We start from the raw sequence: 42,388 nt of genomic DNA, 5'->3' as shown, positions 1-42,388 counted from the left end.
AACCAGTGGTTCTTCGGGATGAAGGCGCACATCGGCGTGGATGACGCGTCCGGTCTGGTGCACCACGTGGAATGCACGGCGGCGAACGTGGCCGACGTGACGCAGGTGCACAAGCTGCTGCACGGCCGGGAAGACACGGTGTGCGGCGACAGCGGCTACACGGGTGCCGAGAAGCGCGAGGAGCTGCAGGACGTGGACGCCGGATTCCTGATCGCGGAGAAGCCGTCGAAGCTGCGTGCGATGAAGAACGAGCGCGAGCGGCGCTACGCCGAGCGGTGGGAGCGCTACAAGGCCAGTCTGCGGGCGAAGGTGGAGCACCCGTTCCGGGTGATCAAGCGGCAGTTCGGCTACACGAAGGTGCGCTACCGCGGCCTGGCGAAGAACGCGGCGCAGGTGCTGACGCTGTTCGCGCTGTCGAACCTGTGGATGGCGCGCCGGCGTTTGTTGCCGACGACGGGAGCAGTGCGTCCGTAAGGCGGGGAAACCCGCCAAAAACCGCCCTGCACGGGCGAAATCCGGCTCGAAAGCGACGCCAGGCCGGCGCCACGATGCCGCAATCCGGGCGGCAGAGCGGGTTGTTCAGACCTTCCTTGGCGGGTTGGCCGCACATGCGGCACAGCGGCTCCTCAGCGAGGATGCGGGCGCGCAGGCGCTTCCAGGCGGCACTGTCCAGGCTCAGCGTGCGCCGGGGGTCGGCGTGCTTGCCGGACGGCCTCGCCTTGCGCTTGGCGTGCTCCAGGGGCGTGGGCGCGGTCTGGATGCCGCGCGCCTTCATCGGGTCAAGCGTCTTCAGTCGGGCCATCGTCGATGCCCTCCACGGTTGGCAGGTTCTCCAGGCGGCGGGCCTCGCTGCGCAGCAGCCAGCCTGCCTCGATGCCGGACTTGTAAAACTCGGCCCGGTGTTTGGCGTCGCCCCTCAGCAGCCCCTCGGCGCTGAACTCGATGAAGTAGCGGTTGCGCGCGATCGGCCCCATTAGGGCGCGCTCCAGCGCCTGCTCCCATCGGGCAAGCCACGGGCGCAGGGTGACGGTCACGAAGTGCCGCATCATCTCGACCGAGTTGGAGAAGTTGGCGTGGCGCAGGTCGCCCAACAGCACGGGCGGCACGTTGAACAGTCGGGCCACTTCCTCGACGCTGAACTGCCGGGCCGCGAGCCATTGCGCATCCTCGTTGCTCATGCTCAGCGGCTGGAACTCCAGGCCATGCTCGAGCACGGCGACCTTGCCGGAGTTGGCGGCGCCGCCGAATTGCTGGCGCCAGCTCTCGCTGATGCGTTCCGCGCTGCCCTTGTCCAGGACGTGCGGCGTCTTCAGGACGCCGGACAGCTTGGCCCCGTTGGCGAAGGTGCGGTTGCCGTGTTCCTGCTGCGCCAGGATGCCGCCCAGCATCTCGCGGGCGGTGGTGATGCGGGACTTGCCCACCAGGCCATCATCCGACCGGTCGCGCAGGTGCAGCACTTCATCGGCCAGCAGCCGGCGCAGCTCGCCGCCCTCGCTCACGTCATACCGGAGCCGGCCACTCGGCAGCTTCACGATGGTCACGTCGCGCGGATGGATCGGCGTCAGCGCGGTGACGGTCCCGGCCGCGTCGCGGTGGATCTCGGCATAGGCGTTGCCCCACAGCAGACAGTGGGCCGTGAGCTGCTCCCGGAACTCCAGCGCCGTCTGCCGCTCGTTCGGCGCATCGTGCAGCACGCGGTAAAGCGGATGATCCGACGCACGCACGCGGTCGCCGTTCTCGCCCCTCTGGTACAGGTGCAGCGGCAGGCTGGCGACGGTGCCGGCAATCAGGTTCACGGCCGCGTGGACGGTGGCGATGCTCTCGGCTGTCTTGCTGTCCACGAACGCACCAGACGCGCTCAGGGCGCCCCGGTCGATCAGTGCGGCCCAGCTCGGGTCAATCGGCGCATCGCGCTTCTCGCGCTTCCACGGCCACCTCATCGGCATGTCTCCAGCCAGTACCGCAGGACGCCCAGACGGTCCCGGTCGCCCGGTTGCCGACTGCGCAGGGATACGGTGGTCGTCGGATAGGCCGGGTGCGCCTGCACGATCGAGATTTCATGCAGCTCGACCTCGTGCAGCGTGCGCAGGTCGCCATCCCAGCTGTCTCGGGTGGCGATGAATCCAATGGACACGCCGCCCAGGTCGCCACGCTCGGCCAGGGCGCGCAGGTCGCGGCCGGCGGTCGTGTCCGGCAGGGTGATGCGGTAGGCCAGGCCCTGCGCCGTCTCGCTCAGCTCCAGCGAGCCGCTGCGGGTGCGCCCCAGCACCTTGCCGGGGTCGTGGTCCACCAGCGCCAGGATGTCCCGGTTCTCGCTCAGCGTGCGGGCGAAGGCGCCAGGGGCGATGACCTCCCGGAAGTCTGCGATCCGGGTCTCGCTCCCGTAGGGGGCCGCCAGCCCGACAAGCTGGCGGCCCTCCACGGTCGCACCGGTTGCGAAGCGGCGCTCCAGGTCCATTACGGCGCCCCGGCGGTCGCCACCACGAAGGCTTCCTCGTGCCGTACCGCCACGTCCACCGTGGCGAAGGCTCGGACCAGGACGCCACCGCGCCGGTAGGGAGCTTCGGCGTAGGGGTTGACCAGCAGCTCCACCGCGCCCCACTGGCCCAGCAGAACCTGCGTCCAGTCGCCCAGGATGGCGGTCTCGGCCGGTGCCGCGTTGGACGATGCGACCGGCAGCTCGCCGATGGTCTTGGCGGTGGCGATGTAGTCGGAGCCGGCGCTGGCCGCCTTCAGGATGCCGCGCAAGTTGGTCAGCACGCCCGGCGACGTGTACCAGCCGGTCGGGTTGACGTTGAGCGCCGCCAGCTGCTGCTCGATCGCCAGCACGTCCGCCCAGGTGGCCGGCAGCTCAGCGGTCAGCACGTCCGGCATGTTCACGATGCCCAGCGGCTGCCCGCCCGTGCCGGTGCCGGCGATGATGGCCCGGTCCACCGCCTGCGCGATGGCGAAGCTCAGGTCGTCGCGGGCCAGGTCTTCCACCGCCGGCGAACTCTGCTGGATCAGCTGCCGCGACAGCTCGGTGATGCCGCCGACGTGGTGCGGGGTCAGGGTCACGCTCTCGAAGTCCATGTCGGACTCAGGGAGCGCCTGGCCTTCGGTCACCCAGCCCACGGTCAGGCCGGCGCCGGCCTTCGGGATGGACACGTTGCCGGTCAGGCCCGACAGGGTGCGGACGCCCAGGGAGCGCACCAGCAGCGAGTTGCGCAGCGGGCCGATGAACATGTCGGCGCGGTGATCGGTGCCCACCAACTCCCCGGCGGTGCCGGTGGTGTTGGCGCGGCGCTCGAAGGTGGACAGCGGGACCAGGATGCCGCCGTGCTTCGGCGCACCGTGGCGGCGCTCCAGCTCCGCATGGACCTCGGCTTCGGCACCGGTCAGCGCCCGGCCTTCCATGCCGGCTCGCAGGACCGACAGCAGCGAAACGCGCTTTTCCAGCTCGGCCAGGGTGTCGCCATTGCCGGTGACAACGGTGCCCACGGCGCGGCGCTCTGCGTCGTCCAGGAACTGCTGGCGCTGCTCGGCAGCTTCCAGCGCGGTGATCTCGGTCCTGAGCGCGTCGAACTTCGACTGCTCGTCGGTGGTCAGGCTGCGGTTTTCGCGCTCGGCGGTCGCCAGCAGGGTGCGGGCTTCGGCGATCTTGCTGGTGCGCTGCTCGCGAATTGCGGTGATGCTGGGCATCGGTTTCTCCGGAGTGTAGGAACGTTCCGGACGTACTAATTACGCCCACGAATAGCCGCGCGCAAACACCATTGCCGGCGACACTTGGCGACACTTGGCGAGCGTTGAAGGCGATAGCGCGATTGGCAGAAGTGCGCAGGCCGATCAGGACTTCCGTGTCCTGCATCGCGGACAGAGGCAGCGCCCGGCGGCGATGGCCTCGGACAGTGACCTCATGAATAACGGCAGGTGGCCGACAGGAAACCAGCCCTCACGCAGCGCGCGCCCGTACTCGGCGACATCCATGTCGTCCAGGTGCTCGAAGGCGACTTCGGGATCGACGCCGGCGGTTAGGCAGGCATCGAACAGCATGGCGGCGACACCACGATCAGCGGTCATCGTCGGCGCTCCCGAAGCGGGCCAAGATGCGTTCCCGCATGGCTGCTATGTCGGTCACGGTGGCGTCAGTCGCGCCAGTCGCGCCAGTTGCGCCACTCTCAGGGTGTGGCGCGAATGGCGCGACTGTGGATTTACTGGCGCGACTGCACAGTCGCCATGTGGCCGGTTGACCGAATCCACCCCGCCGAGAATCGACCCCTGCTCGGCGCATTGCCCTTTGAACAGTTCGCCACGCAAAGCCTGCTTCGTCCGCCTGCTTCTTCACGTCCTTGACCGGCATAGGCCCCGCAGACAGCACCTCTTTCAACCAGTCGACGGCATCGTGCTGCTCAACATGTTCATCGTCCTGCTGCTCGGCAGCCCCCAGCAGTTCGCGTGCGGTGCCCTCCAGCGCCTCGCCCCACGACACCCTCGACGCCTCCATGCCGCCGCCGATGGCGATCTGCTCTAGCGTGTAGCGGAAGCCGCCGCCGTCCGGGCCGATGTTCGACTTGGCACGCGCCAGCAGCCGGTCGCCGTCCTCGCCCTTGGCGGTGACCAACACGACGCGGGCCAACGCCCCGAAGGCAATCGATCCGGTCACCCGCTCGATTGGATCGCGGCCAGCCGAGCCTTTGGAGAAGTGACTGATGCCCAGCACCGCGCAGTCCAGCCGCTGCCCCAGATTGACCAGCGGTTGCAGCGCGCGGCGAACCTCCGTGTTCTTGTGTGAGTCGCCGGAAACGGCGGACACCACGGGGTCGGCGATCAGCAGCGCCACGTCGTCGTAGTGGTCCAGCTGCCATTCCAGCGCCTGGATGTCTCTTGCCGGATCGAACGGGCGGGGTTCTTCCTCGGTCAGCGTGTCGCCGACGATCAGCACCCGGCCAAGATCAGCACCGGCAGCGCGCAGGCGCGGCACCAGCGTATCGGCGGGGTCGTCCTCACCCGACCAGACCAGGACGCGCCCAGGTGGTGCCACGGTGCCGTCAGGCCACCTTCCGCCGCGCGTGATCGTCGCCGCCAGCGCAAGGGCGGCCGTGGTCTTGCCGGTGCCAGGTGCGCCCGCGAGGACGTGCAACTTCCCCCGCGCCAGCCAGCCCGGCCAAAGCCACCGGATCGGCTGGCACCGGATCGCACTGGCCGGCGTCAGCCGCACGCCATCGAGTGCCGCGCGCGCCTGTTCTTCGATGGTCGCGCTCATCGGCGATCCTCCACAAGTGCAGCGCGGGCGTTGCCGATGCGTTCCTCAGCCTTCACCAGCCGGCAGTAGTCGTTCCAGTCCAGCGGCTCATCCCGCAGCAGCTTTGCCGCCGCGATATGCACGATGGTGGCCTCCATCGACAGCACAGACAACGCGGATGCCCAGCCCGCCTCACGGATTGCCCGGCGCGCCTGCCTGCGTTCCTCAGGCGACTCCGGCCAGTGCCGGGGCGGCATGATGTCCGCCCAGCCCAGCCCGACCGCCTCCAGCACCTCGATGGCCTTGCAGCCGCCGAAACAGTGCAGCAGGACGCGGCCTTCGCGCTCGGCTATGCTCAGCTTGCGGCTGCGCCCGCCGCAGGCCGGACACTTCGCGCGCCAGCCGTTGCCGGACTTCTGGACGCCTTCCAGCCGTTGCAGCAGGGGTTCGGCGCTGGCATGATCGACGTGGAACCGCTGCCCGCTCGCAAACGTTCCAGAAGCCCCGGCCCGCCAGCCGGGGTTTCGCTTTTCAGGGGCGCGCATCATCAGGCACCCCCTACGCCGGAACCGGTCCGGAACGGGAACAGCAGCAGCCGCCCCACCTGTCGGCAGCGGTCGGCGTCCACCTCGTCGAAGTGCGCACGCCCCAGATAGAAAACGCCCATCAGCTCATCAGGGACGGTTCCATCCGGCGCGCGTTCAAGGTAGGCCGCAGCCTCCGCAATCCCCGCAGTCAGTGCCAGCAGCAGGACATCATCCATGTCATCGCCCAGCACGCGGACGAAGGTTTTGAACTCAGGCAGCAGGGTCAGCGCATCCATTAGGCCACCCCCCGATGGTCGCCCAGGGCTTCGCGGCTCCGGTAGGAAACCGGCCGGCCGGCGTTGCTCTGCGCCTCCAGGTGATCGACCCACGCGCGGACGGCTTCAGGCCGGGCGAAGCGACGGCGCCCGACCAGGAAGGTCTGAAGGTCGCCCGCGTTGATTGCGGAGTAGATCGTGGGGATGGACTCGCCGGTCACTTCGGCGATTTGCCGGATTGACAACTTCAGCGGCTCGAGCTTTGTCACGGTCATGCACCTCTTGCGAAATGCCGCGTCATGCGGCGGGTGCAAGGGTGCTGCGGCGGCCGGCAGCGTCCTAGGATGGATTCTTGGACTTATCCAGGAATCTCTCCGGCTTGAACGCGCGCACAGTGCGCTCGTCCACTTCCTCGCCAAACATCACGCTCGCGAGCGCGGCTACTACGGCCGATGTCAGCCCAGGGCTTACGCTCTGCAACTGGCGCAGGAATGCCGCCCTCGGGGCTTTCGCATCTCTCGGCTTCGGCAGCTGCTGCGGAATCGCTATGTCCCATCCCTGCTGTGCCTTGAAGTGTTGCAGGGCGTCGATGATGGTCCAACCCGTAGCATCCACGGCTTCCTCAAGCCGGAGCGTGGCCGAAAGCCTGCCGTCCACGTCTCCCTCTGGTGGAACTGGAACGCCCATCGCCTCGGCGGCATACAGCAACGCATCCATGCGCACCGGGAATCCCCAGGACTCTGGCGGCGTCGGGGCCGTCTGTAGAAGCTCGACCAGTCGGGAAAACGTCTTGTCGAAAGCGTCCATCCATTCGCGCTGCTCCCGGCCGGTTAGGCTGTCCCAAGCCCTGCGATTGGTCGCCAGCTCGAACACATGGATGACGTTCTCAAGGTCGCTCCAGTGCATCTGCGAAACGTGGCGCCTCGTTCGCTCATCCGAAAGAATCAGCCTAGCCGCCTCTTTGGTCGCGTCGGAATAGGGGCGCAGGAACTCATCCATGCTCCCGTACTCCGCTGCGATCCCGGAAGGGCCGATGCCTTCCAGTCCCCGGCCAACTGCCCCGCTCACAGGAAGTCCACCGCAGCCAGCTTGTCACGCGCGGCCCCGTGCACCAGGTGGCCGTAGTGTTTCTCGATCATCGCCAGGGACGTTCCCGACAGCTTCGCCACCGTCAGCAGGTCCATGCCCGCGACGATGGCATCGGTGATCCAACAGTGCCGCAGGGTGTACATGGTCACGCCGGACGGCAGCCCCGCCTTCGCCGCAGCCGCGCGGATGGCCTCGCTCCAATCCTTCGCGGTCCACGCCCTGCCGCCCTCCTGTGTGAACAGGTGCGCCTTCGGCAGCTTGCCCCTTGACACCCGGTCAAACAGCGCTTTTGCGGCAGGCGACAACGGCACCTTGCGGTCGTGGCCCTTGGTCTTGAACCGGACGGTTCCCGTGCGCGCGTCGTAGTCCTCGCGCAGGCACGCGGCAGGGTCGCCGGGCCGGCAGCCAGTCAGCGCGACACACTCGATCAGGTCACGCACAGGGCCGTCTGCGGCCTCCAACAGCGATCGCCGCTGCTGCACGTCCAGATACAGCTCCCGGCGCCGCGTCGCGTCCCTGTGCGGCCTCACGTTCGCCCACTCGATGACGCGATCCGGCGACACCTTGCGCCGGCGCACCGCATGATTCAGTGCCGCCACCAGTACGGCGCGAATGCGGTTCGCGCTCGACTTGCTCAACGGCCTGGCCTCGGGCGGCCGCCCCTTCTTGACCGGCAGGTCCGGCAGGTCTCCGGCCTCGACGCGATCGCGCCATGCGGCCACGTCGTCCTCGTGCAGGTCGGCCAGCCTGATCTTGCCGATCCGGTCCGGATAGACGCAGCGCTCAAACCGGCGCTCGGCATCGGCGGCGGCAGCCTCTCGCCCTTCCTTGCGCAAGGCATTCACGTAGTCCCTGCAGGCGTCGGCGACCGTCCCGCGATCTTTCGGCTTGGCCACGGCCAGCGGCGCGCCGTGCTCGGCCACCTCGCCCAGCTCGCGGCGTGCGGCTTCGCGCGCGCCATCCAGCGTCATGACGGGATAGGTGCCGATGACGCGCTCCTGCCCGCGCCCCCATGTGATAGCCCAAGTCTTCTTGCCCGCTGGCGTGACACGCAGCATCAGGCCGGGCACGACAGCATCGCGCAGGCGGTACAGCGAGCCCGCCGGCTTGGCGGCATTGATCATCTTCAGGGTCAGGTGTTCGCGGGTGACTTTGGCCATGTCGCGGGCTCCGTTCTGCAGGACCGTCCTGCAACCGTCCTGCAAAATGTACCACGTCGCGAAGTGTCGCCAAGTGTCGCATCCTTATAAATCAATCACTTGTGGAGTAACCCATTGATCAAAAAGGGGGCATCTTGTCGTTCACACGGCAAGGGTCGCAGGTTCGATCCCTGCACCGCCCACCAGATTCCTTCCGGAAGGTCGGCTCCTTGAGCCGGCCTTCACGTTTTTCTATCGTCTGCTTCGCAATGCTTAACCGGGCAGCACGCCGGCGCCGGGGCGCCGGCGTGGCCGGGGACGAAGCCCGAGGGGAGGAGGCCGTTTTGCGGGAAGGTGCGCTGGAAGACTTCATTGCCCGCTGGCGGCTGCCGCTGCTGGTCTCGGCCGTCATCCTGATCCTGCTGGTCCCGTACCTGCTGATCCGGCAGTGGACCACGGAGAGCCAGGCGGCCCAGGAATGGGTCCGGCACACCCATGAGGTCCAGGCCGCCGCCCGCGAGGTGGAGGCGAAGATCCGCCGCGTGGACTCGCTGGGCATGGCCGTGGGGCTCAGTCCCGGCAACCCGGAGCTGCACCGGCGCCTGGAGGAGGCCATCGCCGAGGTCGGCCCGGCCCTGGAGCGCCTGGTCGCGCTCACCCGCGACAATCCCGAGCAGATGCGCCTGGCCGGGCGCCTGGAGACCCTGTTCCAGCGCCGCATCGAGGGCGCCCGCGCCCTGGCCATGGGCGTGGACGACCCGGAGAAGGTGGCGCTGGTGGACCAGCTCTACGGCCGCTACCAGATCCGCGAGCTGCTGCAGGAGTTCATCGGCAACGAGGCGGCGATGCTCAGCGAACGGGCCCGCTACGCGGAGTGGCAGCGCTGGCGGGTGCGCTGGCTGGGCCTGGGCGCGCTGCTGGTGCAGCTGCTGCTGATGGGGCTGGTGATCTACCTGCTGCACCGCCAGGAACGCTACCGGATGCAGTCCGAGCGCCGGCTGTCCAAGGCCAGCGAGCGTGCCCGCGCGGTGCTGGCGACGGTGCGCGAGCCGATCGTGGTGCTGGACGGGCAGCTGCGGGTGGTGATGCACAACCCGGCCTTCGCCGAGCTGTACGGTGGCGATCCCGGCCGCACCTGGGACCACAGCGTGGCCCTGGAGGAGATCGGCGATGCCTGGCGCGACCCGATGATCCGCCAGCGCCTGTCGGACGTGTTGACCCGCGGCCGCGAACTGTGGGACTACGAGCACATCCAGCGCACCGTGGACGGCCAGGTGCGGACCATGATGGTCAACGCCCGGCGCATGCAGCTGCCGGACCGCGACGACGACGTGGTGCTGATGACGGTCAGCGACATCACCGTGCAGAAGGCCGCGCAGGCGCGCATCGCCGAGCTGAACCGGCAACTGGAGGGCAAGGTGGAGCAGGTCTCGGAGGTCAACCGCGAACTGGAGGCGTTCAGCTACTCGGTCTCGCACGACCTGCGCGCGCCGCTGCGCCACGTGGCCGGCTTCTCGGACAAGCTGGCCCAGCACCTGGGCGCCAGCCTGGACGACAAGGCGCGGCACTACCTGGAGGTGATCGGCGATTCGGCCCGCCGCATGTCGGCGCTGATCGACGACCTGCTGGTGTATTCGCGCCTGGGCCGGCACGCGCTCAAGCTGCAACCGGTGGACATGCAGTCGCTGGCCGAGGAGACGCGCGCGGTGCTGGATTCGGGTCGCCGCGCCGAAGCCGAGGCGGAAGGCCGGCAGCCCGGCCGCGTCGAGTGGCACATCGCGCCGCTGCCGGTGGTGGTGGCCGACGAGAACATGATGCGGCAGGTGTGGCTGAACCTGCTGGGCAATGCGGTCAAGTACTCGGCCGGACGCGACCCGGCGGTGATCGAGGTCGGCTACGAACGGATGCCGGACGGCCAGCACCACTTCAGCGTCCGCGACAACGGTGTGGGCTTCGACATGGCCTACGCCGGCAAGCTGTTCGGGGTGTTCCAGCGGCTGCACAAGGCCAGCGAGTTCCCCGGCACCGGCATCGGCCTGGCCAGCGTGCGCCGGGTCCTGGCCCGCCACGGCGGCCGGATCTGGGCCGAATCCGAGCCCGACCGCGGCGCCACCTTCCATTTCATCCTGCCTCCGGGGCAGGATTCGACCAACACCCTGGGGAGCCCTGGCACATGAGCGCGATCCGGACCATCCTGCTGGCCGAAGACAGCCCCGCCGACGCCGAAATGGCCATCGACGCGCTGCGCGAGGCCAACCTCGCCAATCCCATCGTGCACGTGGAGGACGGAGTGGAGGTGCTGGAGTACCTGTACCGCAAGGGACGCTTCGCCGACCGGCCCGACGAGGTGCCGGTGGTGCTGCTGCTGGACATCAAGATGCCGCGCATGGACGGGCTGGAGGTGCTGCAGCGGATCCGGGCCGACGAGAAGCTGCGGCGGATGCCGGTGGTGATCCTGTCCTCGTCCCGCGAGGAGAGTGACCTGGCGCGCAGCTGGGACCTCGGGGTCAACGCCTACGTGGTCAAGCCCGTGGACATCCAGCAGTTCTTCGAGGCGGTCAAGACCCTGGGCCAGTTCTGGGCGCTGGTCAACGAGGCGCCCTCGCGGGAAGGCTGAGCCATGCCCCTGCGCGCCATAAGCCGCGAAGGCCGGGTGCGGGTCCTGTTCGTCGAGGACTCGCCCGAGGACGCCGAGCTGCTGCAGCTGCAGCTGGAGGAGGCCGGCCTGGTCGCCGACTACATGCGGGTCGAGGACGAGGCCGGCCTGCGCCGGGCGCTGGCCGAGTTCCGTCCCGACATCGTGCTGTCGGACCTGAGCATGCCCGGCTTCTCCGGGCACGAGGCCCTGCGCATCGTCCGCGCGCACAATCCCAACCTGCCGTTCGTGTACGTGTCCGGCACGATGGGCGAGGACGTGGCGGTGGCGGCGCTGCGCGAGGGCGCCAACGACTACATCCTCAAGCACAGCGCCGCGCGCCTGCCGGCGGCCGTGGAACGCGCGCTGCGCGAGGCACGCACCGAGGAGGAGCGCCAGCGTGCCGAGCACGAGCTGATGCGCACCCAGCGCCTGGAGAGCCTGGCGCTGCTGGCCGCGGGCCTGAGCCACGACCTGCGCAACATCCTGCAGCCGCTGCTGATCGTGCCGGAGCTGATCGCCCAGCGCAGCGACGACCCGCGCCTGCACCAGCTGGCCGCGGTGGTGGCCGAATGCGGCCGTCGCGGCCACGAGATGGCCGAGTCCATGCTCTCGTTCGTGCGCGGCTCCCGTCGCAGCAGCGAGCGCTTCCGCGTGGCCGACCTGTTCCACGCCGTGGAGCTGCTGATCAAGGGCAGCCTGCCGCGCACCGTGCAGCTGGAGGTGCGGGTGGCCGATCCGGAGCTGGCGCTGCGCGCCAATTACACCGAGCTGCAGCAGAGCCTGCTCAACCTGTGCCTGAACGCCATCCACGCCATGCCGCAGGGCGGGGTGCTGGAGCTGGCGGCCGAGGCGCGCGGCCAGGAGGTGGTGCTGTCGGTGCGCGACACCGGCGTGGGCATGGGCGAGGAGACGCTGCGGCAGCTGTTCACCCCGTTCTTCACCACCAAGCCCGACGGCACCGGCCTGGGCCTGGTCTCGTGCAAGCGCATCGTCGAGAGCGCCGGCGGGCGCATCGAGGTGTCCAGCCGGCCGGGCGAGGGCACCTGCTTCGAGCTGTGGCTGCCGGCGGTGCCGGAGGAGGAACCGGAGCAGGTCGAACCGGCCGCGGCGGCCGGGGCCGTGGCCGGCCACGGCGAGCGCATCCTGCTGGTGTTCCGCGAGGGCGCGCGGCTGTCGCTGGTCGGCAACGCCCTGGCCAGCCAGGGCTACCGGCCGGACCTGGCCGCCGACGGCGCCGCCGCGCTGCGCCGCTGGGCCGAGGCCGGTGCACCGGACCTGGTGATCGTGGACAGCGGCATCGCCCTGTTCCCGGCCGCGGCGCTACTGGCCACCATGTACGAGTCCGGCTACCGCGGCCCGGCCATCGTCATCGAGGATGGGGCGGCGCCGTTCGACCCGGCGCTGGTGCCGGCGGACCTGCCGCTGCAGCGCCTGCCGCGGCCGCTGGACATGCACCGCCTGTTCCAGGCGGTCGCCGGCGCGCTGTCGCACGCGCGCCCGCAATAGGCCAAGCGCGCGCCTGCCGGCCGGACACGGCAGTCCCTATACTCGCCGCGTCGAAGCAGGAGAGCGCGCCGATGCGGGCGGAACGGAAGGAGCGACGGGGCTGGATGCGCCGCATGGCGGCCGTGCTCGGCCTGGTGGTGCTGGTGGCGGCCGGCTGCGCCCGCGATCCGGGCGGGCAGCTGCCCGAGCCGGGTGGCGAGAAGCTGGAGGCGCAGCGCGGCGAGGTCGAAGGCTTCGCCCTGGTCCGCGCCTGGCCGGACATGTACGAAGGCCGTCTGACCCTCGCCCTGGAGTTCTCCCGGCCGCTGGTCGGCACCCAGGACTTCGACCGCCTGCTGGCGGTGGAGCCGGCGGTGGAGGGCGGGGCCGGCTGGTCGCTGTCGGAGGACGCGCGCATCCTGCGCCTGCCCTTCGTCGAGCCGGCGCGCGACTACACCGTGACCATCGGCGCCGGCCTGCTGGCGGCCGACGGCAGCCCCTTCGAACAGCCCGTCCGCAGGACCGTGCACACCGGCGAGCTGGAGCCGGCGGTGGGCTTCGCCTCGCAGGGCAGCGTGCTGCCGGCGCGCGAGAGCCGCGGCCTGCCGGTGGTGTCGGTGAACGTGGACGAGGTGGACGTGGAGTTCCTGCGCGTGCGCGAGGATGCGCTGCCGCGCTTCTTCGCCCTGTTCCAGCGCGGCGGCCGCCGCGGCGGCTGGGAGCTGGACGCCGACTATGGCGACCGCACCCCGCTGCGCGAGCTGGCCGAGCCGGTCTACCTCAACCGCTTCGTGCTGCCGGGCGAGCGCAACGAGCGCGTGCTCAACTACCTGCCGGTGCAGGACATCGCCCAGCTGCAGGCGCCGGGCCTGTACTTCGCGGTGCTGCGCCGGGTCGGACAGTTCTCCGACCAGTACGACACCACCTTCTTCACGGTCAGCGACGTCGGCCTGCACGCGCGTGCCTACCGCGACGCGCTGTACGTGCACACCGCTTCGCTGCGCGACGGCGCCCCGCTCAAGGGCGTGGAGCTGCGCGTGCTCGACGCCAGGGGCCAGGCCATCCTGCGCTCGGCCACCGACGGCAACGGCAATGCCCTGCTGGACTACCGCCTGGACGCCGGCCACGTGCTGGTGGCGCGGCGCGGCAAGGACGTGTCGCTGCTGCCGTTCAACCAGCCGGCGCTGGACCTGTCCGAGTTCGCCGTGGGCGGGCGACCGCAGGCCGATTTCGACGTGTTCGCCTGGTCCGGCCGCGACCTGTACCGGCCGGGCGAGACGCTGCGGGTCTCGGCGCTGCTGCGCGACGGCGACGGCGGCTTGCTGCCGGCGCCGGCCACGGGTGGGCAGCCGCTGTTCCTGCGCCTGAAGCAGCCCGACGGCCGGGTGTTTCGCGAGACCCGGCTGGAGCCGGGCGAGCAGGGCTACTACCGCTTCGAGCTGGAGATCCCCGCCGACGCGCCGACCGGACGCTGGCAGGTGGAGTTCCGCACCGACCCGTCCGCGCGCCAGGCGGTGCAGGGCATGACCCTGCGCATCGAGGAGTTCCTGCCCGAGCGGCTGAGGCTGGACCTGGCGGCCGACGGCCAGGACGTGCTCGCGCCGGGCCAGCCGCTGCGGCTGCGCGCGCAGGCCGACTACCTCTACGGCGCGCCGGCGGCGGGCAACCGCTTCACCGCGCGCATGGCGGTGGCGGTGGCCAGGCAGCCGCTGGAGGGCATGCCGGGCTGGTTCTTCGGGGACCCGACGGTGGAGCTGCCCACCGCCCCGGCCGACGTGCTGGACACCACGCTGGACGCGCAGGGCCGCCTGCGGGCCGAGCTGCCCCTGCCCGAGGAGGCCGCCCGGGCCGCCACGCCGGTGCAGGTGCCCGTGGCCGGCAGCGTGCACGAGAGCGGCGGCCGCCCGGTCGGGCGCAGCCTGCAGCGCGTGCTGTGGCCGGCGCCGGCGCTGGTCGGCGTGCGCCCGCTGTTCGACCCGGAGGAGGGCGCCAACGCCCACGGCCAGGCCCGCTTCGAGCTGCTGCGCGTGGACGCGCAGGGGCGGCCGCAGCCGGCCGCGGGGCTGAAGCTGGCGCTGGGGCGCGAGCTGCGCGCCTACCACTGGCGCCAGGACGGCGAGGGCGGCTGGGAATACGACTTCACCCGCCGCTTCCAGACCGTGCACACCCAGGAGGTGCAGGCCGGTGCCACCGCCACCCGCGTGGCGGTGCCGGTGGAATGGGGCGAGTACCGCCTGGAGGTGACCGACCCGGCCACCGGCCTGGTGATGCGTTTCCCCTTCCATGCCGGCTGGAGCTGGAACGACGACACCCGCGGCCCCGACGCGCGCCCGGACAAGGACAAGCTCGCCCTGGACCGCACCGCCTACCGGGCCGGCGGGACGCTGAAGGTGACAGGGACCCCGCCGCACCCGGGCCGCGGCGTGCTGCTGGTGGAAAGCGACCGCCTGCTGCACGTGCAGGGCATCGAGCTGCGCGGCGCCGAGGGCAAGGCCGCGGCCACCTTCGAGATCCCGGTCACGGAGGACTGGGAGCGCCACGACGTGTACGTGACCGCCCTGGTGTTCCGCGGCGGCTCGGCGGCCTCGCAGGTGACCCCGGCGCGCGCGGTGGGCGTGGTCCACGTGCCTATGCGCCGCGACGACCGCAAGGTGGCGGTGGGCCTGCGCGTGCCGGAGCACATGCGCCCGCAGCAGGAGCTGCCGGTGACGGTGAGCGTGCCGCAGCTGGCCGGCCGCCGCGCGCACGTGGTGGTCTCGGCGGTGGACCTGGGCATCACCAACATCACCCGCTACCCGGTGCCTGACGCGGCGGCGCACTTCTTCGCCCGGCGCCGCCTGGCCACCGATGCCTACGACGTGTACGGCCGGGTGATCGAGAGCCACCCGGGCGGCAGCGCGCGCCTGCGCTTCGGCGGCGACATGGCGCTGCAGGCGCTGCCGCAGGCGCGGCGGCCGACGGCGCGGGTGCAGACCGTGGACCTGTACTCCGGTCCGGTGGCGCTGGACGCCCGGGGCAACGCCCGGCTGAAGCTGGCGGTGCCCGATTTCAACGGCACCCTGCGCGTGTCCGCGCTGGTCTTCGCCGACGACCGCTATGGCAAGCGCGAGGCCGAGGTGCTGGTGCGCGCGCCGGTGGTGGCCGAGGTCGGCATGCCGCGGGTGATGGCCCCGGGCGACCGCGCCACGGTCAGCCTGGACGTGCAGAACTTCAGCGGCCGCGCCGCCGAGTTCCGCGTGCGCGTGGACGGCGAGGGCCCGCTGGCGGTGGCCGGCGGCGAGCGCCGCCTGCGCCTGGAGGACGGCGCCCGCGCCACGCTGGCCTTCCCGCTGGCCGCGCTGCCGGGCCACGGCACCGGGCAGGTGCGGGTGCGCGTGGACGGCGCCGGTTACGCGGTGGACCGCCGCCACGAGCTGCCGGTGCGCGCACCGTGGGCGGCGGTGGCGCGCGCCGCCACCCGCGTGCTCGAGGCCGGCGCTCCGCTGGCGCTGGCCGCGTCCCTGGCCGAGGGCCTGGTTCCGGCCACGGTGCAGGCGCGGGTGCGGATCTCGGCGCTGCCGCCGGTGCCGTTCGCCAGCGCCCTGCAGGGCCTGCTCGACTACCCGTACGGCTGCACCGAGCAGACCGCCAGCAAGGGCTACGCCGCCCTGGCACTGGATGCGGACACCGCCGCGGCGCTGGGCCTGCCGGCGCTGTCGCCGCCGCAGCGGCGCGAGCGCCTGGAGGGCGCGTTCGGGCGCCTGGCGGCGATGCAGGCCGCCAGCGGCCACTTCTCGCTGTGGGGCGGCGACGACGGCGCCGATCCGCTGCTGACCCCGTACGTGGCCGAGTTCCTGCTGGACGCGCGCGAGGCCGGCTTCGCCGTGCCCGAGCACGTGCTGCAGAAGGCGCTGGACCGGCTGGCCGAGGACCTGCTGGCCGGCGGCGCGCCGTTCTACGGGCGCGAGCAGCGCGAGCACCTGCGCTTCGCCTACCGTGCCCACGCCGGCTACGTGCTGGCCCGGGTCAACCGCGCCCCGCTGGGCACGCTGCGGGCCCTGTTCGACCGGGAGCAGGCGCGCAGCCTGACCGGTCTGCCGCTGGTCCAGCTGGGCCTGGCGCTGACGCTGCAGGGCGATGCACGGCGCGGCGAGGCGGCCATCGCCGCCGGCCTCGGCCGTGATCCGCGGCAGCGTCCGGCGTGGCTGGGCGACTACGGCAGTGCCCTGCGCGACCAGGCGCTGGTGCTGGCCCTGCTGCACGAACGCGGCAAGGCGCAGCCGCAGCACGACGCGCGCCTGGCCGACCTGGGCCGCGCCCTGCAGGCGCGGCGCGACCGCGACGGGCGGCTGTGGCTGAGCACCCAGGAGCAGATGGCGCTGGTGCGGCTGGGCCGGGCCCTGCGGCTGCACGGCGAGGCGCGCGTGGCCGGACGCTGGCAGGCCGGCGGCGTGGTGGAGGAGGTGGCGCCCGCGCGCGGCTTCGCGCGCACGCTGGACCACGCCGCGCTGGCCGGCGGCGCGCGCTTCGTGCCGGCCGGCGACGGCCGCCTGTACGCCAGCGTGGAGGTGGCCGGCATCCCGCGCCAGGCCCCGGCGGAGGACCGCAGCGTGGTCGGCATCCGCCGCGACTGGTTCCTGCCCGACGGCACGCCCTGGGCGGGTGGACCGCTGAAGGAAGGGCAGGTGCTGGTGGTGCGGCTGACCGTGCAGGCCGACCAGGCCATGCCCGAGGCACTGGTCACCGACCTGCTGCCGGCAGGCCTGGAGGCGGAGAATCCCAACCTGGCCGACCCGGCGCAGTGGGCCGGGGTGGAAATCGACGGCGTCAGCCTGGCCGCGCGCGCCGGCGCGGCGCAGCTGCGCCACGAGGAATACCGTGACGACCGCTACGTGGCCGCGCTGCGCCTGGATGCCGGCCAGACCGCGCGGCTGTTCTACCTGGCGCGCGCGGTCACGCCCGGCGAGTACACCGTGCCGCCGCCGCAGGCCGAGGACATGTACCAGCCGCAGCTGCGCGGCACCGGCGCCGCACGGCCGGCGAAGGTCACCGTGGTGCCGCCCTGAGCGGGCGGCAGCGCGCGGGCATGAAAAAACCCCGCCATTCCTGGCGGGGTTCCGTGCAACCGGTCCGGGGGATCAGTCCAGCGGGGTAATGTTGGAGGCCTGGGCACCTTTCGGGCCTTGAGTCACCTCGTAGCTGACACGTTGTCCTTCGCGCAGCGAGCGGAAGCCTTTTGCATTGATCGCGGAAAAGTGCGCGAAAACATCCGCGCCACCATCTTCCGGCGTGATGAAGCCAAATCCCTTGGCGTCGTTGAACCACTTCACGGTACCGTAGGCCATCTGCTGCGTAGTCCTTGCGATTTGACGAATGCGGCGGTTGCCGCGCGCCCGAGTATGCAAATACCCGGCGCGGCTGACAATCAGTCAAATCGAAAAAATGTTGCGCCAGTTACCGCTATCGATTGCGCAGCAATTCCCTGAATAGGGAGGGAAGCCCCGCGGACGCCGCCGCGACGTTTTCCAGCACCTCCTCCAGGGTGATTTCGTCGCCCTCGCCGCAGCCGGCGGCCCAGTTGGCCACGATCGCCAGGCAGGCGTATTCAAGCCCCAGTTCGCGCGCCAGGCCGGCCTCCGGCATGCCGGTCATGCCGACCAGGTCGCAGCCGTCGCGGCGCAGGCGCGCGATCTCGGCGCGGGTCTCCAGGCGCGGGCCCTGGGTGGCGCCGTAGCAGCCGCCGTCCACGACCTCCAGCCCGGCCGCGCGCGCGGCCGCCAGCACCTGGGCCCGGAAGTGCGGTGTGTAGGGCTGGCCGAAATCCACGTGCAGCGGCTCGCCCTCGCCGTCCCAGTAGGTGGAGGCGCGGCCCCAGGTGTAGTCGATCAGCTGGTCCGGGCAGGCCAGCACGCGCGGGCCGTACCTTTCGGTGATGCCGCCGACGGTGTTCAGCGCCAGCACGCGGCGGGCGCCGGCCTGGTGCAGCGCATACAGGTTGGCGCGGTAGTTCACCCGGTGCGGCGGCAGCGCGTGGCCCTCGCCGTGGCGGGCCAGGAAGGCCACCCGCGCGCCGGCCAGCCGGCCCACGCGCAGCGGGCCGGAGGGCGCGCCGTAGGGCGTGTCGATGTGCAGTGCCTGGGCGTCCTCCAGCGCGGCCAGGCGGTAGACGCCGGTGCCGCCGATGACCGCCAGCGCGATGTCCCCTGCGACCCCCATCGGCATCAGCCTTCCTTCAGCGCGTAGATGCCCGGCAGGTTGCGGCCCTGCTCGTAATAGTCCATGCCGAAGCCGAACACATAGCGGTCCGGCACGGTCACGCCCACGTAGTCGGCGTGCACGCCCGGCACGCAGCGGTCGTGCTGCTTGTGCACCAGCACCGCCAGGCGCACGTCGGTGGCGCCGTGCTCGATGCACCAGCGGCTGACCTCGGCCAGGGTGTAGCCCTCGTCGAGGATGTCGTCGGCGATCAGCACGCGGCGGCCGAACAGCGGAGTGGCCGGGCGGTGCTTCCACACCAGCTCGCCGCCCTGGTTCTGGCCGCGGTAGCGGGTGGCGTGCAGGTAGTCGAACTGCAGGTCCAGGCCGCGCGCACCCAGCTCCAGCGCCAGCTGGCCGGCGAAAGGCAGGGCGCCGTGCATCACGGTCAGGAACACCGGCACGAAGCTGTCGCCCAGGCGTTCGGGCGGCACGTCGCCGATGTAGTCGCGGGCGATCTCGTCGGCCATGCGCGCGATGGCGCGGTCGATGGTGGCGCGGTCGACCAGCAGTTCGGACTTGGGGAGGATTTCGGCGATCAGGGGAATGGACATCGTGCGGTTCAACGAAGGGAAGGGAACGGGGCGCGGGAACGCGACGGTCAGGCGGTGGAGGACAGGCGGTCGCGGGCCGCGCCGTGGCGGGCGTCGGCCAGCAGGCCGTCCCAGCCCAGCGCGCCGCGGCCGAGCAGGCCGAGCAGGGCGGCGGTGTTGGACGGGCGGCCTGCGACCGCCTGCAGCGACTCCTCCACCAGTTCGGGGTGGCAGACCAGCACCACATCGCAGCCGGCGTCCAGGTGCGCGGCCACCCGCGCCCGGACCCCGCCGGCCGTCCGCGCCGCGGCCATGCCGATGTCGTCGGAGAAGACCACGCCGCGGAAGCCCAGGCGCCCGCGCAGGACCTCCTGGATCCAGCGCCGCGAGCAGCCGGCCGGCGCCGCGTCCACCGCAGGATACGCCACGTGGGCCATCATCACCGCGTCGGCGCCGGCCTGGATGCCGGCGGTGAACGGGACCAGGTCCTCGGCCTCGATCGTCTCCAGCGGCCGCGGGTCCACCGCCACGTCGTAGTGGGTGTCCTCGGCCACCGAGCCGTGGCCGGGGAAATGCTTGAGGGTGGCGGCCATGCCCGCCGCGTGCATGCCGCGCACGTAGGCGCGGGTGAAGGCGGCCACCACCTGCGGGTCGGCGCTGAAGGCACGGTCGCCGATGGCGCGGTTGCCACGGCCCAGGTCCGCCACCGGGGCGAAGCTCAGGTCCACCCCGCTGGCGCGCACCTCGCTGGCCATCAGCCAGGCGTGCTCCTCGGCGCGGGCCAGCGCCGCCTCCGGGTCGCGGGCGTACAGCTCGCCCAGCGCCTGCAGTGGCGGCAGGGCGCTGTAGCCCTCGCGGAAGCGCTGCACGCGCCCGCCCTCCTGGTCCACGCACAGCAGCTGCGGGCGCGGCGCCGCCTCACGGATGGCCGCGGCCAGCTCGGCGACCTGGGCACGCGAGGCGAAGTTGCGCGCGAACAGGATCACGCCGGCGACCGCGTCGTGCTGCAGCCAGTCGCGCTCCTGCGCGGTCAGTTCGGTGCCGGCGACGCCGATCACGAGCATGCGGGGGAACTCCGGGTCGCGCGCGGGTCGCGCGCCAGCGGCATTGTCGCAGAAGCGGCGCGGCCACGGGGGCGGGGGCGCCGGCGCCGGCCACCCGGGGCCGGCGCCGGCCCGGTCCCGCGCGCCGCTCACGCCGCGGCCGGGTCGCCGCGCTCGGCCGCGCTCCAGCGGGCGTAGGGGCGCTGCGCCAGGGCCAGGTTGTAGTAGCGCGGCTGGTCGGTGACCTCCGCGCCCAGCCAGTCCGGGCGGTCGAAGGCCTCGTCCGGGTCGGCCAGCTCGATCTCGGCCACCACCAGCCCGGCGTTGTCGCCCAGGAATTCGTCGATCTCCCACAGGTGACCGCCGTGGCGCACGTAGTGGCGGTGCTTCTCCACCAGCCCGCCCACGCACAGGGCCAGCAGCTGGCGGGCGTCCTCCACGGGGATGGGGTAGTCGAACTCCTGCCGGGTGTGGCCCAGCTGGCGCGACTTGAGGTTGAGGAAGGCACGCTCGCCCTCGATGCGGACCCGCACCGAGGCCTTCTGCGGGCCGTCTCCGGCCAGGGACAGGTCGTTGAGGTAGCCCTGCGCCATCGGCTGGGTGCGCTCGACCGCCGCGCGCCAGCCGTCGCCGGCCAGCAGGAACTTGCGCTCGATCTCGATGCCCATGGGCGGTGCCTCCACTGGAGCCGGGGCACGACATGATGCCAGCCCGGGAACGCGACGGCATCGCCAGGCCATGACCGCGGTCATGGACGCTCGCGGCCGCTTCGTGTATTAAACCGCTTCCATTCGATCACCAGGCCCCGCGTTCATGCCGAAGGACAGCACGATCCGCCTGCTCATCGTCGAGGAACGGGTGGAGGATGCGGAGGCGATCGTCAGCGCGCTGCGCAACGGCGGCATGGCCGTGCGGCCGCTGCGGCCGCAATCGCTCGAGGAACTGGCGCTGATGCTCGCCGGCCAGCCGGTGGACCTGGTCCTTGCCCGCGATTCGGCGGCCATGCCGCTGGACAGGGTGCGCGCCGAGGTGGTGGCCAGCGGCAAGGACCTGCCTTTGCTGCTGCTGGTCGACCGCATCGACGAGGCGGTGGTGCTGGACAGCGTGGGCAGCGGCGTGCGCGCCCTGGTGCTGCGCCAGCGCCCCGAGCACCTGCTGGAGACCGTGCGCCGCGAGTGGTCCGACCTGGAGGCGCGCCGCGCGCTGCGCCGCCTGGAGGCGCAGCTGCGCGAGACCGAGCGCCGCTGCGACGCCCTGATCGCCTCCTCGCGCGACCCGGTGGCCTACATCCACGAGGGCATGCACATCCGCGCCAACGACGCCTACCTGGAGATGTTCGGGTTCGAGTCGTTCGAGGACGTGGAGGGCATGTCGCTGCTGGACCTGGTGGCGGCCCAGCACATCGACGCCTTCAAGCAGCTGCTCAAGTCGCTCTCGCGCGGTGAGCCGCCGCCGGCCGAATACCTGATGGAGGCGCGCCGCCTGGACGGCACCACCTTCCCGGCGAAGATGGAGTTCGCCACCGCCAGCTACGAGGGCGAGCCGTGCGTCCAGGTGGTGTTCCGCCGCCGCGAGGAGCTGGACCCGGAACTGGCGCGCGAGGTCGAGGAGCTGCGCCAGCGCGACCAGGTCACCGGCCTGCTCAACCGGCCCACGTTCATGCGCATCCTCGAGGACGCCGTGGCCGGCATCGGCCGCGACGGCAGCGGCGCCCAGTACGGCTTCCTGCTGGTGGAGCCGGACCACTATGCGCGGCTGCTGCCGGACATCGGCCTGGACTCGGCCGACGCCATGGTCGCCGCCATGGCCGAGCGCGCCCGTGGCTGCGCCGGCCCGGACGCGAAGGTGGCGCGCTTCGGCGAGCACACCTTCGCCGTGCTGCTGGAAGGCAACCACGAGCGTACCCGTGCCCTGGCCGAGGCCCTGCGCGAGGGCTTCGCCACCCACGTGTTCGGCATCGGCGAGCGCTCGGTGGCGGTCACCGTCAGCATCGGCGGCGTGCAGGTGGGCGAGAAGATCGCCAGCGTGCCGCAGATCCTGGCCCGCGCCAGCCACTGCCTGCAGGCGGCGGCCGAGCTGGGCGGCAACACCGTGCAGGTGTTCGACCCGGGCGCGGCCGACCGCGCCGAGGAGGAGCGGGTGCAGCGCTGGGTGGCACGCATCCGCGAGGCGCTGGCCGGTGAGGGCTTTGTCCTGCACTACCAGCCGGTGATGAACCTGCAGGGCGAGCCGGGCGAGCTGTACGAGGCGCACCTGCGGGTGGAGGCCGGGGGCGAGCTGGTGACCCCGTCCGGCTTCCTCGGCATCGCCGAGGAACACGGCCTGCTGGGCGACATCGACCTGTGGGTGGTGCGCCAGGCCATCGCCGTGCTGGGCGAGCGCGGCCGCGCCGGCAGGCAGACCCGGCTGCTGGTGCGCATCAGCCCGGCCTCGTTCGCCAACCCGGCCATGGTCGAGCTGATCCGCCGCGAGCTGGCGGCGCAGGGCGTGCCCGGCGAGCGGCTGTGGCTGGAGGCACAGGAGGCCAAGGTGTTCACCCACCTGCGCAGCGCCCAGGAGTTCCTGGCCGCGGTCGCGCCGATGGGCTGCCGGGTCGGCCTGGAGCAGTTCGGCTCCGGCCTGGACTCGTTCCAGCTGCTGGCCCACTTCAGGCCGGCCTTCGTCAAGATCGACCCCAGCCTCACCGACGAGATCGGCCACCCAGGCGAGGCCCAGGACAAGGTGCGCGAGATCACCGGGCGCGCCCGCGAGATGGGCATGGCCACGCTGGCCGCCGACGTGGGCGACGCGCAGGCCATGAGCCAGCTGTTCATGGCCGGGGTGGACTATGTGTCTGGCAGCTTCGTCGCGCCGGTGGGCGCGGCGATGAACTTCGACTTCGGCTGAGCGCGGCGCCGGACGGCCGCGCCGGCCTCCCGCCGAGGGCAGGGAGATGGGCGCGTTGCCACCGTTCGAGACCCACGTTCCCACCAACCTGGTGCCGGCGTTCCCGCCGCGCGACCTGTGGGCCGACGACGCGGCCCTGCGCGAGGGCGTGGCGCGCGGCGGCGCGGCGGCCTTCGCCGCGCGGCTGCAGGCCTACGGCCGCCTGGCCGGCGACGGGCTGTACCGGCTGGGCTTCGACGCCAACCGCGACCGCCCGCGCCTGCGCACCCACGACCCGCAGGGGCGCCGCATCGACCTGGTCGAGTTCCACCCGGCCTACCACCGGCTGATGGTGCTGGCCAAGGCGCACGGCGTGGCCGGGCTGTCCTGGCACGAGGGCGGGCCGGGCGCGCACGTGGCCCGCGCCGCGCTGATGTACCTGCACCACCAGGCCGAGGCCGGCACCAGCTGCCCGCTGACCATGACCCATGCCGCGGTGCCGGTGCTGCAGGGCGAGCCGGCGCTGCGTGAATGGGCCGGCAAGGCCGCGGCCCCGCATTACGACCCGCGCGAGGTGCCGGTGGCGGAGAAGACCGGCATCACCCTGGGCATGGGCATGACCGAGAAGCAGGGCGGCTCGGACGTGCGCGCCAACACCACCACGGCCACCCCGCAGGACGACGGCACCTGGTCGCTGGTCGGGCACAAATGGTTCTTCTCCGCGCCCATGTCCGACGGCTTCCTGGTCCTGGCCCAGGCGCCGGGCGGGCTGACCTGCTTCCTGCTGCCGCGGCGGCTGCCGGACGGGACGAAGAACGCCTTCCGCCTGCTGCGCCTGAAGGACAAACTGGGCGACTGGTCCAACGCCTCCTCCGAGGTGGAGTTCTGCGGCGCCCGCGCCTGGCGCGTGGGCGCGGAGGGCAGGGGCGTGGCCACCATCCTGCAGATGGTCATGCTGACCCGCCTGGACTGCATGCTCGGTGCCGCCGCGCAGGTGCGCATGGCCCTGGCCCAGGCGCTGCACCATGCACGCCACCGTGTGGCCTTCGGCAGGGGCCTGGCCGGCCATCCGCTGATGGCCAACGTGCTGGCCGACCTGGCGGTGGAGTCGGAGGCGGCCACCGCCTTCGCCCTGGACGTGGCCGCGGCGGTGGATGCCGGTGCGCGCGGCGACCGCCGGGCCGCGGCCTTCGCTCGGGCCGCCACCGCCATCGGCAAGTACTGGCTGTGCCGGCGCGCGCCGGCCGCGGTCAACGAGGCGCAGGAGGGCCTGGGCGGGGCCGGCTACGTGGAGGAATCGCTGCTGCCGCGGCTGTACCGGCAGGCGCCGCTGAACTCGATCTGGGAGGGCAGCGGCAACATCCAGTGCCTGGACGTGTTGCGAGTGCTGGCGCGCGAGCCGGAGCCCGCGGCCGCCCTGCGCGCGGCGGTGGACCGGGCCGCGGACCTGCATCCGTTGCTGGCGCGCGAGGCCGGTTGCCTGGTCCGCGCCCTGGCGGCCGCGCCGGAGACGCTGGAGCCGCAGGCGCGCCACCTCACCGAGCGTCTGGCCCTGCTGCTGCAGGGCGGGGCGCTGCTGGCCGCCGGCAGCCCGCTGGCCGAGGCCTTCGTGCGCAGCCGCATCGGCGGCGAGCACGGCCTGGCCCTGGGCACGCTGCCGGCCGGCCTGGACTTCGCCGCGATCCTCGACCGCGCCCTGCCACCCTGACCGCCCCCTGCTGGAGCCGCGCCAGCGGCGCCCGGACAGGCGGGGTCAGTCCAGGAACTGCAGGCGCGCCAGCTCGGCGTACAGGCCGCCCTGGGCCAGCAGCTGCTCGTGGGTGCCCTCGGCGACGATGCGGCCGCGGTCCATGACCACGATGCGGTCGGCCTTGAGCACGGTGGCCAGGCGGTGGGCGATCACCAGGGNGGTGCGGCCGCGCATCAGGTTCTCCAGCGCCAGCTGCACGGCGCGCTCGCTCTGCGCGTCCAGGGCCGAGGTGGCCTCGTCCAGCAGCAGCACCGGGGCGTCCTTGAGCAGGGCGCGGGCGATGGCGATGCGCTGCTGCTGGCCGCCGGACAGGGCCACGCCGCGCTCGCCCAGGTCGCAGGCGTAGCCGCCGGGCAGGGCGCGGATGAACTCGTCGGCCTCGGCGGCGCGCGCGGCCGCGTACACCTCCTCGTCGCCGGCCTCCAGCCGGCCGTAGCGGATGTTGTCCATGGCGCTGGCGGCGAACAGCACCGGCTGCTGCGGCACCAGCGCCACCTGCGCGCGCAGCGCCACCGGGTCGGCCTGGCGCAGGTCCACGCCGTCGATGCACACCCGCCCGGACTGCGGGTCGTGGAAGCGCAGCAGCAGCGACAGCACCGTGCTCTTGCCCGCGCCGGAAGGGCCGACCAGGGCCACGGTTTCGCCCGGGCGCACGTCCAGGCTGAAGCCGTCCAGCGCCGGGGTGTCCTCGCGGCCCGGATAGCGGAAGGTCACGTCCTCGAAGCGGATCGCGCCGCGCAGCGGCACCGGCAGCGGCACCGGCCGCTCCGGCGCGGTGACCCGGGGGCGCTCGCGCAGCAGCTCGGCGATCCGGCCCATGCCGCCGGCGGCGCGTTGCAGCTCGTTCCAGACCTCGGCCAGCGCGCCCACCGAGCCGCCGCCGATCAGCGCGTAGAGCACGAACTGGCCCAGGGTGCCGGCGCTCATCTCCCCGGCGATCACCTGGTGGGCGCCGGACCACAGCACCAGCACGATGGCGCCGAACACCAGGGTGATGGCCACCGCGGTGACCGCGGCCTGGGTGCCGATCCGGCGCCGCGCGGTGGCCACCGCCACCGCCAGCGCCCGCTCGAAGCGGCCGCGCTCGTGCGCCTCGCGGGCGTAGGCCTGGACCGTGCGCACCGCACCCAGGGTCTCGGCGGCCAGGGCGTTGGCGTCGGCCACGCGGTCCTGGCTGGCGCGCGAGATCTTCTGCAGGCGGCGGGCGCCGAGCACGATCGGCAGCACCGACAGCGGGATGCCGACCAGGGTGTAGGCGGCCAGGTGCGGGCTGGTGACGAACAGCATGACCAGGCTGCCGACCACGGTCACCGTGCTGCGCAGGGCCACCGACATGGTGGTGCCGATCACCCCGCGCAGCAGCTCGCTGTCGGCCGACAGGCGCGAGACCAGCTCGCCGCTGCGGCTGCGGTCGTGGAAGGCGACGTCCAGGCCGACCAGGTGCGCGTACAGACGGCCGCGCAGGTCGGCCACCACCTTCTCGCCCAGCAGCGACACGAAGAAGAAGCGCGCGGCGGTGGCCACCGCCAGCACCACGGCCACGCCGAACAGCAGGCCGAAGGCCAGGTTGATCCGGCCGCCGCCGCTGAAGCCGCGGTCGATCATGTAGCGCACCGCCACCGGCAGGCTCAGGGTGGCGGTGGAGGAGACGGCCAGCGCCACCAGCCAGGCCACGAACAGGCCGCGGTGGCGGCGTACGAACGGCCACAGCGTGCGCAGGCTGCCCAGCTGGCGCAGGCGGCCGCCGCGTTCCCCGGTGGCGGTGCTCATCCGGCGGCCTCCACGGGGCGGCAGCGGACCCGGTCGCGGGTGGCGTCGCGCAGCCGCGCCTGCAGCGGTCCGGCCTGGTCGGCCGGCAGGCGCAGGCGCAGGCGCGCGCCCTCGGCGTCGAAGCTCTCGCCGGTCTTCTCCGCGGCGGGCGCCGCCAGCGCCGCGTGCACCGTGCCCAGCTCCTCGAACGGACAGGCCAGCACCAGCTCGGCCATGGCCCCCAGCGGCCGGCGCGGGGCCAGGCGCAGGCACTCGGCCGCAGCGCCGCCGTAGGCGCGGACCAGGCCGCCGGCGCCGAGCTTGATCCCGCCGAACCAGCGCGTGACCACCACCACCACCCGGTCGTAGCCCTGGCCGTCTATCGCGGCCAGGATCGGGCGCCCGGCGGTGCCCGCCGGCTCGCCGTCGTCGCTGGAGCGGTAGTCCTGGCCGATGCGCCAGGCCCAGCAGTTGTGGGTGGCGTCCGGGTCGGAGACGCGGGCGATGAAGGCCAGTGCCTCCTCCGGGGATTCCACCGGGGCGGCCTGGGCCAGGAAGCGGCTGTGCCGCACCTCCGTGGCGTGGGAGGCGGGCGCGGCGAGGGTGTCGGTCATCGGACGGATTCTACCGTCCGGGAGGTTGGCCCCGTGCCGGGGCGATGGCGTAAGCTGCACCGGTCGCCCGCAGCGCCGGGTCGGCGCCCGGGGACCCATGACGTCGAGCATCGCCACCGACAGCAAGCCGCAGTCGTCCGGGGGCAGCGGGGCGGCCGCGCCACTCGCGCGGACGCTGGCGGCCCTGCACGGGCTGCTGCCACCCGGCGCGGTGCTCGCCGCCGGCTGGTTCGATCCGTCGCTGGGCAGCCAGTCCGCCGTCCATCCGCTCGGCGCCGGCGGCATCGGCGACAGCCTGGCCCTGGCCCTGACCGACGCCGGGCCGCCGGCGGAGGAACCCGGCACCCTCACGCTGGCGTGGAACGGCGACGTGCCGGGCACGCGCCTGGCCCTGGTGGCGCGCCACGCGCCAATGGCCGGGCACGAGCGCCAGGCCTGGACCGCCGCAGCGCGGGTGGCCATGGACGCGGCGCTGGAGACGGCGCGCCTGCAGGCGCGCGTGCAGACGGTGGAGAAGTCGCACCGGCTGCAGCAGGCCCTGTTCGAGATCGCCGACCTGGCCGGCGCCGAGGTCGAGATGGGGGAGATGCTGCACCGCCTCCACGCCATCATCGGCTCGCTGATGTACGCGCCCAACTGCTACATCGTCGCCTACGACGACGTGCGCGACGCGGTGCGTTTCCTGTACTTCGCCGACCAGGTCGACGCCTACATGGCCGACCCGGAACGCGAATGGACCGAGGCGGACATGCCCAACAGCCTCACCTTCGCCCTGCTGCGGCACGGGCGCGCGGTGCGCGGGCCCGCGGACCTGGTGCGGCGCAAGCTGCGCGTCCCGCCCAGCCCGGAGCAGGGGCCGGACAGCCTGGACTGGCTGGGCGTGCCGATGCGCCGCGGCGGCCGGGTGTGCGGTGCGATCGTGGTGCAGAGCTACGACCGCGCCCACTGCTACAGCGACGAGGACCGCGCCCTGCTGGGCTACGTGGCCCAGCACGTGCTGACCACCCTGGACCGCCGCCAGGCGCAGGCCGAGCTGGAGCGGCGCGTGCTGGCGCGCACCCTGGAGCTGGAGCGGGCCAACCGCGAGCTGCAGGAGGAGGTGGTCGAGCGCCAGCGCGCCGAGCGGCTGCAGCACGCGCTGTTCCGCATCGCCGAGATGGCGATGAGCTCCGAGAGCCTGGAGCAGTACTACGCCAAGGTCCACGCCGCGGTGGACGAGCTGATCTACGCGCGCAACTTCTACATCGCCCTGCTGAGCGAGGACCAGCAGTCCATCGAGTTCGTGTACTCGGTGGACGAGATGGGCGACCACCGCCCGCCGCGCCGGCTCAGCAACGGCCTGACCGAATACGTGCTGCGCCGGCGCGAGGCGCTGCTGGTGGACCGCGAGGGCATCGACCGGCTGATCCGCGCCGGCCAGGTCCACGAGTACGGCAAGGCCGCCAGCAGCTGGCTGGGCGTGCCGCTGCTGCGCGACGGCGACGTGGTCGGCGTGATCGCAGTGCAGAGCTACACGCCGGACATCCGCTTCAGCCCGGACGACCAGCGCCTGCTGGCCTTCGTCGCCCACAACATCGGCAACGGCCTGGCCCGGCAGAAGGCGCAGAAGCGGCTGAAGCTGGCCCACGCCGAGCTGGAGCGGCGCGTGGCCGAGCGCACCGCCGAGCTGGAGGAGGCCAACACCAAGCTGATCGCACAGATCGGCGAACGCATTCGCGCCGAGGAGCGGCTGACCCACCAGGCGTTGCACGACACCCTCACCGGGCTGCCCAACCGCGCCTACCTGCTGGACTGCCTGGCCGGCGCGATCGAGCGCGCCCGCTACGGCGACGGGCGCATGTTCGCCGTGCTGTTCCTGGACCTGGACCGCTTCAAGCTGGTCAACGACAGCATCGGCCACGCCGCCGGCGACGAGCTGCTGGTGGAGGTGGCCAAGCGCATCGTGTCCATCGTCCGCGCCGAGGACGTGGTCTCGCGGCTGGGCGGCGACGAGTTCGCGATCCTGGCCGGGTGCCCGGAGCCGGAAGCGGTGTGCGAGCTGGCCCAGCGCCTGCTGGAGGCGCTCGGCCGGCCGCTGTGGGTGGCCGGGCGCGAGCTGTTCCCCTCGGCGAGCATGGGCATCGCCCTGTGGCACCCGCGCTACCGCAGCGGCGAGGAGCTGCTGCGCGACGCCGACGCGGCCATGTACCAGGCCAAGCGCGCCGGGCGCGCCCGCTACGCCATCTTCGACGCGGCCATGCGCGAGCAGGCGGTGCGCAGCCTGGACCTGGAGGCGGACCTGCGCCGGGCGATCAACCGGCGCGACTTCGTGCCGTTCTACCAGCCGATCGTCAACCTGGCCGACGGCACGGTGGTCGGGCACGAGGCGCTGCTGCGCTGGCAGCACGCGCGTCGCGGCCTGCTGACCCCGGCAGACTTCATCGCCCTGGGCGAGGAGAGCGGCCTGATCGAGCAGGTGGACTGGCTGCTGTACGAACAGGTGGTGCGCGACCTGGCGCGTGGCGACAGCGGCTACGTGTCGGTGAACGTGTCCCCGCGCCACTTCCGCTCGCCGGACTTCGCCGAGCGCCTGCTGGGGATGCTGGAGGACGCCGGCGCCGACCCGTCGCGCCTGCGCGTGGAGATCACCGAGGTGGCGCTGCTGGACGATGCCCCGCGCACCCTGCAGATCCTCAGCACCCTGCGCGAGCGTGGCGTGCTGGCGTTGCTGGACGACTTTGGCACCGGTTTCTCCGCGCTGTCCTACCTGCACCGCTTCCCGATCTCGGGGCTGAAGATCGACCGCAGCTTCGTCGCCGGGCTGGACGCCGGCGGCCGCCAGGAGAGCCTGGCGCTGGTGCGCGCCATCCTCGCCCTGGCCGGGACCCTGGGCATCGAGACGGTGGGCGAGGGCGTGGAGACCGCCGAGCAGCGCCGCATCCTGATCGAGCTGGGCTGCAGCTTCGGCCAGGGCTACCTGGTGGGGCGGCCGCAGCCGCGGCGGGTGGCGGCCTGATCGCTCAGCCCCTGAGCACCAGCAGGCGGATCTCGGTCATGTCCTCGATGGCGTACTTCACGCCCTCGCGGCCCAGGCCGGAGGCCTTCACGCCGCCGTAGGGCATGTTGTCCATGCGGAAGCTGGGCACGTCGCCGACCACCACGCCGCCGACCTCCAGCCGGTCCCAGGCCAGCATGGCGTGCTCCAGGCTGTCGGTGAACACGCCGGCCTGCAGGCCGTACTCGGAGGCGTTGACCGTCTCCAGCGCCGCCTCGAAATCGGAAAAACGCTGCAGCACCGCCACCGGGCCGAACACCTCCCTGCACTGCAGCTCGCAGTCGGCCGGCACGTCCTCCAGCAGGTGCGCCGGCAGCAGGTTGCCACGGCGCGGGCCGCCGGCCAGCACCCGCGCGCCGGCGGCGCGCGCGCGCTCGATCCAGCCCTCGATGCGGCGCGCGGCCTCCTCGTCGATCACCGGGCCGATGAAGGTGGCTTCGTCCTTCGGGTCACCGGTGACGAAGCCGCGTACCTTCTCCGCCAGGCGCGCGCGCAGGGCCTCGTACAGCGACTCGTGGACCAGGATGCGCTGCACGCTGATGCAGCTCTGCCCGGACTGGTAGTAGGCGCCGAAGGCCAGGCGCTCGACGATGTGGTCCAGCCTGCCGCCCTGGTCGGCGTCCACGATGCAGGCGGCGTTGCCGCCCAGCTCCAAGGTCACCTTCTTGCGCCCGGCGCGGGCCTTGAAGTCCCAGCCGATGCTGCCGCCGGTGAAGGACAGCAGCCGGATGCGCTCGTCCTCGATCAGCGGCGCGGCCTCGTCGTTGCCGCAGGCGAAGACGGAGAAGGCGCCCCTGGGCAGGTCGGTCTCGGCCAGCACCTCGGCGACGATCAGCGCGCCCACCGGGGTCTTGGTCGCCGGCTTGAGCACGAACGGGCAGCCGGCGGCGATGGCCGGGGCCACCTTGTGCGCGACCAGGTTGAGCGGGAAGTTGAACGGGGTGATGAAGCTGCACGGGCCGACCGGCACCCGCTTCCACAGCCCGCGGTAGCCGCGCCCGCGCTCGGAGATCTCCAGGTCCACGGTGCCGCCCTCGATCCGCACCGCCTCCTCGGCGGCGATGCGGAAGGTGTCGATCAGGCGGGTGACCTCGCCGCGGGCATCCCGGATCGGCTTGCCGGCCTCGATGCACAGCGCCTCGGCCAGTTCCTCCGCCCGCTCGCGGAAGCGGCGGATGCAGTGCTCGAGGATGGCCTGGCGGCGGTAGGAGGGCAGGGCGGCCATGGCGGGGGCCGCCTCCACCGCCGCGGCGATGGCGCGTTCCACCGTGGCCGCGTCCGCCAGGGCCACCCGGGTGGCGACCTGGCCGCTGTACTTGTCCAGCACTTCCAGGTCCGCGTTGGGGGTCTCGGGGGCGTTGGCGACGTAGAGCGGATAGGTCGGCTTGAGCATGGCGGTCCTCGTGGCGGCGTGCCTCGGGGTGCCAGTATGCGCCGGCCGCGGCGGGCCGGCATCCGGGCGCGGCCGCCGCCGGTTCGGTCATGTTCGGCCTGGGCCGTCTAGAATGTGCACATGCCACACGATGCCGTCACCCAGCCCACGCCTCCCGTCACGGCCGGCCCCTGGCCGCGACGTCCCACCCGCCAGGTGATGATCGGCGGGGTCCCGGTGGGCGGGGGGGCGCCGGTGGTGGTGCAGTCCATGACCAACACCGACACCGCCGACGTGGCCGCCTCGGTCAGGCAGGTGGCCGAGCTGTGGCGCGCCGGTTCGGAGCTGGTGCGGCTGACGGTCAACACCCCGGAGGCGGCCGCGGCGATCCCGCGCATCCGCGAGAAGCTGCTGATGATGGGCATCGATGTGCCCCTGATCGGCGACTTCCACTACAACGGCCACCAGCTGCTGGCCGCCGAGCCGGCGTGCGCACAGGCCCTGGCCAAGTACCGGATCAACCCCGGCAACGTCGGCTTCGGCAGGAAGAAGGACACCCAGTTCGCCGCGATCATCGAGAAGGCGATCGAGTACGGCAAGCCGGTGCGCATCGGCGCCAACTGGGGCTCGCTGGACCAGGCCCTGGCCGCGCGGCTGATGGACGAGAACAGCCGCCGCGCCGAGCCCTGGGACGCCGCCCGGGTGCTGCGCGAGGCGCTGATCCGCTCGGCGCTGGACTCGGCCGCGCGCGCGGTGGAGCTGGGCCTGCCGGCCGACCGCATCGTGCTCAGCTGCAAGGTCAGCGGCGTGCAGGAGCTGATCGCGGTGTACCGCGACCTGGCCGCGCGCTGCGACTACGCCCTGCACCTGGGCCTGACCGAGGCCGGCATCGGCAGCAAGGGCATCGTCGCCTCCACCGCGGCACTGGCGGTGCTGCTGCAGGAAGGCATCGGCGACACCATCCGCATCTCGCTGACGCCCGAGCCGGGCCAGCCGCGCACCGCAGAGGTCGTGGTGGCCCAGGAGCTGCTGCAGACCACCGGCCTGCGCGCCTTCACGCCGATGGTCACCGCCTGCCCGGGCTGCGGCCGCACTACCAGCACTTTCTTCCAGGAGCTGGCCAGGACCGTGCAGGAGCACGTGCGGGCGAAGATGCCGGAGTGGCGCCTGGCCTATCCGGGCGTGGAGAACATGACCCTGGCGGTGATGGGCTGCGTGGTCAACGGCCCGGGCGAGTCGCGCCATGCCGACATCGGCATCTCCCTGCCCGGCACCGGCGAGGCGCCGGCCGCGCCGGTGTTCATCGACGGCGAGAAGAAGATGACCCTGCGCGGGGAGAACATCGCCGCCGAGTTCGTGGCCCTGATCGACGAGTACGTCGCCTCCCGCTATGCGCGGCGGGCGGGATGAACCGATCCCGGTGAACGGCCCGGCGCTGCCGCCGCGGCGCCGGCTGGGCCTGCTGCTGCTGCTGTTCCTCGGCGTGCTGGCCCCGCTGTGGCTGTTCGCCGAGCTGGCGGACGAGATCCACGAGCTGGAGGAGATGGCCCGCCTCGACGAGGCGGTGCTGCGCTGGTTCAACGGCGTGGCCGGGCCGCACCTGGACGCCTTCTTCCTGGCCGTCAGCCGCGCCGGCTACGAATACGGCGTGATCCCGGCGGACGTGCTGCTGTCGCTGGCCCTGCTGCTGCGGCGCAAGTGGCGCGAGGCGGGCTTCGCGGTGGCCTCCTTCGCCGGCTCGGCGCTGCTCAACATGGCCGCCAAACACGGCTTCGCCCGGCCGCGGCCGGCGCTGTGGGAGTCCATCGCTCCGGAATCCACCTTCAGTTTTCCCAGCGGCCATGCCATGGGCTCGATGACCCTGGCCGCGGTGGCGGTGCTGCTGGCCTGGCGCACCCGCTGGCGCTGGCCGGTGGCCTTGGCCGCCGTGGCCTTCGTGCTGCTGGTGGGGCTGTCGCGCCTGTACCTGGGCGTGCATTACCCCTCCGACGTGGTGGCCGGCTGGGCCGCGGGGCTGGCCTGGGTCGCGGGCGCCTACCTGGTGCTGTTCCGTGCCCGCCGGCCCTGGAGGAGGCGCCTGGCGGGCTGAGGCGGGGGCGGCGTCCCTGCCGTCCGCCGGTGCAATCGCGGGTATCGCCGGTCGTGGAGCCGGCGCCGGGCCCGGCGCCCAGGTCCGCGCCGGTCACCGGGTCCACGTCCGGTCGCGAGGCGGTGCGCGCCATCAGCGCCTCCAGTGCCTGCTGCTGGCGGCGCGAAAGCGCCACCGTGGCGCCGCCGTCGCCGCCGTCCACCGCCGCCTGCTCGTCGCGCACGGACACGTCCTCCCACTGCTCGCCGCTGTTCCACGGGCCGGACAGGTCGCCATCGCCCTGGGACATGTTGAAGTACTTGTCCACGAAAGCGGGATGGCCGGGCAGCTTGCCCGGCGGGAAGTTCGGCTCGATCGCGTACAGCGCCTTCTCGAAGGACTTCTGGTGGGCGATCTCGCGGGTCATGAGGAAGGTGAGCGCGTCGCGGATGCCCGGGTCGTCGGTGAGGTTGATCAGGCGCTCGTACACGATCTTGGCCCGGGCCTCGGCGGCGATGTTGGAGCGCAGGTCACAGGCCGGGTCGCCGATCGAGTCCACGTAGGCCGCGGTCCACGGCACGCCGCTGGAGTTCACCAGCGCCGCACCGCCGCCGTACAGCACCTGCTGGGTGTGGCTGGTGCTGTTCTGGGTGAGGTCGCGCATCTGCATCGCCTCCTCCATGCCCTCGGACAGCACCGCGCGCGGGCCGCGGTTGAGCAGGGTGACGATGGAGCCGATGATCTCCAGGTGGCTCAGCTCTTCGGTGGCGATGTCGTAGAGCAGGTCCTTGCGGCCGGCGTCCTCGTCGGTCAGCGCCTGGGTGAAGTAGCGCATGGCGGCGGCCAGCTCGCCCTGCGGGCCGCCGAACTGTTCGAGCATGAGCGTGGCCAGCCCGGGATTGGGCTCGGCGACGCGGACGGTGTACATCAGGCGCTTGTTGTGCATGAACATTCGGAAGACTCCTGCGCCGTGGCGCGGCGGGTGGGGCGGAAGGGTGCGGCCCGGCGGGCGTGGCCGGCGCCGGGGGGGGTGCCAGCCTGCACCCTGCGCCGGGGCAGGGGATGTGTGCGCACGCGCCGCGCCTGTCGGCGTTCACGACGGGCGAACGCGCCGCTGACGCCGCCTTGCCCTGCCTGGGGCGAGCATCTGTCCCCGGGCGCGCCGGGCACCGCCGGACGGGGACCGGCACGACGGCCGCCACCACCTTCCGGAGCCTGTCCCCATGCTGACCCGCATTCTGCAACCCCGGCCCGGTGGCCGTTCCTGGACCGAAGTGGCGCGCGGCGGCACGGCGGCGATCCTGGTGCTGGACCATGGCGTGTGCCGCACGGTGCGGGCCGCGTTCGGACGCCCGGGCGGCGGTGCGGGGCGCAGCCTGCTGGTGAAGGACGCCTCCGCGCTCGACGACGGCGACGCGGCCCTCTGGGAGACGCGGCGCTGCCTGGTGCCGATCGTCGGTTTCCGTGTGGAATCGCGCTGTGCCACGCCCGGGGTGGGCACCTGGGTGGCCGGGACACGCCAGCCACTGCTGGCCGCCGGGCTGTACAGCCCCGGTGCATCCGGGAGCCGGGTGCGGCCGTGTTTCTCGCTGCTGGTGGCCGCCTCGCCGACGGCGCCGCGGTGCCGGCCGCTGTACGTGGCCGGCGAGGACGCCCCGCAATGGCTGCGCATGCCCGGCGGCGAGGCCCTGCGCGCACTGTCCCCGATGTGGCCGGCCATGGACGCGCGTCCGCCGCTGCCGCCTGCGGCCGCCGCCGGCGCGCGCCTGGCCGCCCGGTACTGAGGCCGTCCTTCAGGCGGCGTGCATGCGCGCTGTACGTCATGGTCACGGGCCGGGTGCGAGGCTGCCCCCCTTTCCGAAGAGAAGGAGAACCGTCATGCGCCATCCGATGCGTCACCTGGTCCCGCTGTGCCTCGCCCCCGGCGTGGCCGGGCTGGCCTCCGCCTGTGGCGACCGCCGCGACGAGGGCACCATGGACAGCGCGCCCGTCGCCGACCGGCCGATGGATGCGGCCGGCCCCGCGGATCCGGCCATGTCCGGCGAGGTTGCAGGCGCACCGCAGGCGCTGGACGAGGGTGCCGCGCTGGGCGTGCTGGCGGCCATCAACACCGCCGAGGTCGAGGCGGGCCAGCTGGCCCTGCGGCGCAACGTGGAAGGCCCGGTGCGCGAGTACGCCGAGCGCATGGTCGCCGAACACGGCCGCAACAACGAGCAGATCCAAGCCTGGTCACCCGACACCGCCGCGCCGGACGCGCAGGTGCAGGCGGAGAAGGGGCGTGCCGAGCTGTCGCGCCTGGAGGTGCTGGAGGGGGCCGAGTTCGCCCGCGCCTACGTCGAGGCCATGGTCACCGGCCACGAGGACGCGCTGCGTGCGCTGGACGAGCGACTGATCCCGGCGGCGCAGCGTCCCGAGGTGCGCCAGCACCTGGAGACCACCCGCGGCCACGTGGCCGCGCACCTGGAGGCGGCGCGCTAGCTGCAGGGCGCGGTGGCCACCGACGTCGCGCGCTAGGTGCCCGTCCGGGCAAGGAAAAAGGCCGGCAGGTGACTGCCGGCCTTTTTCGTGATCGTTGGTGGTGGAGTCCTCACCAACGTCCAACCCGGATTCCGAACAGGATCGCAAGCTTTGGGGCTTCAGAGAAAGCACAGACCGCTCATCAGCCCGATCCATCGCCACTCGGCGTCCAGCCGCTTCCGGCAAGCCAGGTCTGATGAAATGCAGCGCCATGCCGGAGCGCATCCAGCGGCAGCGATAGAAACCCACGCACGCCGGCAACGACCTCGGAAAGCGGAAGCCCGTCCAAGGCATTCTTCCTCAAGAATGCTTGCCACTGGGTCTGCTTCTGCCGATCCTGTGCGAATTCGTCGCTCAGGCCAAACGGGACGCCATCCGGCAGCGGCGTCCTGCGGCGCTCGAAGGTGGCGTGGATCGCCTTGCACAGGAGCGCGCCGTCGAAGTCGGTGTGGCGCGACAAGATCCAGAGATCGAAGTAGTCCTTCATGCGGCTGTTGGCGATGCCGAGCCACACCAGTGCCTCCAGCTTCTCGGCGACGACCGTATACCGGGGGTAGGCGCGCAGCTTCGGGGCTGGCATGTCCGGCAGCATCACCGGGTAGTCGACGACCTCGGGGCCGGGGGTCACGGCGTCGCCGAAACCCACATCGACCTGGACGTGACATCGGGCACCGTCCAACAGGCCGATCAGCGTGACCCGGACACCGGAGTAGTTGGCTTCCTTGCGGATCTCCTCCGCGTGTACCGAGTCAGGCTGGAAGCGTATGCCGTCGTCCAGTTCCACCGTGCAGATGTCCCGAAACGCCGCCCCGACATGCGGGATCTCGGCGATGCCTAAGCCCAGCAGGTCGGCGTCGCGTGTCGGGCGATGTGGGATGTCGAACCACAAGTCGAACAGCAGCGCGCCTTTCAGCAGGAACCGGTCGGCGTAGGGGGAGATGCTGAGCCGGTAAAGCAGGCGCTCGAGCGCATAGCGGGTCAAGATCAGATTGAAGTCTTGCCGGGTCTCGCGGGCGCGGTTGAGCAGGCGGGTGCGTACCGAGGCGGCGGTGTTGCGGCTGCTCACGTCAGGCTCTCCAAGTAGGGACGCATGACATTGGCCACCCGGCACAGCTGGGCAGACCGCCACAGCTCGTCCATGCCCACGCGTTTTCCTTTCCAGGCCTCACGCAGCGCCTCCAGCGCGACATCCAGGCCGATCTTGTTGCGGTACTTGAAGCAGTCAGCCACCGTGCGGGCGACGTTGGTCACGCGCACCGGCACGCCCTCGATGAGGTGCTCCTCGATCCCTTGCGTCAGCGCGGCGCCGGAGAAGCGCACGATGCGAAGCCGCGGATAGTCCATCTTTGGCGCGCGCGCCTTGTTGGGGATGGCCAGCCAGACCTCGAACGGCGACTGTGTGGTGAGTTCGTGCAGGCGCAGTGCCGACAGCAGGCAGATGATGGCTTGCGGGTGCTTGCGTGCCACCTCGGCGAGTGCACGGTGTTCCGAGACGGGCCGGTCCGGAATGGCGTATAGGCCCCGTCCCACGCGCTGGAGCAGCCCTTGCCGCACCAGCCGCGTGAGCGCGACCGTGGGCAGCCCGTGCTCATGGAGATCGAGCGGGCGAATCAGGCCGCGCTGGGCGGCCAGTTCCAGAATGCGCTGGTGCGAACTGTGCATGCCGCCATGATGTTGCGATATGTCGGTAGATGTCAATAACTACCGACTAGACACAACGAGCATGACTTTCCTCGCGGGCGGTGCCGCCCCCAGCCGTTCGCACGGTCACGGTTGGTCCAGCTCTCTTTGAGGTTCGCTCCGTCGCTGCGGCTTCACGATCTGCTTGACAAGCATAGAAAATATATCAAACATCGCAAACATGACACAACAACCCGACTTCCCCGCAATCCTCCGTGCCACGCGCGCGGCCTTGAACCTGACCCAGGAACAGCTCGCCGAGCGGCTCGGGGTCTCGTTCGCCACAGTCAACCGCTGGGAAGGAGGCGGCACCAAGCCGCAGCGCGCGGCGCAAGAGGCCATCCTCGCACTGGCGCGGGGGGCTGGAGTCGAGGAAGCCGAAGCCCCCCCGCCCGCTGAAGCAGCCGCTCGGGTGACCCGACGTCGCACGGGCCGCGCAGCGGCCGCCACCCCTACCACCAAGCCGATGGAGCAGATGCTGTGGGACGCGGCCTGCTCCATCCGCGGCGAGAAGGACGCAGCCAAGTTCAAGGACTACCTGCTGCCGCTGCTCTTCCTCAAGCGCCTGTCCGACGTGTTCGACGACGAGATCGAGCGCCTGGCCGAGGAGTACGGCGACCGCGCCACCGCCCTGGAGATTGCCGAGTCGGACCACTCGCTGCTGCGCTTCTACCTGCCGCCGGAAGCCCGCTGGGCGGTGATCAGCGGGCGCGAGTCCTTCGACTGGCCGCTGGATGAGCGCGGCCGCCCGACCGCGCCCCGGGACATCGGCGAGCACCTGACTCGCGCCGTGCGCGCCGTGGTCAAGCAGAATCCCTCGCTCTCGGGCGTCATCGACGTGGTGGACTTTGCCGCCGAGCGCAACGGCGAGCGCGACATCAACCCGGCCAAGCTGCGCGGCGTGGTGGAGACCTTCTCCGATCCGCGCTACCGCCTGGGGCTCGCCGACGTGCAGCCGGACTTCCTCGGCCGCGCCTACGAATACCTGCTGCGCAAGTTCGCCGAAGGCTCGGGCCAAAGCGCCGGCGAGTTCTTCACGCCGACCGAGGTCGGCTTCCTGATGGCGCACATCCTGCGGCCCAAGCCCGGTGAGACCTGCCACGACTACGCCTGCGGCTCGGCGGGGCTGCTGATCAAGCTCCAGCTTGTCGCACGGGAGCTGGACCCGACGAGCCGCGTGCCGCTCAAGCTCAGCGGCCAGGAGTTGCAGGCCGAAAGCTACGCCGTGGCGCAGATGAACGCCATCATCCACGACATGGAGGTGGAGCTGGCGCGCGGCGACACCATGATCAACCCCAAGTTCCGCAACGCGGACGGTTCCATCAGGCAGCACGACATCGTCGTCGCCAATCCGATGTGGAACCAGCCCTTCGCGCCCGACATCTTCGCCAACGACCCCTTCGACCGCTTCCGCACCGCCGGCGGCATCACCAGCGGCAAAGGGGACTGGGCCTGGCTGCAGCACACGCTGGCCTGCATGAACGACCACGGCCGCGCCGCCGTGGTGCTGGACACCGGCGCCGTCACGCGCGGCTCCGGCTCCAAGAACGAGGACAAGGAACGCAGCATCCGCAAGTGGTTCGTCGACCGCGACCTGATCGACGGCGTGATCCTGCTGCCCGAGAACCTCTTCTACAACACCACCGCCGCCGGCGTGATCGTGGTGCTCTCCAAGCGCAAGAGCGCCGCGCGCAAGGGCCGGATCGTGCTCCTCAACGCCAGCCGCCGCTTCAAGAAGGGCCGGCCCAAGAACTACCTGCCCGAGGAGGACATCCGGCCGCTGGCGGCGATGTATCTCAAGGGCGAGCCGGTGGAGGGGGAGCTGGCGGTCATCACCACCGAGCAGGCGCGGGAGGCGGATTACAACCTGAGTCCGAGTCGGTGGGTAAACGGCTCCTCTGGTGCTGAATCGACGGACCTCGGCGCGCTACTACGCCGATTCGAGGCTTTACTGGATGCCGAGAAAAAACTCGAGGGCGATCTGGCTGGTGCTCTTGCACAACTGGGCAAGCTGGCATGAACGGCACGGAAACTGGAAGCGCAACTCTAGCCGAGCTATGCGACCTGATATCTGAGCAGGTCCATCCGGTAGACGTGCCTGAGGCACTTTACGTCGGTCTGGAACATGTCATTCCCGGACGGCTACGACGCTCGGGAGGCGGTATCGCGAGAGATGTACAGAGCCACAAGTACGCGTTTCGCCGGAACGACATCCTTTACGGAAAGCTGCGACCGTATCTCGACAAGGCCATCTTGGCGGATACGGATGGGGTCTGCACGACTGAGCTGCTGGTCCTGCGAGCCAAGCCCGGCGTCGATCCCAGATTCCTCGCGTGCCTCGTGCATGATCCCGACTTTGTCGAGCATGCACTTACGGGGGTCACTGGGGCCCACCATCCACGCACGTCTTGGGCTCACATTGCTCAGTTTGAATGTCCACGGTTTTCATACGAAGAACAGCAAGCCATTGCTGCGTTGCTGTGGCGCGTTCAAGACCTTCTTAAGGTCTGCGAAGACGCGCTTGAAGTGGCTCAAGACCTCAAACGCGCCGCCATGCGCGAGCTGTTCACGCGCGGCCTGCGCGGCGAGCCGCAGAAGGAGACCGAGGTCGGGCCGGTGCCGGAGAGTTGGGATGTCACGACGCTTGGATTGCTTTGCGATCGGAATGGTGGTCGCATTCAAACAGGCCCGTTCGGCAGCCAGTTGCACGCGAACGAATACGAAGCCGACGGCGTTCCAGTTATCAACCCCACGCACTTAGAAGGGAATAGGATTAGCCACTCCGAAGTGCCGCGGGTGAGCATTGAGACGGCTGCACGGCTTACTCGACACAAGGTTGAGCCAGGCGACATCCTATTTGGAAGACGCGGAGAGATAGGCCGCCATGGGCTGGTTTCAAACGCAGAAACCGGGTGGTTATGCGGCACTGGCTGTTTTGTCGTTCGGGTGCGCCATCCGGGCCTAGACAACGCATTCTTGTCTTATTTGTTCTCGACCGAAAGCACCGTGTCCTGGCTTGTAGCTCACGCTGCCGGGACGATCATGCCCAATTTGAACAACGTGGTTCTGAGTCAACTACCGGTCATTTACCCGCGTCTTGACGAGCAGCACGATATCGTCGCCATCCTCGACGCCATCGACCGCAAGATCGAGCTGCACCGTAAGAAGCGGGCGGTACTGGAAGAACTGTTCAAGGCCCTGCTGCACAAGCTGATGACCGGCGAGGTCCGCGTCGATGCGCTGGACCTCTCCGCGCTGCAAGCCCACGCGGGGCCGGTTTCCCCTGCGGCGGAGCCGGCCGTATGATGCGCCTCTCATCCGCCCCTGGCAGTAAGCCTTCCCACCCTCATCCGGGAAGCGCCGACCCCCGGGGCTTTTCCATTGGGCACAGCGGGGAGCATGCATGACCCGCTGTGCCTACCTTTTCCTGGACGAAGCCGGGAACTTCGATTTCACTTCCAAGGGTACCCGCTACTTTGTCCTGACCAGCGTGAGCACGCGACGCCCGTTTGCGGCGTACACCGCGCTCGACGACTACAAGCACGACTGCTTGGAATTCGGCCTCGACACTGAATATTTCCACTGCGTCGATGACAACCCGCGGGTACGCGGTCGCGTATTCGAGTTGATCGCCGGACATCTGGACGGCTTGCGCATCGACAGCCTGATCGTGGAAAAGCCCAAGACCGGCCCGGCATTGCGCGAGGACAGGCGCTTCTATCCGGAGATGCTGGGCTACCTGCTCAAATTCGTCCTACCCAAGGAGGTCGAGGCAGGGGCGGAAGAGGTCATCGTCATCACGGACACCATTCCGGTGCAGAGGAAGCGGCAGGCCATCGAAAAGGCCATTCAGCAGTCCTTGGCGAAGATGCTGCCAGCCGGGATGAGGTACCGAATCCTGCATCACGCTTCGCGCTCCCACTATGGGCTGCAGGTGGCCGATTACTGCTGCTGGGCAGTGTTCAGAAAGTGGCAGCGGGGAGAGACGGAGCACTACGACCGAATCAAGCCGGCCATCCGGAGCGAGTTCGACATTTTTCGTACCGGGACGAGGTACTACTACTGATGCCGCGCCTGAAGCCCAAAAAAATGACCCCCCCGACTACTCCGTTGCCGGAGAGAGCCCCTTGGGCTCTTGTCATCGGGGGGGGACCTTTGGTGCGAAGTCTAGCAGCTTCGCCTCTGAAGGGGAAGCCGAGCTTCCTCGGGCATGCGGCCCGGTTCAAGCCTGTTCACGCCCGGCTTGCTGAAGCCAGACGAATGAAAACGGCCGCCCCCGGTTTCACCAGGCGACGACCTCCGAACGGGCATTCCCGTTCCCGGTGGGAATGTAGCCCAACCCGTCCCCGTGCGGAAGCTTCCCGGAAGGGGGACCCCACATGAACACCCTCAAGATCAGCGAGGCCGGCAGCGTTCAGTTCCCGATGGTCGAGCACGCGGCCGAGATCGGCTGGGAGCCGCTCACGCCGATGGAAGCGCTGCTGCGGCGCGGGGACGAGTCCGCGAGCCTGTTCCGGGGGCTGCTGGAACAGAAGCTGCTCGCCTTCAATCCGTG

At 71.2% G+C, this 42,388-nt stretch carries 36 protein-coding genes and 2 pseudogenes (1 of these 38 cut by a window edge); 17 read left to right on the top strand and 21 right to left on the bottom strand.

The window, feature by feature from the left end:
• The coding region (locus CR938_RS03180) for an IS5 family transposase (protein WP_162123626.1) at positions 1-474 on the top strand (474 nt) is incomplete at its 5' end.
• Positions 475-779: 305 nt separating this feature from the next.
• Here the strand turns inward: CR938_RS03180 and CR938_RS03175 are convergent.
• The 10 genes from CR938_RS03175 to CR938_RS03130 all read right to left on the bottom strand — a co-directional run bounded on the left by CR938_RS03175 (position 780) and on the right by CR938_RS03130 (position 8,272).
• Complete coding sequence (locus CR938_RS03175; protein WP_162123625.1) at positions 780-1,940, bottom strand: phage portal protein; 1,161 nt, start codon at positions 1,938-1,940, stop codon at positions 780-782.
• Positions 1,937-2,458, bottom strand: coding sequence for an HK97 family phage prohead protease (locus CR938_RS03170; protein ID WP_162123624.1), 522 nt, complete (start codon positions 2,456-2,458; stop codon positions 1,937-1,939). The genes CR938_RS03175 and CR938_RS03170 overlap by 4 nt, the downstream gene beginning before the upstream one ends.
• Complete coding sequence (locus tag CR938_RS03165) at positions 2,458-3,681, bottom strand: phage major capsid protein (protein ID WP_162123623.1); 1,224 nt, start codon at positions 3,679-3,681, stop codon at positions 2,458-2,460. The genes CR938_RS03170 and CR938_RS03165 overlap by 1 nt, the downstream gene beginning before the upstream one ends.
• A gap of 144 nt (positions 3,682-3,825) precedes the next feature.
• A complete protein-coding gene (locus tag CR938_RS03160) occupies positions 3,826-4,059 on the bottom strand; it encodes a hypothetical protein (protein WP_162123622.1) in 234 nt (77 codons plus the stop codon).
• Positions 4,049-5,242, bottom strand: a complete 1,194-nt coding sequence (locus CR938_RS03155; protein WP_162123621.1) for an AAA family ATPase — start codon at positions 5,240-5,242, stop codon at positions 4,049-4,051. The genes CR938_RS03160 and CR938_RS03155 overlap by 11 nt, the downstream gene beginning before the upstream one ends.
• The gene (locus CR938_RS03150; RefSeq protein WP_162123620.1) at positions 5,239-5,766 is read right to left on the bottom strand and encodes a DNA primase; all 528 of its coding nucleotides are present in this window, start codon (positions 5,764-5,766) and stop codon (positions 5,239-5,241) included. The genes CR938_RS03155 and CR938_RS03150 overlap by 4 nt, the downstream gene beginning before the upstream one ends.
• A gap of 2 nt (positions 5,767-5,768) precedes the next feature.
• Positions 5,769-6,044 (bottom strand): phage head-tail connector protein, encoded by a 276-nt coding sequence (locus tag CR938_RS03145; RefSeq protein WP_162123619.1) that lies wholly within the window; start codon positions 6,042-6,044, stop codon positions 5,769-5,771.
• Positions 6,044-6,298 carry a helix-turn-helix domain-containing protein gene (locus CR938_RS03140; protein WP_162123618.1) on the bottom strand — a complete coding sequence of 85 codons (255 nt, stop codon included), beginning with the start codon at positions 6,296-6,298 and terminating at the stop codon, positions 6,044-6,046. Before CR938_RS03140 ends, CR938_RS03145 begins: the two co-directional genes overlap by 1 nt.
• Before the next feature lie 64 nt (positions 6,299-6,362).
• On the bottom strand, positions 6,363-7,022 hold the full coding sequence (locus tag CR938_RS03135; RefSeq protein WP_162123617.1) for a hypothetical protein: 660 nt from the start codon (positions 7,020-7,022) through the stop codon (positions 6,363-6,365).
• Positions 7,023-7,087: 65 nt separating this feature from the next.
• Positions 7,088-8,272, bottom strand: coding sequence for an integrase family protein (locus CR938_RS03130; protein ID WP_162123616.1), 1,185 nt, complete (start codon positions 8,270-8,272; stop codon positions 7,088-7,090).
• 323 nt (positions 8,273-8,595) lie between these two features.
• On the opposite strand from CR938_RS03130, the gene CR938_RS03125 reads away from it, so the two are divergent.
• The 4 genes from CR938_RS03125 to CR938_RS03110 all read left to right on the top strand — a co-directional run bounded on the left by CR938_RS03125 (position 8,596) and on the right by CR938_RS03110 (position 17,419).
• Complete coding sequence (locus CR938_RS03125; protein ID WP_246190948.1) at positions 8,596-10,428, top strand: sensor histidine kinase; 1,833 nt, start codon at positions 8,596-8,598, stop codon at positions 10,426-10,428.
• Positions 10,425-10,868, top strand: a complete 444-nt coding sequence (locus CR938_RS03120) for a response regulator (RefSeq protein WP_162123614.1) — start codon at positions 10,425-10,427, stop codon at positions 10,866-10,868. The genes CR938_RS03125 and CR938_RS03120 overlap by 4 nt, the downstream gene beginning before the upstream one ends.
• 3 nt (positions 10,869-10,871) lie before the next feature.
• Positions 10,872-12,395, top strand: a complete 1,524-nt coding sequence (locus tag CR938_RS03115; RefSeq protein WP_162123613.1) for a sensor histidine kinase — start codon at positions 10,872-10,874, stop codon at positions 12,393-12,395.
• 104 nt (positions 12,396-12,499) lie between these two features.
• Positions 12,500-17,419, top strand: coding sequence for an alpha-2-macroglobulin family protein (locus CR938_RS03110; RefSeq protein ID WP_162123612.1), 4,920 nt, complete (start codon positions 12,500-12,502; stop codon positions 17,417-17,419).
• A 72-nt stretch (positions 17,420-17,491) separates the two neighbouring features.
• Here CR938_RS03110 and CR938_RS03105 read toward each other — a convergent pair whose 3' ends face one another.
• The 5 genes from CR938_RS03105 to CR938_RS03085 all read right to left on the bottom strand — a co-directional run bounded on the left by CR938_RS03105 (position 17,492) and on the right by CR938_RS03085 (position 20,852).
• Complete coding sequence (locus CR938_RS03105) at positions 17,492-17,698, bottom strand: cold-shock protein (protein WP_162123611.1); 207 nt, start codon at positions 17,696-17,698, stop codon at positions 17,492-17,494.
• 115 nt (positions 17,699-17,813) lie between these two features.
• Positions 17,814-18,569 carry an S-methyl-5'-thioinosine phosphorylase gene (locus CR938_RS03100; protein ID WP_162123628.1) on the bottom strand — a complete coding sequence of 252 codons (756 nt, stop codon included), beginning with the start codon at positions 18,567-18,569 and terminating at the stop codon, positions 17,814-17,816.
• Positions 18,570-18,574: 5 nt separating this feature from the next.
• Entirely contained in the window at positions 18,575-19,162 is a 588-nt protein-coding gene (locus CR938_RS03095) for a hypoxanthine-guanine phosphoribosyltransferase (RefSeq protein WP_162123610.1), read from the bottom strand.
• Between the two features lie 47 nt (positions 19,163-19,209).
• Positions 19,210-20,205, bottom strand: a complete 996-nt coding sequence (nagZ, locus tag CR938_RS03090; RefSeq protein ID WP_162123609.1) for a beta-N-acetylhexosaminidase — start codon at positions 20,203-20,205, stop codon at positions 19,210-19,212.
• Between the two features lie 128 nt (positions 20,206-20,333).
• Positions 20,334-20,852 (bottom strand): CYTH domain-containing protein, encoded by a 519-nt coding sequence (locus CR938_RS03085; protein WP_162123608.1) that lies wholly within the window; start codon positions 20,850-20,852, stop codon positions 20,334-20,336.
• Between the two features lie 145 nt (positions 20,853-20,997).
• Here CR938_RS03085 and CR938_RS03080 point away from each other — a divergent pair, with 145 nt between their 5' ends.
• Together CR938_RS03080 and CR938_RS03075 are read left to right on the top strand one after the other, a co-directional pair.
• On the top strand, positions 20,998-23,070 hold the full coding sequence (locus CR938_RS03080) for an EAL domain-containing protein (protein WP_162123607.1): 2,073 nt from the start codon (positions 20,998-21,000) through the stop codon (positions 23,068-23,070).
• Positions 23,071-23,116: 46 nt separating this feature from the next.
• Complete coding sequence (locus CR938_RS03075; RefSeq protein WP_162123606.1) at positions 23,117-24,757, top strand: acyl-CoA dehydrogenase family protein; 1,641 nt, start codon at positions 23,117-23,119, stop codon at positions 24,755-24,757.
• 45 nt (positions 24,758-24,802) lie between these two features.
• Here CR938_RS03075 and CR938_RS03070 read toward each other — a convergent pair whose 3' ends face one another.
• Together CR938_RS03070 and CR938_RS03065 are read right to left on the bottom strand one after the other, a co-directional pair.
• Entirely contained in the window at positions 24,803-26,569 is a 1,767-nt protein-coding gene (locus tag CR938_RS03070; RefSeq protein ID WP_162123605.1) for an ABC transporter transmembrane domain-containing protein, read from the bottom strand.
• Complete coding sequence (locus CR938_RS03065; protein ID WP_162123604.1) at positions 26,566-27,162, bottom strand: IMPACT family protein; 597 nt, start codon at positions 27,160-27,162, stop codon at positions 26,566-26,568. Before CR938_RS03065 ends, CR938_RS03070 begins: the two co-directional genes overlap by 4 nt.
• A gap of 97 nt (positions 27,163-27,259) precedes the next feature.
• Between CR938_RS03065 and CR938_RS03060 the strand changes: the two genes are divergently transcribed.
• On the top strand, positions 27,260-30,157 hold the full coding sequence (locus CR938_RS03060) for a bifunctional diguanylate cyclase/phosphodiesterase (RefSeq protein WP_162123603.1): 2,898 nt from the start codon (positions 27,260-27,262) through the stop codon (positions 30,155-30,157).
• A 4-nt stretch (positions 30,158-30,161) separates the two neighbouring features.
• Here the strand turns inward: CR938_RS03060 and CR938_RS03055 are convergent, their stop codons facing one another.
• Positions 30,162-31,589 carry an aldehyde dehydrogenase family protein gene (locus CR938_RS03055; protein WP_162123602.1) on the bottom strand — a complete coding sequence of 476 codons (1,428 nt, stop codon included), beginning with the start codon at positions 31,587-31,589 and terminating at the stop codon, positions 30,162-30,164.
• A gap of 120 nt (positions 31,590-31,709) precedes the next feature.
• Here CR938_RS03055 and ispG point away from each other — a divergent pair, with 120 nt between their 5' ends.
• Positions 31,710-32,978 (top strand): flavodoxin-dependent (E)-4-hydroxy-3-methylbut-2-enyl-diphosphate synthase, encoded by a 1,269-nt coding sequence (gene ispG / locus CR938_RS03050; protein ID WP_162123601.1) that lies wholly within the window; start codon positions 31,710-31,712, stop codon positions 32,976-32,978.
• 10 nt (positions 32,979-32,988) lie between these two features.
• Entirely contained in the window at positions 32,989-33,657 is a 669-nt protein-coding gene (locus CR938_RS03045) for a phosphatase PAP2 family protein (RefSeq protein ID WP_246190947.1), read from the top strand.
• A gap of 43 nt (positions 33,658-33,700) precedes the next feature.
• Here the strand turns inward: CR938_RS03045 and CR938_RS03040 are convergent.
• Positions 33,701-34,588, bottom strand: a pseudogene (locus tag CR938_RS03040) (manganese catalase family protein); the annotation flags it as partial.
• Between the two features lie 271 nt (positions 34,589-34,859).
• Here CR938_RS03040 and CR938_RS03035 point away from each other — a divergent pair.
• Both CR938_RS03035 and CR938_RS03030 read left to right on the top strand, forming a co-directional pair.
• On the top strand, positions 34,860-35,420 hold the full coding sequence (locus CR938_RS03035; RefSeq protein WP_162123599.1) for a hypothetical protein: 561 nt from the start codon (positions 34,860-34,862) through the stop codon (positions 35,418-35,420).
• Positions 35,421-35,514: 94 nt separating this feature from the next.
• The gene (locus CR938_RS03030) at positions 35,515-36,114 is read left to right on the top strand and encodes a DUF4142 domain-containing protein (RefSeq protein ID WP_246190946.1); all 600 of its coding nucleotides are present in this window, start codon (positions 35,515-35,517) and stop codon (positions 36,112-36,114) included.
• 181 nt (positions 36,115-36,295) lie between these two features.
• On the opposite strand, the gene CR938_RS03025 is transcribed toward CR938_RS03030, so the two are convergent.
• Together CR938_RS03025 and CR938_RS03020 are read right to left on the bottom strand one after the other, a co-directional pair.
• On the bottom strand, positions 36,296-37,219 hold the full coding sequence (locus CR938_RS03025; RefSeq protein WP_162123598.1) for a nucleotidyl transferase AbiEii/AbiGii toxin family protein: 924 nt from the start codon (positions 37,217-37,219) through the stop codon (positions 36,296-36,298).
• Positions 37,216-37,815: a type IV toxin-antitoxin system AbiEi family antitoxin domain-containing protein gene (locus tag CR938_RS03020; RefSeq protein WP_147653761.1), complete on the bottom strand. Its 600-nt coding sequence runs from the start codon at positions 37,813-37,815 to the stop codon at positions 37,216-37,218. Before CR938_RS03020 ends, CR938_RS03025 begins: the two co-directional genes overlap by 4 nt.
• A 199-nt stretch (positions 37,816-38,014) precedes the next feature.
• On the opposite strand from CR938_RS03020, the pseudogene CR938_RS14525 reads away from it, so the two are divergent.
• The 5 genes and pseudogenes from CR938_RS14525 to CR938_RS03000 form a co-directional block, all read left to right on the top strand.
• Positions 38,015-38,203, top strand: a pseudogene (locus CR938_RS14525) (helix-turn-helix domain-containing protein); the annotation flags it as partial.
• Between the two features lie 42 nt (positions 38,204-38,245).
• Complete coding sequence (locus CR938_RS03015; protein ID WP_246190950.1) at positions 38,246-39,853, top strand: type I restriction-modification system subunit M; 1,608 nt, start codon at positions 38,246-38,248, stop codon at positions 39,851-39,853.
• Complete coding sequence (locus tag CR938_RS03010) at positions 39,850-41,139, top strand: restriction endonuclease subunit S (RefSeq protein WP_162123596.1); 1,290 nt, start codon at positions 39,850-39,852, stop codon at positions 41,137-41,139. Before CR938_RS03015 ends, CR938_RS03010 begins: the two co-directional genes overlap by 4 nt.
• 97 nt (positions 41,140-41,236) lie before the next feature.
• Positions 41,237-41,899, top strand: a complete 663-nt coding sequence (locus tag CR938_RS03005; RefSeq protein ID WP_162123595.1) for a DUF3800 domain-containing protein — start codon at positions 41,237-41,239, stop codon at positions 41,897-41,899.
• A 313-nt stretch (positions 41,900-42,212) separates the two neighbouring features.
• A protein-coding gene (locus CR938_RS03000; RefSeq protein WP_162123594.1) for a type I restriction endonuclease subunit R crosses the window boundary here: on the top strand, positions 42,213-42,388 show its beginning. 2,767 nt of this gene lie beyond the right edge of the window; the window shows 176 of its 2,943 coding nt (coding positions 1-176); its start codon is at positions 42,213-42,215; the stop codon falls past the right edge of the window.

Source organism: Pseudoxanthomonas taiwanensis (assembly GCF_010093135.1).
Classification (GTDB): domain Bacteria; phylum Pseudomonadota; class Gammaproteobacteria; order Xanthomonadales; family Xanthomonadaceae; genus Pseudoxanthomonas; species Pseudoxanthomonas taiwanensis.
The sequence above is the reverse complement of the archived record's forward strand: the minus strand, read 5'-3'. Positions and strand labels throughout refer to the sequence as shown.

Excerpts from the sequence above, each read along its gene's own strand:
- CR938_RS03060 (WP_162123603.1), top strand. The coding sequence starts at position 27,260 with ATGACGTCGAGCATCGCCACCGACAGCAAGCCGCAGTCGTCCGGGGGC.
- CR938_RS03005 (WP_162123595.1), top strand. The coding sequence starts at position 41,237 with ATGACCCGCTGTGCCTACCTTTTCCTGGACGAAGCCGGGAACTTCGAT.
- CR938_RS03035 (WP_162123599.1), top strand. The coding sequence starts at position 34,860 with ATGCTGACCCGCATTCTGCAACCCCGGCCCGGTGGCCGTTCCTGGACC.
- CR938_RS03030 (WP_246190946.1), top strand. The coding sequence starts at position 35,515 with ATGCGCCATCCGATGCGTCACCTGGTCCCGCTGTGCCTCGCCCCCGGC.
- CR938_RS03100 (WP_162123628.1), bottom strand. The coding sequence starts at position 18,569 with ATGGGGGTCGCAGGGGACATCGCGCTGGCGGTCATCGGCGGCACCGGC.
- CR938_RS03110 (WP_162123612.1), top strand. The coding sequence starts at position 12,500 with ATGCGCCGCATGGCGGCCGTGCTCGGCCTGGTGGTGCTGGTGGCGGCC.
- CR938_RS03170 (WP_162123624.1), bottom strand. The coding sequence starts at position 2,458 with ATGGACCTGGAGCGCCGCTTCGCAACCGGTGCGACCGTGGAGGGCCGC.
- CR938_RS03065 (WP_162123604.1), bottom strand. The coding sequence starts at position 27,162 with ATGACCGACACCCTCGCCGCGCCCGCCTCCCACGCCACGGAGGTGCGG.
- CR938_RS03150 (WP_162123620.1), bottom strand. The coding sequence starts at position 5,766 with ATGCGCGCCCCTGAAAAGCGAAACCCCGGCTGGCGGGCCGGGGCTTCT.
- CR938_RS03085 (WP_162123608.1), bottom strand. The coding sequence starts at position 20,852 with ATGGGCATCGAGATCGAGCGCAAGTTCCTGCTGGCCGGCGACGGCTGG.
- CR938_RS03155 (WP_162123621.1), bottom strand. The coding sequence starts at position 5,242 with ATGAGCGCGACCATCGAAGAACAGGCGCGCGCGGCACTCGATGGCGTG.
- ispG (WP_162123601.1), top strand. The coding sequence starts at position 31,710 with ATGCCACACGATGCCGTCACCCAGCCCACGCCTCCCGTCACGGCCGGC.
- CR938_RS03055 (WP_162123602.1), bottom strand. The coding sequence starts at position 31,589 with ATGCTCAAGCCGACCTATCCGCTCTACGTCGCCAACGCCCCCGAGACC.
- CR938_RS03020 (WP_147653761.1), bottom strand. The coding sequence starts at position 37,815 with ATGCACAGTTCGCACCAGCGCATTCTGGAACTGGCCGCCCAGCGCGGC.
- CR938_RS03120 (WP_162123614.1), top strand. The coding sequence starts at position 10,425 with ATGAGCGCGATCCGGACCATCCTGCTGGCCGAAGACAGCCCCGCCGAC.
- nagZ (WP_162123609.1), bottom strand. The coding sequence starts at position 20,205 with ATGCTCGTGATCGGCGTCGCCGGCACCGAACTGACCGCGCAGGAGCGC.
- CR938_RS03145 (WP_162123619.1), bottom strand. The coding sequence starts at position 6,044 with ATGGATGCGCTGACCCTGCTGCCTGAGTTCAAAACCTTCGTCCGCGTG.
- CR938_RS03095 (WP_162123610.1), bottom strand. The coding sequence starts at position 19,162 with ATGTCCATTCCCCTGATCGCCGAAATCCTCCCCAAGTCCGAACTGCTG.
- CR938_RS03105 (WP_162123611.1), bottom strand. The coding sequence starts at position 17,698 with ATGGCCTACGGTACCGTGAAGTGGTTCAACGACGCCAAGGGATTTGGC.
- CR938_RS03010 (WP_162123596.1), top strand. The coding sequence starts at position 39,850 with ATGAACGGCACGGAAACTGGAAGCGCAACTCTAGCCGAGCTATGCGAC.
- CR938_RS03135 (WP_162123617.1), bottom strand. The coding sequence starts at position 7,022 with ATGGATGAGTTCCTGCGCCCCTATTCCGACGCGACCAAAGAGGCGGCT.
- CR938_RS03160 (WP_162123622.1), bottom strand. The coding sequence starts at position 4,059 with ATGACCGCTGATCGTGGTGTCGCCGCCATGCTGTTCGATGCCTGCCTA.
- CR938_RS03115 (WP_162123613.1), top strand. The coding sequence starts at position 10,872 with ATGCCCCTGCGCGCCATAAGCCGCGAAGGCCGGGTGCGGGTCCTGTTC.
- CR938_RS03165 (WP_162123623.1), bottom strand. The coding sequence starts at position 3,681 with ATGCCCAGCATCACCGCAATTCGCGAGCAGCGCACCAGCAAGATCGCC.
- CR938_RS03130 (WP_162123616.1), bottom strand. The coding sequence starts at position 8,272 with ATGGCCAAAGTCACCCGCGAACACCTGACCCTGAAGATGATCAATGCC.
- CR938_RS03080 (WP_162123607.1), top strand. The coding sequence starts at position 20,998 with ATGCCGAAGGACAGCACGATCCGCCTGCTCATCGTCGAGGAACGGGTG.
- CR938_RS03175 (WP_162123625.1), bottom strand. The coding sequence starts at position 1,940 with ATGAGGTGGCCGTGGAAGCGCGAGAAGCGCGATGCGCCGATTGACCCG.
- CR938_RS03140 (WP_162123618.1), bottom strand. The coding sequence starts at position 6,298 with ATGACCGTGACAAAGCTCGAGCCGCTGAAGTTGTCAATCCGGCAAATC.
- CR938_RS03075 (WP_162123606.1), top strand. The coding sequence starts at position 23,117 with ATGGGCGCGTTGCCACCGTTCGAGACCCACGTTCCCACCAACCTGGTG.